The following is a 57,671-nucleotide window of genomic DNA, read 5'->3' on the forward strand; positions in this document are numbered from 1 at the left end:
GTGAGGGGTGGGTTTTGTGCTGCGAGGCACCGCTCACGGCCAGCTGGTGGGGCCGGCTGGGCGTGAGGGGTGGGTTTTGTGCTGCGAGGCACCGCTCACGGCCAGCTGGTGGGGCCGGCTGGGCGTGAGGGGTGGGTTTCGCGGGATTTGGCACCGCTGAGAGCCAGCCGGGGAGGTCGGCTGGCTGAGGGAGGTGGAGGGGCTGGCTAGGCGGGAGGGTTGTCGAGCAGGGTGGGGTCGTCGCGGAGCATGGCGGCCAGGCGGCGGGCGGCCAGTTCGGTCTCCTCGGGGCGTTCCACCTGCAGCGGGATGGGCTGCGCCAGCGGTTCCGGGAAGCCGGGCTGGGGTGGGAACGGGTCCGTGTAGGGCGGGGCAGAAGCGGGGGCCGTGTAGGGCGGGGCGGACGCCGGGGCCGCGTGCTCGGGGTAAGCCGGCGGTGGGGTGTAGGGCGGGGGTGGGGGCACGGAGGCGTACGGCTGGGTGGTCTGGGGTGGGACCGGCGGCGGAGGTGGCGCCGCGAAAGGGTGCTGGAGGTGTTCCTGGGTCGCGCCGTTGGTCGGCCGCAGCCGGTCGTCGCTGGTCTCGTCAGGCAGGTGGCCGGAGGCCGGGTCCTGATAGCCGTAGGCGGGCTGACCGTGCGGCGGCATGGCGAACTCGTCGCGGCCGTAGCCGTTGTGAGCGGGCGTCGCCGGGGTGACGTAGGGGCGTTCGGCGGTGGGCGGTTCCGAGTAGTCGAAGTCCGTCGGGCCGAAGCGGTCCTGGTCGTCGCGGGTGGCGCGGGGCGGATCGGCGGGCTGGTAGGCCGGAGCGGGCGGTTCCTCGGCCGGCTCCTCGATGTCGATCTCGAAGTCGGCGTGGCGCGGTGCCGTCTCGGCGGCCTGGACCGGGGCCGGGTGGTCGGCGGTGACCTGCACGACGCCGTCGGCGAAGGCGAAGTGGAGCAGGGTCGGTTCGCCGGCGCCCTCGACGCCGACAGTGACGTTCAGGTTCGGGTTGCGGGAGATGACCCCCGCGATCGCCTCGACCAGCTCCGTGACCGCCGGCGGTGTGCCGGGGGAGTCTCCGGTGGCGCGGCGCCTCAGCTCATCCCGCCGGGCGAGCTTTTCGAGCGCGTCGTCCAATCCGCCTCGCACGTCACCGTCCTCTTCTCACGCGATCGCCCGGTACACCCACTCTGCACTCATCGGAGCGGGTTTGAAAACCGTCACCGGGCGACCCGATGCGACACCCTACGACGACTTCATCCGAATCGCCTTGTCGAGTGCCTGGTCCAGGACGACGAGCAGGGCATCCCGGACGGACCCGCGGAAACGGGCGTCGAACGAGATGACCGGCACATCGTCGCGAACCGCGAGCGCCCAGCGCACCTCGTCCAAGTTGTAGCTCAACTGTCCGTTGAAGGTGTTCACACCGACGACGAAGGGGAGTCCGGCGCGTTCGAAGTAGTCGACTGCTGGGTAGCAGTCGTCTATTCGGTTGGTGTCGACCACGACCAGGGCACCGAGGGCGCCCTTGACCAGGTCGTCCCACATGAACGCGAACCGGGTCTGGCCAGGCGTACCGAAGATGTAGAGCTTCAGCGTCTGATCGATGGTCAGGACGCCGAAGTCCATCGCGACGGTCGTGCCCGTCTTCATGGTCGCCTGACCGGGATCGTCGATGCCCACTGACTCCGATGTCATCTCGGCCTCGGTGGTGAGAGGCGCGATCTCGGAGATGGCGCCGACAGTGGTGGTCTTACCCACGCCGAAGCCGCCGGCCACGATGATCTTGACCGGGACCGGTGCCTTCTTGGGGGCGCCGCCGGGCACCCGCGCGGTACCGACGACGCGGTCAGTTGATGGATCGAAGTCCACGGATCACTCGCATGATGGTCTCGGGGTCAGGTGTGTCGTTGTCCAGCACGTGGACGTCCAGTTGGCCGGCGGCTCGCAGGTCGCCGACTAGGATTCGGCACACCCCCAGGTGGAGGCGCAACCGAGCGGAGATCTCGGCGACCGAGATCGGACTCTCCTCACAGAGAGACACGATCGCCCTGGTTTCCGGAGACAACCGCGACGGTGGTGCACCAGGCACCACCGTCACCTGAGTTTCCATACCGATGTCGGGGTCTCCTCCATCGGTTCGCCCGGCCGTGATGACGAACGGGCGCAAACTGTTGGTCGAGGTCTCGACCGGCGGGTTCTCCCCGGTGGGGGTGTAACCGCCGGTCGAGTGCTGCGGACCGGATTGCAGGAAGGGCCGGACTCCGGGGCGGGCCGGAGGCACCGTTTCGTCGGGGTCCGGGTAGGTCATTGCTGAACGGCGTTCTTCAACTCGGCGATCAGGCGCGGGCTGAGGGCACCGCCGGCACGCGTGGCGAAGAGCGTCATCTCGTACGCGAGGGTGCCCAGGTTGGCGGAGCGGTCCGCGATGACACCGAGCACGGAGCCGGCGCTGATCGCGGTGACCAGCAGATAGCCGTCAGCCATGTCGATGATGACCCGGTTCAGGGCGCCCAGCCGGTACCAACTGGCGGCACCGCCGGAGAGGCTGGTCAGGCCGGAGACGACCGCCGCGAGGCGCTCGGCGTTGGGCCTGTCCTTGATCGCCGACATGGCCATCAGGAGACCGTCGGAGGACACCGCAATGGCTTCGATCACGCCCGCTGTACCGGAGGTGAACGAGTCCAGCAGCCAGTTGAAGGTCTTGGCTTCGGCGCTGAGCTGACTTTGCGCGGTGGAGTAAGGGGAAGTCATCGCGGTTGTCCCTCGTGTTGTGGCTGACTCTCGTTCAGTGCGAGTGCGACTCCGTACTCGAACTGATCCATCAGGGCTCGCGCGGCTTCCGGGTCCAACTGAGACGGGGCCGGCGGCGGTGTCGGGCGGTGCGGTTCGTCGCTCGGCAGGGTTGCGCCGGGTACGCGACGGGTCAATGGGGAGCCCCCGGACGATGCCGGGCGGGCGGGCGGTGCCGCCTCCGGAACCGGGGTGCTCCACTGTGGTGTGGTGTCGACGGCCGGAGCCGGCGTGTTCCACTGAGCCGGGGTGTTCCATTCCGGGACGGCCGCGGGTGCCGGAGTGTTCCATTCCGGGACGGCCGCGGGTGCCGGAGTGTTCCATTCCGGGACAGCCGCGGGCGCCGGGATCGGGGCCGGCATGGAGACGCTGGTGTCCGAGTGGGCCCGGCTGACACCGGCCTCGAAGGCGTCGAACGCGGCCCGGGCAGCGAGGGCGTCGTCCTGCGACGGTGCCGCGGCGTGCTGCTGCGGCCCGGACTCGGCCGGCAGCTGGCTTCCCGGCACCCGGCGGCGCAACGGAGCGGAACTGCCCGCCCGCTGCTGCGGAATCGCCGCCGCCTCGTAAGGCGCCTCGTAAGGAGCCTCATAGGGCGTCTCATAAGGCGCCTCCACCGCGGGAGCCGACGCGTTCCAGGAGGCCTGAACCGGCTCGTTGTTCCACGCGGCACCGGCCGACGGCGCGGACGGCAGCTCCGGCAGTGCGGCCGGAACACGACCCGCCACCGGGGTGCCCATGTCGTACGAGACCACCGAGTCGCCGTGCGGATAGATCGGCGCGGCCGGCTCCTGGTACGCGGGACCCGGCGAGTAGACCGGCTCGGCGTCGTAGACAGGCTGGTCGGCGTACGGGTCGCGGGCGGGCTGGGCGGTGCCCTGTGCCTTGGCCCCGCCCGGTGCGAACGCGTTCCAGGAGTTCACCGACTCCAGGGTCTGCGTGGCCCGGCTCAGCACGTTCGGGTCGAACGGCTGCTGGCTGCCCGGCACCGAGCGAACGCCCGCGCTGGTGATCGCGACCTCGGTGGTGTTGCCACGCAGCGCACCGGAGTAGGCCGGCTCCGGGGCGTACAGCTGCTGCGGCATCGGCGAGGCGTGCACGGCAGCCGTCGGGAAGCCCGGCGCGGACGGCACCGCGAGGTTCTCCACCCGGGAGATCAGGTGCGAGGCGTTGAGGTCGATCCACGCCGTCAGGCCACCGTCGGGCGTGTCGGTCAGGGTGACCTCGATGCCGTGCCGGCGTGCGAGCCGGCCGACCACGAAGAGGCCGAGCACCTCGGTGGGTGCCAGGTCCAGACGCTCACGGCGGGTCAGTCGCGCGTTTTCCTCGGCCAGCCGCTCGGGCGCCAGGCCCAGGCCGCGGTCGATGATCGCGAGGCGGGCGCCGCCGCGCAGTTCGTCGGCGGTGACCGTGACCTTGGTGTGCGGCGGGGAGAACGACGTGGAGTTCTCCAGCAGTTCCGCGAGCAGCAGCGTCAGGTCGGCCAGGACGGCCGGCACCACGACGATGTCCTCGGGGACGTCCACCTCGACACGGGTGTAGTCCTCGATCTCACCGAGGGCGAGACGGACGACGTCGGAGAGCGGCAGCGGTGCCATGTGCTCGTTCGCACCGGCACCACCGGAGAGCACCACGAGCGCTGACGCGTTCCGGCGCAGACGGCTGGACATGTGGTCCAGGCGGTAGAGCTCGCGGAGGCGGTCGCTGTCGGTCTCGCGGCGTTCCAGGCTGTCGATCAGGGAGAGCTGGCGGCCGACCAGGTTCTGCGTACGACGGCCGACGTGGCCGAACATCTGGGCGACGTTACGGCGGCCGGCCACCTGGCGTTCCACCAGCCGCGCGGCAGTGGTCTGCACGCGGTCGAACGCGCGGGCCAGGTCGCCGATCTCGTCCTGTGCCTCGACGTCGACCGGGTCGAGGCGGATCGGGCGTACCGCTGCTTCCTGCTCGTCGTCTGCCACCCGCTCGAGTTCGGCCTCGGCGGCACGGGCGATGCGGTCGGCGGAGACGGTCAGGCGGCGCAGCGGCCGGGCGACCGCGCGGGCCATGAAGATGCTGAGCGTGATCACCAGGATCAGCAGCAGGAACGAGCCACCACCGATGAGGAACGCCTGCCGGAGGGCGCTCTCGCGGTTGTCGGTGACCGTGATGTCCACGTCCTGTGCGACGCGCTTCTCGACGAAGCTACCGAGGATCGTCACCGACTGCAGCGACGGGAAGAGCGTCCTGATGTTCAGGTCCCGCAGCGCCTTGGTCGGGTCCGAGGCCAGCGTGGTCTGGAACTTCGTGCCCACGCGGGAGACGAACGCGTCCTGGGTGTTGATGTACAGCTTGTACTGCGCGTCGGTGAAGTAGACCTCCGACGTCGTGATGATCGACTGGATCTGGCTGAACGTCGCGTTGAACGCGCCGAGCAGCTGACCGGAGGCTCGCGGGTCGTCGCGGGCCACCGTGGCGGACGCGAGGTAACAGGTGGCCACGCTGATCAGGTCGTCGGAGCGCATGGCGCGGTCGAGCGCGTAGACCTGCCGGCCGACAGCGGTCGTCAGGTCGGCGCTGACCGAGAGGCCCAGGCCGTCGATGAGCGGCGTGATGATGCCGGTGAAGTCCTCGACGACCTCGGGCGCGGTGACCGCGCGGTTCAGCACGTTCTGCCGGGTGCTGGAGAGCGTGGCGGCTCGGGCGATGGCCCGGGGCAGGTCTTCCGCGACGTCCTGGTCCAGGTCGTTCAGCTCGGCCACCGCGTCGGCGGCCTCGGCGCTCTGCACCACGAGCGTCGGCCGGTCGACCAGGCCGAGCAGGAAGCCGACCGAGAGCAGCCGTTCCTCCTGGAGCTCGATGAGTGCCGAGCTGACCTGGGTGGCGGCTTGAACGGTGTCGGAGGTGTTCTGGGCGACACGAGCGGCGTCGACGCGCTCGAAGATGACCGGGATGCTCAGCCCGACGACCCCGAGAAGGGGTACGAGTACCAGCAGGGCGAGCTTGCCGAGGATCCGGAACTTACCGAAGAGCACCGGAACGCTCCCGCCCGCCGTAATTGGGGATCTCGCCGTAGGCCGGTGCTGGGTCGTACGGGTTGCCGCCGTAGGCGGAACCGCGGCTGTCGCTCTGCACCGAGACGTCACGGCCGGTGTCGCCGCGGCCGAGCGACTCGCGAACGTCGGCGGCCCGGACGCGGGTCCAGTAGGTGGCGACCAGGATCAGGGCGATCGCGACGGCGAGCAGGCCCCAGGACTCGGCCCGGCGGTAGTTCAGCGAGTCGATCCGGTCGCTGAGCAGGGTGTCCAGCTCTTTCAGCACGACGCCGGAGAGTGCGTTGAGCGCGCTCTGCAGGGTGCTCTGCGCGGTCACCAGCGCGGAGACGTTCGGTGCGCCACCGAAGTTGGCGCCACGGTTGGCCGCCTCCATACCGCGGCGGAACGCGTCCAGAGTGGTCACCAGGTTGCCGCTCAGGGTGGCGCTGCTGGTGGCGTTCGCGGCGGCCTGCAGGTTGTCGGTCAGGTCGTCGCCGGCCTGGCGGACCAGGAGGGACTCGGTGCCGAACTGGGCGAGCAGGGCCTGCTTCTGCCGGGCCTTGGCGGCGGCGACCATGTTCGCGGTGTCACCCATGCGGCTGACCCGGGTCACGGCCTCCGGCATGTCGACGGCCACGGCCTGCTGGAGGAACCAGATGTCGCTCGACTCGTCACGGTTGAGCGTGGAGTTCTCCCGGACCGCGGCGTAGAGCGCCAGGGCCAGGTCGGAGACCTCGACGTGCGCCTCGTAGATCGTGGCGGCGTCGCCGTCCACGCTCTGCAGCTTCGCGATCTTGTCTTTGAGGCCGGCCCACCGGTCCCGGGTGCCGAGGTCCTCACCGAGGTCGTCGTCGGCGGCCTGGACACGCGCGACGGCGGCGGTCAGGGAGGCCGGTTCCGCGCCGACGCCCTGCAGGGCCGAGGCCTGCTTTTCGGCGAGCGCGGTGGTCAGCGGCCCGAGGGCGGCGAGGAACTCGACACCCTGCCGCTCCAGTTCCGTGTTGCTCCGGTGTTCCGAGTTGTCGCCAAGGACACGCAGGAACAGTGCTGCCGTCGGCAGTACGACGAGAACCGTCAGCACCGCCGCGATGGCGGAGCGTAAACGGGTTCGCCGGCTGTTAACCGAGACTGACATTGCTTAAGTCCTCCGCCATGCACACGCGATGGGCCATTCGGGGGCTACGGACAGTAGCCAAGCGGGCGCACCGATCCGGGTCAATCTATCCGAGAAAACCTCAGAAAACCCCTTGCCAAGGGTCAGAGTTCTCTCGTCTGATCGGGGGATACGCGGCACTGCCGACTCGGCTGTACGTCTGCGCGGACCAGGGTTTGCTGCGATGAGGAGGCCCAGTCCACACGGGCTGTCGGAACTGAGTGACGAGCGCCGCGGAGGATCGTATCCGCATCGTGGGCGGGACGTGAATATGACTTCTACTTCGGATTTGTTACATCTGATCGCACTGTCATTCACGGATAGTGGCGTACCAATTGCGCAGCGTTTAACTATTGCTCTGCGTAGTGGCTCGGATACGCAAATGACGGCCTCTCCGTCCCGTTTTCGGTACGGAGAGGCCGAATGACTTAAATTCTCGCCAGTGCTTTGCGGAGCGGATCAAGCCCCAGCGAGCCCAGGTTCAGGGCGTCCCGGTGGAAGCTCTTGAGGTCGAAATCACTGCCTTTACGGATCTTTGCCTCGTCCCGCGCCTGCATCCAGATGCGCTCACCGACCTTGTACGACGGCGCCTGCCCCGGCCATCCCAGGTACCGCTTCCACTCGAACCGCAGCACCTCCTCGGGCATCCGGGTGTGCGCCCGCAGGAACTCCCAGCCCAGCTCCGGTGTCCACCGCTGACCCGGATGGAAGCCGAACGGGTTGCCGGCCGGGATCTCCAGCTCGAGGTGCATGCCGATGTCGACGATCACCCGGGCCGCACGGAGCGCCTGCGCGTCGAGCATGCCGAGCCGGTCGCCCGGATCGGTGAGGTAGCCCAGCTCGTCCATCAGGCGTTCCGCGTACAGCGCCCAGCCCTCACCGTGCCCGGAGCACCAGCAGAGCAGCCGCTGCCACCGGTTCAGGATGTCGGCGCGGATCAGGGCCTGGCTCACCTGGAGGTGATGACCGGGAACACCCTCGTGGTAGACGGTCGTCACCTCGCGCCAGGTGGAGAAGACCTCCTGTCCCTCCGGGACCGCCCACCACATCCGGCCCGGGCGGGAGAAGTCCTCGCTGGGCCCGGTGTAGTAGATGCCGCCGTCGCTGGTGGGAGTCAGGCAGCACTCCAGCTTCTGTGCGGGCGGCTCGATGTCGAAGTGGGTGCCGTTCAGATCGGTGATCGCCCGGTCCGAGAGCGCCTGCATCCAGTCGCGGAACGCCTCCTTGCCCGGGATGCTGCGGGCCGGGTCGGCGTCGAGGACCGCGACGGCCTCGTCGACAGTGGCTCCCGCTCCGGCGATGACCGCCGACACCGCGCGCATCTCCCGCTCCAGCCGGTCCAGCTCCTCGAAGCCCCAGAGGTAGGTCTCCAGCTGGTCGATCTTGGCGCCGAGGAAGTACTGGGAGGCCAGGGCGTAACGCTCGGGCCCGGCGGCCTCCTTGTCGCGGCCGCGGGGGGCGAGCTCGTCCCGGAGGAAGGCGCCGAACGAGGCCGTCGCGGCGGTCGCCACTTCGGCACCGCGCCGCAGCTCCGTCTCGAGCGCGCCGGAGGCCTGGAGCCGGCGGGCGAGGCCACCGAAGAAGTCGTCCCGCCGCGGGTCGGTCCAGGCGTCACACTGCTCGGCGACCGCCAGCAGCTGGGCCCGGGCGCTGACCACACCGTTGCCGGCACCCTCGAGCAGGGTGCGACGGTATTGCTCCAGGGCGGTGGGCAGCGCGTGGAGCCGGGTGGCGATGTTGGCGACCGCCTCCTCGCCCTCGGTCGGCATCAGATCGAGGGCCATCCGCAGGCTGTGCAGGCCGCTGGAGATGACGTTGACCTCGGTGGCGGCGTAGCCGGCGTCCAGCCTGGCCAGTTCGAGGCCGAGCCGTTCGAGCATTGCCTCCTTGGCGACCTGCTCGGACTCATGTCCGGGTTCGATCACATCAAGATCATTTATCGTACGGCGGAGCAGCTCTGCCTGAGCGGCGAAGCCCTCCGGTGAGAGGTCGTCGGTCCTGTCATCGTGGCCGGAGATGCCGACGGCGGTCGCGCCGGTCGGGTTGAGCTCGGCCCACTCGTCGACGTAGCGGTTGGCGAGTTCGTCTATTCGTCCCACCCGGCCGACACTACGGGACGGAACGGGCAGAATTCTGCCCGATTTCAGCTGTGCGAAGCGGTCCATCCGATCAGCCGGTCGGCGGGCCAGGTGTTGACCACGCGGTCAGCCGGTACGCCGCACAGAGCCGCCCGCCCACAGCCGAAGTCGAGCCAGTCCAGCTGTCCCGGGGCGTGCGCGTCGGTGTCGATGCTGAACACGCAGCCGGCCTCCACCGCGACGGTGAGCATCCGCTTCGGCGGGTCCAGCCGGTCCGGCCGTGAGTTGATCTCGATGGCCTTGCCGTGTTCCAGGCAGGCCGCGATCACCTTGTCCAGGTCGAAGGTGCTCGGCGGGCGGGTCCGGGCGCGGGAGTGCGCCACGTCGCCCTCGCCGGCGGCGGACACCTTGCGCCCGGTCATGTGCCCGAGAATGTCCAGGTGCGGGTTGGCGATCGCGGTGACCATCCGGCGGGTCATCCGCGGTGACTCGTCGCGCAGCTTGCTGTGCACCGAGCCGACCACCACGTCGAGCCGGGCCAGCAACTCGTCCTCCTGGTCCAGCGAACCGTCGTCGAGGATGTCGACCTCGATGCCGGTGAGGATGCGGAATCCCTCCGGCAGCGCCTCGTTCAGCTTGGCCACGTGATCGAGCTGGCGGCGCAGCCGATCGGCGGTGAGGCCGCGCGCCACGGTGAGCCGGGGCGAGTGGTCGGTGAGCACGAAGTACTCATGGCCTAGGTCGGCCGCGGCCAGGGCCATCTCCTCGATCGGCGAGCCGCCGTCGGACCAGTCGGAGTGCACGTGACAGTCGCCGCGCAGGGCCGCGCGCAGGGCGGCGGCCGCCTCCGGCAGGTCGGTGCCCTCGGTGGAGGTCAGCCGTCGCAGGTACACCGGCTCCTCGCCGGCCAGCGACTCGGTGACGCAGCGCGCCGTCACGTCGCCGACCCCGGCGAGCTTCGCCAGGGTGCCGGCCTCGGCGCGGGCGGCCAGCTCGTCCTGCGGTGTCTTGGCGACCGCCGACGCGGCCGACCGGAACGCCTTCACCCGGTAGGTGGCCTCGTTGGCCCGCTCCAGCAGGAAGGCGATACGCCGCAGGTCGGCGACCGGATCACGACTAACCATGCGGCCAGCCTAGGTGGTCGGATGAATCTTGCCGGGCCGATATCGAAGTCGGTATCTTCCGACGGCCGCCCGGCCGGAGGGCGGGTCAACGGGGGAAGGAACGGCCATGTCCACTGCCCTGCGCGCGGCGATCTCGGTCGCGATGCTTGTCGGCTTCTACGTGCTCGGTCTCGTGCAGCTCGCGGTCGTCGGCCTGCTGATCTACGAGATCTGGACGCACATGCACGGCGCGGGCGCCGCGAAGCTGAGCTGGGTGCTGCTCGTCGCGGTCGGTGCGGTGGTCGCCGGCCTCTGGCGGGCCATCCGCGCCCAGCCGGGCGAGCCGGAGGGCCTGCCGCTCACCCCGGAGCAGGCGCCGGCGCTGTGGCAGACGGTACGGGAGATGGCCGTTGCCGCCGGCACCCGCGCCCCCGACGAGATCCGTCTCGTCCCCGAGGTCAACGCCGCGGTCAGCGAGGACACCGAGCTGCTCGGCCTGGTCAGCGGCCGCCGCCGGCTCTACCTCGGCATGCCGCTGCTCCAGACGTTCACCGTCGACCAGATGCGCTCGGTGGTCGCCCACGAGCTGGGGCACTACTCCGGTTCGCACACCAGGCTCGCCGCTGTCGCCTACCGGGGCCGGCTCGCCATGCACGAGACGCTCAGCCGGGTCGGCAAGTGGAACGTGTTCGGGTGGGTCTTCAAGGGTTACGGCCGGCTCTACCTGCTGGTCAGCAACGCCGTCACCCGCCGGCAGGAGTTCGAGGCCGACCAGGTCTCGGTCCGCGTCGCCGGTGTCGAGGCCGCGGTCAGCTCGATGCGGGAGATCCCGGTCGTCGACGCCGCCTGGAGCTTCTACTTCGGACGGTACGTCGCTTTCGGCTGGGAGATCGGATACGCGCCGGACGACATCTTCGGCGGCTTCCGGCAGCTCTACACCGCGCGTACCGGCGAGCTGGCCGACCTGCGTGACCAGGAGCCGGACGAGAAGACGTCGCGCTGGGACACCCACCCGGCGATCGGCGAACGGATCAGCGCGATGCGTGCCCTCCCGCCGGTGTCGCACCCGGCGGACGAGCGCCCCGCCTCGGTCCTGCTGCCCCAGCTCGACGGGGCCGGCCTGGAACTTCAGGCGGCGGTGGTCAACTTCGGGCCGCGTACCGTGCTGCCCTGGGCGCAGTTCACCGCCGCGTCGCTGGTCGCGATGCAGCAGCGTCGCGCCGACCGGGTCTTCCGCTCGGCCGCCCGCCGGCTCGGTGTCCCCGAGGCCGGCCTCGCCGAGATCTTCGGCATGGTCGCCGCGGGCCGGCTCGCCGAGCTGGCCGCCGAGTTCTACCCCGACCTCAGCCGGTACGAGGCCGCCCTGGCGTTCGCCGGCCCGATGGACGACCTGATCACGCTCGCGGCGGTGCGCTCCGGTGTCGCCTCCTGGCAGCACTCCTGGTCGGAGTCGGCCAGGCTGGTCGACCGGAACGGCGCCACCGCCGACTTCACCGAGATCGCCAAGCTGGCGGTCGCGCCGGAGACCCTGGACCAGGCTCGGGCGCGGCTCGCCCAGCTCGGTGTCCAGGTGGAGGCGGCACGGGTGGTGGAGGTCAAGGCCGGCGCGCAGGGCTCGGACGTGATCGGCGCCCTGGCCAACGTCAAGGTCGACGAGCAGGAGAGCGACGTGATCCTGCTGGACCGCGGCATGATCTTCGTGCCCGCGCCGAAGGACACCGGTGAGGGTGAGAAGCGGATCGGCCAGCTGCTCGCCGCCAACGACCCGGCCGTGCTGGCCCATCACTACCGGTTCGTGGCTTTTGAGGAGCTGGCGGCCGCTCGTATCCTGAAGACCGTGCCGATCAATGCTGAGCTGAGCCTGCACGACGGCTCCAAGGTCATCCTGAAGGAGCGCTGGTCCAGCGACACCATCGGGGACAGCCGCGACACCCTCGAATCCATCCTGAAACGGGTGAACGAGCGAGCCGCCACATGATGCGGACGATCGACTGGGTGAACGGGGCCGTCGAGATCATCGACCAGACGGCCCTCCCGGGTGAGCTACGAATCCTCCGGCTGCACACGGTGGGTGAGCTGATCGCGGCGATCCAGTCGCTGGCCGTGCGCGGCGCACCCGCACTGGGTGTGGCGGGCGGTTTCGGCGTGGCCCTGGCCGCCCGGGTCCACGGCGACGATCCGGCGGCGCTGGCGCTGGCCGTACGGAAGATCGAAAGCGCCCGCCCGACAGCGGTCAACCTGGCCCGCGGCGCGCAACGTGCCGCCGTGCTGCTGCCGCACGGGCCGGAGGCGGTGCTGACCGAGGCCTTCGCGATCCGGGACGAGGAGATCGTGGCGTCCCAGGCGATGGCGACGCTCGGTGCCGACCTGGTCGTGGAGCTGTGCGGAGCGCGACCGCGGCTGCTCACCCACTGCAACACCGGCGGGCTGGCCGCGGTCACCATCGGCACCGCGCTGGGCGTGGTCGGCGAGCTGCACCGGCGGGACAGGCTGGCCGGGGTGATCGCCAGCGAGACCCGGCCGCTGCTGCAGGGCGCCCGGCTCACCTCCTGGGAGCTGGCCCGCTGGGGCATCGAGCACCGGGTCGCTGTGGACTCGGCCGGCCCGTTCCTGATGGCCCGCGGCGAGGTGGACGCGGTGATCCTGGGCGCCGACCGGATCTGCGCCAACGGCGACGTGATCAACAAGATCGGTACCTACTCGCACGCTCTCGGCGCGCAGCGGGCCGGCATCCCGTTCCTCGTGGTGGCACCCGAATCCACGGTGGACCTGGACACCCCGTCCGGCGCCCAGGTGGAGATCGAGGATCGCGGCGCCGGCGAGGTCACCGCGTTCGGCGACGCGGTGAACCCGGCCTTCGACATCACCCCGCACGACCTGGTCACCGCCATCGTCACCGACCGCCGCGTGATCCGCGTGGACCGCGGCGAGAAGCCCTAGACCGAAGGTTTCCAGGGCTTGAGCCAGTCGGTCTCCGGCCATCCCTCGGCGGCGGCCATCAACGGGTAGGCGGTGCCGCCGTCCACCGACTCGCGGACGATGTCGGCGTGCCCGGTGTGCCGCGCGGTCTCCTGGATCAGGTGCAGCAGCACCCATCGCAGTGACCAGAAGTCCCGGTCCTGCGGGTTCCACGGGACCGAGTGGTCGATCGGCACCGGGTGGTCGAGGTTCGCGATGTCGTTGACCGTCTTCTCGGTCGCCTCGGCGACCCGGTCGTATCTCGCGAGCACCTCGTCGAAGCTCTCCCCGTCGGCTAGCCGGAAGTTGGTCGCGTAGGCCTGGTAGTCGGCCGGCTGCGACTCGCCGCGCACGATCGTCATCCAGCCCTCCTCGGTGGAGGCGCAGTGCTTGATCAAGCCGCCGACACTGAGTGGGCTGGCGCTGGGCGTGGCACGAAGCTGTTCCGGCGTGAGCCCGTGAGCGGTCAGTTTGATCACGTAACGCATCTGGGCGAGATAGGCGAGCAGGCCATCCTGCTCGTTGGCGATGGGACCGACCTGGCCGGGCATCTGAAGCTCCTTCGGTGGGCGTCTCCGTCACCGACCACGTTAGGAGGCTTTGCGGTCACTTCCTGGCCGCATTGCGAGAACTTCGCCATCATGCACAGCCGTCACCCATCCGCCGGACCTGCCCAGTTCCAGCAGCGAACCCACCGACGCCGTCAGCTCCTCCGCCTCACCCGGCGTCGCCGGCCAGGATCGGCGCAGGTCGCCGGCGGTGCGCAACGCCGGGACCAGGGCGGTCACCGGGTCGTCCGAGTCGAGCAGGTCGCTCATCTCCCGCAGGACGCCGATCAGCGACCGCAGCTCACCGCGGACCGCGTCGACGTTGCCGCCGCACATCGCGGCGATGAGCTCCGCGCGGGTCGCGGCCACCCGGGTGCCGTCCCGGAAAGATCCGGCTGCCAGCGCTGCGGCCAGCGGATGTCCGGCGAGCTGCCCGGCCAGGGCGGCGGCGAACAGGTGCGGCACGTGGCTGATCTGAGCGACCGCGGTGTCGTGCTCGACAGCGGTCACCGGGACGACCCGGGCGCCGAGCTCGGTGTACAGCCGGGCCAGCGCCAGCCAGTCGCCCAGGTCGGTCTCCGGCTCCAGGCACAGGACCCAGGCGCACCCCGAGAAGAGGTCAGGATCGGACGCCGCGAACCCCGACGTCTCCTTGCCGGCCATCGGATGCCCGCCGACGAACCGTCGCAGTCCGTGCGCGGCGGCCAGCTCACGCACCGGACCCTTCACCGACGTCACATCGGTGACCAGGCCGTCATGACCCGCCAGCTGAGGAAGGACTTGCGGCAGAAACTGCAGGGGTACGGCGAGAGCCGTCACCTCCGCACCCCGAACCGCATCGGTCACCGAGTCGGCAACCCGGTGACCCGCCGCCCGGGCCAGCTCCCGGGTCCGCGGGTCGGCGTCGAACCCGGTCACGTCGTGCCCGCCCGCGGCCAGCGCCCGCAGCAGGGAACCGCCGATCAGACCCAGTCCGACGACTGCTGCCCTGAGGGGATGACTTCGGTTGCCGGCGACGGGTGAGCTCTGCACCGGACGACTTTCGCACATCCGGCGCGGCCGGCCCTTTCCCGTACGGAAGACTCAGGCCTTGCAGTTGTTCTTGGACTTCCAGGTCTTGACCTCGGTCACCGGGCTCTTCTGACCGCCGTTGCGCCACGACTTCAGGTATTTGGCGGGCCAGACCACACCGCGCCGCACCTTCCAGTCACCGGTCTTGGCGCACCCCGGCGAGATGCCGTAGTGCAGGTGGCAGACGTTGTTCGCGTTGCCGGTCTTACCGACCTTGCCGAGCAGCTGTCCGGCCTTGACCCGGACGCCGGCCTTGATGCCGGTCTGCACCTTGCTCAGGTGCGAGCCGTAGTAGCGCACGCCGTCGTCGCCGAGGATCGACACCGAGAGGCCGCCGTTGAGCGGGCCGTCCGGCTTGCCCTTCACATACTTGTCCACCAGCGTGACCTCGAGCACCACGCCCGCTGTGGTCGCCACGAAACGCTCGCCGCAGTCGGCGAACAGGTCGGTCGCCGGGTATTTCGAGTGGGTGGTGTGGAAGTCCACGTTCGAGGCGTCGACCGGGAAGGTGTACTTCACCGCTTTCGGTGCCGCCGGTGCCTTCGGCTTGTTGCTGATCGTCGGCGTCGGCCTGGTCCCGCCCGCCTTCGCATCCGCGACCGGTGCCTGCGCGGACTCAGCCGGATCGGTCGTGGCCTCCGCCGTCGGCTCGGCCGCGGTGGCGGCCGCCGGATCCACGAACTGCGGGGTGGAGGCCGGCGAGCCGGACCCGCCGGTGGACCCGCAGCCGGCCAGGAAGACCGCCGCGATCGTCAAACCCGAGAGGGTACGGAGTAGGCGCACCGCGACATCCTGACAGAAGCCGACGATCGGCGCAGACCCGCATCGACGCCTCGGGTTACCGGCCCGCGGTCGTCAGGGTGGCTACGCTGCAGGGAAAGGTCTTCGCCAGAGAGCTGCGCCACACAGTGGTGCGCCACGAGGGTTACCGGACAGGAGAAGCGAGATGGCTGACCGGCAGAGTTCCTGGTCCGCGGTCACCCCGCCGCCACCGGGGTACCTTCCGACGCATCGCCCGCCGTCCGCCCCGCCGGACCTGTCGCTCCAGGGGCTCCCGCCGCGCCCGTTCTACCGGGAACCGCACCGGGTGGCGGCGCTTCCCGTGCTCAGCGGGCTGGGCGCCACCACGCTCTGGTTCGTTCTGTTCGGCAGCCTCGGCAGCGACCTCACCTCGTACGCGTGGTGGACCATCCTGGCCGCGGCCGTCGCCTGGCTGGTCGCCGTGGTCCTCTCGCTGGTCGGTGACCGTGGGGTGGCCGTCGGCGTGGCGGTGGCGAGCGGTGTCGGGCTGTCGATCGCGCTGACCTTCGTGGCACTGCGATGGATGTCGACCTACGACTGGCCCCTGTGGTGATCGTCCGAGTCGGTGTTCGTCCGAGTTCGAACAGCCTGAGCGGACACCTGGAGTGCCCTTCCCGTTGCCCTTCGTCGTCGCCGGGAAGCGGGTCTGCCGAAGTGGGCATCGACCCTTGACGAACGTCGTACGGCTGGGCACTCTCGGCACCATGGCCCCCTCGCCGCAACGGCTCGACCCCGATCGCTGCCGTCGCCGTCTCGAGTTGCTGGCGGCTCTCGCCCAGGCGAAGTCACCCCAGTCCGAGCCGGCACAGCGCCTGCGCGGCATGCGGCTCCGTGAGCTGATCGCCACCCGGCGCCGACCGGGCAACTGACCCGGCTCACCGAGCTCCGGCGACTGATCCGGCTCACCGGCCCGGCGCGGTCCGGCGACTGACCCCGCTCTCACCGGCCCGGCGCCGTCCGGCAATGACCTCGGTCAACGACGCCGGCGGGGCAACTGAACGGATCGTCGGGGCGCCCGCCGCAGTGGCGGAAAACCCGTTGTTCGAGCGTGGCGCGATGCGCCCGCCGTAGTACCAGCTACCGTCAGGCGCTGAGAGATAAAAGTCGCGTTGGGGGAATCGTGTCGATTTTCGCTGCCGCTGTCGCCCGGGGTAAGTCCGGGTGGACGGCGACGGAGCTGGACCTTGCGGGCCTGGCCGACATCGACGAGGTGGTGGACAGGCTTCGCGATACCGAGCCGGACACCGACCTCGCGCTGCTGTTCGTCGAGAGCGACGACGAGTACCTGGCGATCCTGCGGCTCGACGAGAGCGATGACCTGCGGGTCTTCGCTTCGGACTCGGCGTTCGCCGAGGAGTCGCGGATCGGGTCGGTGCTGCTCGGCGAGGTGGAGACGCCGGCCCTGGGGCTGGACGACCTGGCCGTCGTACCGGACGACGACACCCCGGCCGCCGATCCGGACGCCGATCCGATCGGTGACGCCGAACTGCTCGGCGACCTGGGTGTGAACGGCCAGAAGTTGCTCGCCCTCTGCGGCAAGGAGGGCATGCTGCCGTCCGACGTCACCGCCGAGATCTGCCAGCGGATCGGCTGCGGTGACGAGATGGAGGAGCTGCGCGAGGCGTGAACCGTCGGGTGCGGCACGAGGAGTGGATGCGGCGAGCGCTCGCCGTCGCATCCGCCTCACCCGATGACGTCCCGGTCGGGGCGGTGCTGCTCGGCCCGGACGGCACCGAGCTCGCGACGGCCGGCAACGAACGGGAGCTGGCCGGGGATCCGACCGCCCACGCGGAGATCCTCGTGCTGCGCCGGGCCGCGGCGAAGCTCGGCACCTGGCGGCTGGACGGGTGCACGCTCGTGGTGACACTCGAGCCGTGCACGATGTGCGCCGGAGCGATCGTGCTGGCCCGGGTGGGCACCGTGGTCTTCGGCGCCTGGGAGCCGAAGACGGGCGCGGTCGGCTCCCTCTGGGACGTCGTCCGGGACCGGCGCCTCAACCACCGCCCCGAGGTCTACTCGGGTGTCCTGGAAGCAGAGTGCGCCCTGCTCCTGCGCGACTTCTTCCGCTGACGCCGTCTGCCGGACCACAAGCGCTGACGCCGCATGGTGCGGACCTCGATCGCTGACACCGCGAGCGGGCCGGGCCGGGTGGTGCGGGCCGGACTGGGTGGTGCGGGTCGGGCCCCGGTGCGGATCTCGGGTGCGGATACACCCGAGATCCGGCATTTGGGTTGCGGCTTGAGTGGGCAGGTCAGCCCGGCGCGGGCGGCACAAGCCGGCATGGCACCCGGGTCGCCTGTAGGGCGGGGACTCTGCGTCGGTCGTACCCTCTGATTTTCTTAAGCGATCGCGGTGTCGAGACCGATCCGGACCATGTTGCTGAAGCCCTGCTCACGCTGCGCGGAATCCATCGCCTCGCCGCGCTTGATGTGATCGCTGACGGTCAGGATCGTCAGTGCCTTGGCGCCGTAACGGGCGGCGATCGTGTAGATCGCTGCTGACTCCATCTCGACCGCGAGGACGCCGTAGTCGGCGAGCGAGTCGTAGAGATCGGGCCGGTCGGTGTAGAAGGCGTCGGCGGCCAGAATCGGACCGACCCGCATCGGTACGCCTTGGGCCTCGGCGATCTCCACAGCGGTGCGCAGCAGGCCGAAGTCCGCGACCGGCGCGTAGTCGACCAGGCCGTCGAAGCGGGTCCGGTTCATGTTGGAGTCGGTGGCAGAACCGATCGCGGCGATCACGTCACCGAGGTTCAGGTCCATGGCCAGGGCGCCGCAGGATCCGATTCTGATCACTGACTTCACGCCGTACTCGTTGATCAGCTCGTGGGTGTAGATCGACGCCGACGGCATGCCCATGCCGGAGCCCTGCACCGACACCCGCTCGCCGTTCCAGGTGCCCGTGAAGCCGAGCATCCCGCGGACCTGGGTGTAACAGACCGCGTCCTCCAGGAACGTCTCGGCGATCCACTTCGCCCGCATCGGATCACCGGGCAGCAGCACCCGCTCGGCGATGTCGCCCGGCTTGCCGCCGATGTGCACGCTCATGCCAGCTCTCCGTCTCTCTCGTCCATGCCGCCGATCTTGCCAGTTCAGGGCCGTCGTGCGGGCTTATGGGTAACCCGGCGGCAAGCGCCCTCGGGCGTCCGGTAACGTACTTCCCGGTGGTGTGTCCGAGTGGCCTAAGGAGCACGCCTCGAAAGCGTGTGAGGGTGCAAGCCCTCCGCGGGTTCAAATCCCGCCGCCACCGCCACTCGAAGAGCCCGGTCCCGGTGACCGGGCTCTCTTGTTTTCTGCAGTCACATCCGTCACGCTGTGTGCCCTTCGCCGGGGTCGCCCGGGCGGACCGGCGGCGGCTCGTACGTTCGGTCGGAAGACATGATCAGGGTACGTGCGTGTAACGGTGGTGTTTCGTCGCACGTCAGAGCCTGGGACTACGGAAAGTAGTGAATCTTGGACCGCCCTAAGACATAGGGTGTTGCGCAAGTCACGGGGCCCAAAACCACCGGATCAGACAATGTGGTTCCGACCGGGCGGCGAGAAAGTTTCACAGATTCACCCCACACAGATTCGTCGATATCTGTCCTAGATTTGTCATGTGAGAGTTGAGCATCACTGGTGGAATGGGGACCTCCGTGTCGCCCGCCGTGACGTCTACATCCGTACGGACGGCGAGCACTGGGAAGTCGAGGCCCAGATGGGCGGCCCTGAGGGGAAGTCCAAAGTGCAGCAGTGTCCCGGCCGGGCTTCAGCAATGATCCTGGCCGACGCGTGGCGCGGTCCACGCTGGCGGTGGCGCGAGCTCTGAGAAGCAGCGCCAGGAGCCCAGGCTGTGCCGCCAATGCTTGACTGTCCCGGCCAGCCTTGAACAGGCCGGACCCTCTAGGGGGTCCGGCCTCTTCGTGTCTATCCACATCGTGTGTGTGCCATCCGCTTTGCGACGCACGCTCTGTCCGATGTGCGCGAAACTTAGTGATCTAGGTTTGAATGCCCATAGGTCGGGCAGGAAGCGATAGATCACCATGCAGGCAACAGTCACCGATCAACGATCCGACGTCGCCGTGCTTCACCTGCGTGGCGAACTCGACGCCGACACCGCGGGCCAGCTGCACACCACGCTCGCCGAGCTGCTGGAACGCCCGGTGCCGAGGATCGTCGTCGACCTCACTGAGCTCAAATTCTGCGACTCGGTGGGGCTGAGCGCGTTCATCACCAGTAAGCAGGTGATCGCCGCCCGAGGAGGGTGGCTGAGTTTCGCCGGCGCGAACCCGTTCCTGGCACAGCTGATGGAGACGGTCGGGCTGGGGCGCTACTTCGCCATCTTTCCCGAGGTCGACGACGCGATAGCAGCAGCGCAGCTGTAACGCCGGAACGGGATCGTCGCCTCGGCTGAGCTGCGCGTTCCCGAATATTGAGATACTTGCCAGGGTCGATGTGCGGCCCTGGCAAGATCACGTGTCGTGAGGCGTTGGAGTGCCGCTCTGGTCAGCGGCCTGATGATCGTGGCCGGATGCGGTACGACGGCGGGGCCGGCGGTCGCGGCGGACGTCCCCTGCGCCCAGGTTTCCGATCAGGGGTTGAGCACCGGGGCGTACCGGGGATCGCCGCTGGCCGAGGGCGAGACGGACTGCCTCGAGCTGCCGACTCCGGCCGGCGCGAAGCTGGAAATCTGGACACCGGCGTACTCCGTCCTCGAGCAGGACTTGGACATCGACGTCGTGGACGCCGACGGCACGGTGGTCTGCCACAACTGGTGTGAGCTGACCGGGCCGGCGCCGTACCGGATCGTGGTCACCGCTCTCAAGGCGATCACCGCCTATCAGCTGACGGTGCAGCGGACCGACCGGATCGACGGCTGCACCCCGCCGCAGGACCGGACTGGGGACACCGTCAGCGAGATCGCGTCGTTCTCCGCGGAGCGGTTCGCCACCTGTTACGCGATCCCGGCGGACCGGCATGCGACCTCGGAGATGCTGAGCGCCGCACCGATCGGCCGTACCGGTGGGAACCTGTGGACCGCGGTCTACGACAGCACCGGCGAGGGGATCTGCGGCGGCTACCTGGCGACGTTCGAGGTGGTCGTCGCGCACTGCCGTCTCCGGGAGGGGCAGGCGTACTCGCTGGCGGTGGTCGCGCGGCCGACCAGCGGCGACTACCGGATCAGCCGCAAGGATGCCACCACGCGGGGCGCGGACTGCCGGACCCCGGCGTCCACCCTGGTCGGCGGACCGGCGTCGGCCGGCTCGATCGCGGCAGCCGACGACATTCAGTGCTATCGGCTCTCCGGTTCCGAGACGGAGTCCTTCTGGGCGGCTGTGCGGAGCAACGGTGCGGTGCGGTACACGGTCCTCGACGCCGCTGGAGACGAGGTGGCCTGCGGCGTCTCCAGCCCGTGCCGGATGACCGGATCCGCCGACTACCGGATCTTCCTGTCCACGACGACGGCGTCGACTCCGAAGGACTACCGGCTGGACGCCTGGCGACTCGGCGAGCCGGGCCGGGCGCCCGCGGAGTGCCCGGTCGTGACCGATCCCGCCCGCCTGGCACCGATCACCACGATGCTCGACGATCAGAAGACCGCTGTGTGCCGGACCGTGCCGGTCCGGGGGCGCACCGCGTTCCAGGTGCGGGTCACCAACACCGAGGACGGCGCCGACCATCCGCGGCTCTACCTCTTCGACCACACCGGCACGAGCAACCAGGTGGCCGGTTACTGCCGCCAGGACGGTCCCTGGCACTGCTCGCTGACCGCGAAGGGTGATGCGCTCCTCGTCATCGCGCCGGGGGTGCCGGTCGGCCGGTTCCCGTTCCGGGCCGAGTTCGACTGTGACCCGGGGCCGTGCGCCGAGGAGCCGCAGCCGGTCGCGCTGACGTCGGTGAGCCCGGCGACCGTTCCCAACAGTGGGCCGGTCACCCTCACGCTGAACGGCGCCCGGCTCTCGGCGGGCGACACGGTGCGGCTGAGCCGGGCCGGGTCGGCGGCGATCACGGCAGCGGTGACCGGAGTGTCCGCTGACGGGACTGCGCTCACCGCGCGAGCTGACGTCACGGGGTTGGCGGGCGGCGCCTGGGATGTGACGGTGACGTCGGCCGCGCCGGGTGGTGGGTCGGCCGGCCGGGTGCTGACGGTCACGGCCGCGCCGCTGAAGGTGGTTCGGCCGCCGTCGATCAGCGGGACGGTGCGGGTCGGTTCCACGGTCCGGGTGGTGGCGGGGGTCTGGAGTCCGGCGGCTTCGTCCTATGCGTACCAGTGGACGGCCGGTGGCGTGGCGATCAAGGGAGCGGTGGGTTCGGCGTACGCCGTTCCCGCGGCGCTCCGGGGCAAGCGCCTCGCGGTGATCGTGACCGCCAGGCTCGCCAACCGGGCGAGCACCTCGGCGACCTCGGCTGCGGCTACGGTCGGCTACGGCGTGGCGCCCCGGGCGACCAGGGCGCCGAAGATCACCGGGACGGTCAAGGCGGGGAAGACGGTCAAGGTCTCGGTGGGGGCGTGGTCGCCGGGAGCAGATTCCTATCGGTACGAGTGGCGGCTCAACGGCAAGGTGATCAAGGGTGCCGGGAAGTCCTCGTTGAAGATCAAGAAGTCCTGGGCGGGGAAGAAGCTGACTGTCGTGGTGATCGCCAAGCGGGCCGGCTGTTACGACGGCAGAGCCGTGGCGAAGGCGATGAAGATCAAGCGGTAGGGCTCGTGGGAAAACGGCGAGGGCCGGCTCCGATCGGGAGTCCGGCCCTCGCCTGCACTGTTTTCGAGGCGAGAATACGAGACTCCGAGCGGGCTTCGCGCGGCGGGTGGGCGCTCAACGTGTGCGCTCGCCAGGCGTACCGCTGCTGTGAAAGACCACTCAGCCCGCGCCGCGTCGCTCACGGCGACCGAGACGGCGGCAGCGCCCGCCCGCACCTGCTCAACCTGGAAAACGGCACCGATTTCCCGCCGGCGGGTGCGGCATGGACAATCGGTCGGCGTTGATGACCGAGAAACATGGGGTCCGGGCATGAATTTCGACGGCTTCATCTCCTACAGCCATGCCGCTGACGGGCGACTGGCACCGGCCGTACAGCAAGGGTTGCACCGCCTGGCGAAGCCATGGCATCGCCGCCGCGCGTTGTGGATCTTCCGGGATCAGACCGGCCTGTCGGTGACGCCTGGGCTGTGGTCGTCGATTCAGAAGGCGCTGGACGGCTCGGAGTGGTTCGTGCTGCTCGCGTCGCCCGCGGCGGCGCAGTCGCCCTGGGTGAACCGCGAGATCGAGCACTGGATCGCGACGAAGTCGCCGGACCGGATCCTGCCCGTGGTGACCGACGGGGAGTGGCGGTGGGACGCGGAGCTCGGCGACCTGTCCGCGGATTCGACTGCCGTACCGGACGCGCTCCGCGGCGTGTTCGCGGAGGAGCCGCTCTTCCTCGACCTGCGATGGGCTCGCGACGACCGGCAGCTCAACCTGCGGCACTCCGAGTTCCGCAACGCGATCGCGGAACTCGCCGCACCCATGCACGGCGTCAGCAAGGACGAGCTGGAGGGCGAGGACGTCCGGCAGCACCGCCGGGGCCGGCGGCTGCGCCGGGTGGCCATGGGGGCGGTGGCACTGCTGACCGCTGTGGCGTCGGTGACCGGCGTGGTCGCGGGACGCAACGCCGACCGGGCCACGGCCGCGGCGGTGGAGGCCCAGCACCAGCAGAATGTCGCCTCCCAGCAGCGCGGCAACGCCGAGCGGTTCGCGGAGGAAGCCCGGCGCCAGGAGGAGAACGCCCGCACTCAGGAGGCGCGGGCACACGCCGCCACCGCGGAGACGAAGCAGCAGGAGAAGCACGCGAAACAACAGCAGGACGCCGCCGAGCGAGCGGCGATCAAGGCCGAGCGGCAGGAGAAGAACGCGCGCCGCCAGCAGGAGCTGGCGAAACAGGCGAAGGCGCTGGCCGGGCAGCAGAAAGCGGTCGCCGAGGAGCAGAGCAGGCTGGCGCGGCAGTCGGCGACCGAGACGGCCCGCCAGCGGATCATCGCGGAGCAGCAGCAACGCCTCGCCGGTGACGCCGCCGCGGAAGCCGAGCGGCAGGGGCACATCGCGAGGCAACAGCAGCGGATCGCCGAGGAGGCCGCGGCGGAGAGCCGCCGGCAGAAGCTGATCGCCCGGGAGAACGAGCGAAAGGCGAAGGACGCCGCCGACGAGGCCCGCCGGCAGGAGGAGAACGCCGCGGAGCAGAAGCGGATCACGATCGGGCGAAGGCTGTTCAACCAGGCCAAGACGACGATCAGCAACGACCCGGTGACGGCGCTCCGGCTCGGGATCGCCGCGCAGCGGATCCAGCCCGACAGCGAGGCCCGCGCCGAGCTCAGCGGACTCGTCACGTCCACACGCCTGATCGGCGGCGCCACCGATGTGCTGAACCTGGCGTGGTCGCCCACGGGTGACATCGTCGCCGTCGTCGAGTCCGACTTCACCGCGTCGCTGTGGAACACGGCCGACCGGGCGAAGCCGGTCCGGCTCGCCGCGCTCGAGGGCTACATGTTCGTGGGCGATCCCGTCTTCAGCCCGGACGGTAAGACGCTCGCCGTGCTCGGTGGCTGGGACTTCGAGCCGATCCTCTTCGACGTGTCCGATCCGGCCGCTCCGAAACGGCTCGGCATGATGTCGTACCCGTTCGCCGCCTGGCTCACCTTCAGCCCGGACGGTAAGACGCTTGCCGTGGTCACCCTCGACGGGGAGTGGAGCCTGTGGGACATGGCCGACCGGGCGACTCCGGCTCTGCTCACCAGCCAGACCAAGGGGTACGGTGCGCCGCTCGCGTTCAGCCCCGACAGCCGTACCGTCGTGATGGCCGGAGCGCCCGGTGCTGTTTGGGACGTCACCGACCGTACGCATCCCACCGAGGTCGGCACGCTGGACGGCAACTGGCGCGGCGTCGCATTCAGCCCGACACGACCGCTTCTGACCACCACCGACGAGAACGGCAACCTCGCGGCCTGGCACATGGACAACCGGGCGAAACCACGCAAGTTCTCCACGACGGCGGGCCGGGCCTACGGCGCGACGTTCAGCAGCGACGGTCTGACCCTGGCCACCAGCGACCGGGAGGGGACGGCACGCCTGTGGGACATGGCGGCGAACGCACCGGTCCACGTGGCCGACGTGAACGACCACAGCGGCTCCGCGGGCTCCCTGGCGTTCAGCCCGGACGACCTGACCCTGGCCACCGCCGGCTACTTCGGCACGCTGAGCCTGTGGACCGTGAAGGCACACGGCGAACCGGCGGTGCTCGGCCGGGCGATGGGCGACTACGAGTCCGGCCGGGTCGCCGCCCTCACGTCGGACGGCCGGCGCCTCACCACAGTGCATTTCGACGGATCGGCGACCGTGTGGGACCTGGCGAACCCCGCCGACCCCGCCAAGCTCGCCACCGTTCCCGTACACCCCGATCATCTCGACACGGCCGCGGTCAGCCCCAGCGGTGACACCGTCGCCGCTCTCGGGTGGGCGGCGAACGGGTCGGTGACGCTCACCGACCTCAGCGATCCGAGCGCGCCGGCGACACTCGCCACGCTCCCCGCGAGGCAGTTCAGCGAATCGCTGGCGTTCAGTCCGGACGGGCGCACGCTTGCCGTACCCGGCAAGGAACTCGACGTGACACTGTGGGACCTCACCGACCGGCGACACCCCGTCCAGCTCGCCGACCTGCCGAGCGTCGAAGTCGCCCTGGCCATCGCGTTCAGCCCCGACGGCAACACCGTCGCCGTCGCCGGGAACCGGGTCGTCAACCTGTGGAACGTGGCCGACCGATCGTCCCCGGTGCATCTCGGAACGCTCAAGGGACACTCCGACCTCGTGTACGCCCTGGCGTTCAGCCCGGACGGGCGCACCCTGGCGACCGGCAGCAACGACAAGACGGCGGCCCTGTGGAACGTCACCGGCAAGCTCCGCCGCCAGGCCATCCTCACTGGCAACGGCGCCCCGGTGTGGTCGGTGGCCTTCGCCCCCGACGGCCGGACACTGGCGGTCGGCACCCTCGATGATGCGGCGGCGCTCTGGGACGTGGCCGAGCTGTCCGGCCCGGTCCGGGTCGCCACGATGAGAGGCGCCGACGTCAGGACGAAGTCGCTGCTGTTCCATCCCGACGGGCGGACGCTGACGACCAGCGGCATCAATTTCGGCAACACCCTGGCTGTTGTCCGGGATTACTCGGCGCTTAACGAGCTGCGGGCTGATCCCGCTGCGGTCGCGTGTGCGGTTACTGGGGGCGGGTTCACGCCGGACGAGTGGGCGGCGTACATCCCGGAGGTGCCGTACCAGCGGACCTGTTCCGGGTGAAAGCAAGAAGGCCGGCCCCCGTGGGTCCGGCGAGACTGGCCGGCGCTGTCGATCTAGGTAGATCGACTGTTTCGCAGTCCCAGATGCAGCGCCAGAGCTTCGCGGAGTGGCGCTTGCAAGGTGGTTGGAAGCCGCCCCAGGTGCCGGCTGACGCGTGCCACGTCGACGGCGCGAATCTGTTCGACCTGAATCTTGGAGTCGGCGGTGAGGCCTGTCTCGGGCTGATCGGACGCGATCAGCACTTGAAACGGGTAGACCTTGGTGACGTTGGACGTGATCGGCGCGACCGTGATGACGCCGCGACCGAATCGTTCTGCGGCACGGTTGGCGCCGTCATTGCTGACGATGACCGCGGACCTGACTTTGTTCGCCTCACTCCCGGTTGCCGGGTTCAGATCGACTCGCACGATGTCGCCCCACCTCACGAGGCGAGGCCGTCGGCAGTCGTGGTGTCCCACAGGGCCGCGTCGGGAGAGTCGTTCCACTCGCTGAACGCTTCTGCGTACTGGTTGGCCAGTTGTCGGTCACGGAGGAGGGTGACAGCCTCGTGAATGGTCGCGGAACGATTCGCGCCCTGCTCATCGAGGAACCTGACATCCTCTTCGGGGAGGCTGACACTAATCTTCATACTCGGATCCTACCTGCGGTAGCATCATGGTTGCTACCACCGGTAGGACGATGATCGACACCTCGGCAGGACGCGAGCAAGCTGGAGCCCGCCTGCCTGGGGCGAGCCTGCGGAGTTGGGCCAGCGGCTTGACCCATTAAGTCGCGGACCACGTCGTCGAGCGCGAGCGGTGTTTGCCGTTCATCTGTACAAGATTCTTGTCGCGAAGGCTCTGGAGTGCTCGAACGACCTGGTGATAAGCGAGTCCGGTAGCTGCTTCGACGCTGGCTCTTGATGTTTCAGCTCGGCGGACAAATTCCAGCACCGCGCGCTCGTTTGCGGTCAGGTGGATGGGCGACGATATCGCTTTGCCCGGCGCTGGTCGGTCGAAGAGGCCGGCTTCTTCAGCGCGGGTTCCGATCAGGCGGTAGACGGATGTCCCTCGTGTACCGGACTGTTCGATCAGCCTACGGTCGACCAGGTCCCGAAGATCACGGCTTGCCGCCCGGCTGTCCCGAACGCCGGTCGACGCGCGATAGCTGCTGTTGTTGAGAGCGCTGCCGTTGCGCATCATCACCAGTGCGGTCATCTGGGCTCTCGTCAGGGGGTACTCGTCGAGGGACCCCAGCCAGTTCAGGGCCTCTTCGTCCAGCAACGTGTGATTGGGAAACTCGGCGGAGAAGGAGGCTATGTCATCGGCGAAACCGGGTGGCTCCATCCCTGCGTCAGTCAATGCCAGAAGCATCCGGGCGATGCCGGTTCCGCGGTTTTCGCAGACCATGTGACCGTCTCCGAAGGGGGTGTCCTCCAGAATCTTCAAAAGTGCCTTGTTGCGAGAGGACGTGACCGTGGTGACGCCCAGGGACCGGACATCGACGGGACCGTACAGGCCACCGGGATTCCGGATCAGGAGACGGTCGGGGTACATCTCGACCTGGACCTGAGTTCCCCTGGCAAATTCCGAGTAATCCCGGTGGACGATCGCGTTGACCAGGGCTTCTCGGAGAACCTCTTCGGGATACTCCCATTCTTCGGTGCGGAAGATGCCAGACACGATGCTGCGTCGTCGCATATTGCGCTTCAGAAGTCGGATGCATTCGGCGACCATGAAGGGGATGGAGCCGTCAATCGATCTGTTCTCCATGAAGCGCTCGCCGGAGCTGCCCAGAAGCCCGGCTTCGGATGGATAGACCACGAAGGTGATGTCGAGCTGAGGTTCGAAGGTTTGTGGGTACTGGCCGAAAACGAGCAAGCCCGCGAGGGTGGGAACGGCCTGACCCCCCTGCGTGGTCAGAACGTTGAGCATCGTCAAGGCACGCTCGTCGTCGACTTTGCGGAAGATGTCACTCCTGGTATCGCGGATCCGCCGGAGGAACGCGTTGACCAGTTCCGAGTCCAGATCGTCGACGTTCGCGCCTGGGACGGGCGACAGGTCGTGCTTCTGCTCGCGTCGGTTGGACAACAGCACACCGACCTCGTAGTCGGTGAGCTTCCTGTCACCGTCGCTTACCCGGATGCGGGACCCTGCCCATCGGCCGAGGAGCGCTTGTGACATGGCCGCTGATGCTACGGAGGCTGCTTACGGGATCGATGATGCTGTCAGCGTTGACGGAGTCCTCCGAGCGCTCATCGACCAGCCAACTTGGCGCTGATCGTCCAGCGTTCCTGTGCCACTCTCGTCGTACAGGATTGTGCTACAGCGTGCTACAGGGAAGCCAAGTTCTACACGTTGGCGCGATGAGGTAGGCGTCCGCGGGCGAGACACTGCGGCTGGTCGGCCGGACTCGCGTCGACGCGTGTGGGGTTTCTCGAGCCGCAGGCGAGGATCAACTGAGACGGCGACAGCAAGAAGGCCGGACCCACCGGGTCCGGCCTTGTCGCGTCTGCCCTGGTCAGGGCTGGCGGAGGATACGAGATTCGAACTCGTGAGGGGTTTCCCCCAACACGCTTTCCAAGCGTGCGCCCTAGGCCACTAGGCGAATCCTCCGTGCGCCAGGATACGACAGGTTCTTTCGCCGCCAACCCAAGGGGGGTCGGTGCGGCCCCAGATCCATTGGGTAGGCTTCGGGGCAGCCCCTCGTGCGGCGTGCATCTCGTGAACCTCCCCAGGGCCGGAAGGCAGCAAGGATAAGCGGGCTCTGACGGGTGCACGGGGGGTCCTTTCACTTCTGGGGCACCTCGTTTGTTCTTGTCAGACCCTCGACGGAGAATGACGCGGTCGTCAGGAGGTGGCAGGAGTGGCACTCGCCCTCTATCGCAAGTACCGGCCTCGCACCTTCGCCGAGGTGATCGGCCAGGAGCACGTCACCGAGCCGTTGTCGCAGGCGTTGCGCAGCGGGCGGCTCAACCATGCGTATCTGTTCTCCGGCCCACGCGGCTGCGGGAAGACTTCGAGCGCGCGCATCCTGGCCCGCTCGCTGAACTGCGAGCAGGGCCCCACCCCCGATCCGTGCGGCGTCTGCGGCTCCTGCAAGTCGCTGGCCACCGACGGTGGCGGCTCGATCGACGTCATCGAGATCGACGCGGCCAGCCACGGTGGTGTCGACGACGCCCGTGAGCTGCGGGAAAAGGCGTTCTTCGCGCCCGCCAGCAGCCGCTACAAGATCTACGTGATCGACGAGGCGCACATGGTCTCGTCGGCCGGCTTCAACGCGCTGCTCAAGCTCGTCGAGGAGCCCCCGGATTATGTGAAGTTCATCTTCGCCACCACCGAGCCCGACAAGGTCCTCGGCACGATCCGCTCGCGGACCCATCACTACCCGTTCCGGCTGATCCCGCCCGCCGTGCTCCGGCCGTACCTGCAGATGCTCACCGAAACCGAGGGCGTCCACGTCGACCCGGCGGTGTTCCCCCTGGTCGTGCGGGCCGGCGGTGGCAGCGCCCGAGACTCGCTGTCGGTCCTCGACCAGCTGATCGCCGGCGCCGGGCCGGACGGTGTGAGTTACCCCCGCGCCGTCGCCCTGCTCGGCGTCACCGACGTCGCCCTCATCGACGAGATGTGCGACGCCCTGGCCACCGGCAACGGCGCCGCGGCGTATGCGACCATCGACCGCGTCGCCGAAGCCGGCCACGACCCCCGCCGCTTCGCCTCCGACCTGCTCGAACGCCTCCGCGACCTGATCATCCTCCAGCAGGTCCCCGACGCCGTCGCGAAAGGCCTGATCGACGGCCCCGCCGACCAGCTCGAAACCATGTCCGCCCAGGCCACCCACCTCGGCCCCGCGACCCTCTCCCGCAGCGCCGACATCGTGCACAACGGTCTGGTGGAGATGCGCGGCACGACCGCGCCCCGACTGCTGCTCGAGCTGATCACCGCGCGCATGCTGCTGCCCGGCGCCGAGGACTCCACGGGGGCGCTGCTCCAGCGGTTGGAGCGCTTGGAGCGCGGGGTCACCCTTCCATCAGATGCAGGCGTACGGGTGGAGCACACACCCCCGAGCCCGGACAGTGACGTGTCCCGCGGCGCCCCGGCGGCCCCGCTCGCCGGGAGCGGCACCCCGGCGTCCCCTGCCGTCGGCAACGGCGGTCCCGGCGGTGGTGTCGGTTTGGCAGCGGCTCGGGCGGCAGCGGCTGCCGGTGCGGGCGCGGTCGGGTCCAAGGCGCGGCCGGCGGTTGTCGCGGGCCGGCAGGCGCCCGGAGCTCCCGCTGTGGCACCCGTTTCGGCTGCCCCTGTTTCCCCCGCTCCGGTCTCCGCTGCTCCGGTCTCCGCTGCGCCGGTTTCCCCTGCGCCGGTCTCCGCTGATCCAGTCTCCGTGGATGCGGCCTCTGGTGGGGCCGCCGCCGAGCCTGACTGGAATCAGGTCGCGGGCGGTGCTCTACCGCAACCGGCTGCCGCGGCTGTCGAGACCGAGGACGCCGGCTTCTACGACGACGAGCCGCCGTGGGACGAGGAACCGCCCGAGCCCGTGGAATCGGCTCGCCCCGCCGTGGACGAGCGGCTGGAGAAGGTCCGTGCCGCGTGGCAGTCCCTGGGCGCCCAGCAGAAGCGGGTCCGCGCGATGCAGGACTTCGGTATCGGCATCCGGGAACTGGACGGCGACACCGTCGTGTTCGCCGCACCGACACCCGCCCTGGTGGAGCGCTTCCTGAACTGGCGAGACCCGATCGCCGCCGAGTTCGGCCGGGCAGTCGGTGGGCAATGGCAGATTCGCTGCGAGGTGGGCGACACGACCAGCCCCACTCCGCCCCGCGCACCCCAGAGCACGTCGGCATCCAGCCGGCAGCCCGCAGCCAGCCGCCCGTCTGCGAGCACTCCCAGCCGCCCTGCCCCGCCGTCATCGGGTGCACCCAGCCGCTCTGCCCCGCCCGCGGCGCCTCCCACCGCTTCGTCCGCTCCCGCCGCCTCGTCAGCGCCGGAGCACAACACCGGACGAACGGAGTCACGCCCCTCCCGGCCGCAACGCCCCGCGGCCGCAGACGCCGACGACGACTGGCCGGCCCCGGCTCGCCCAGCCCCGGACCGCCGCGACGCCCCGCCTTCCGCTCCGGCGTCGTCAGACAGCGACTGGCCCGAACCCGCGCGTCCGGGCGGGCCGGCTCCCGCTCAGGCGTCGTCGGTTGATGACTGGCCCGAGCCCGCGCGCCCAGGGGGAGGAGCCGCGCCTAGCGGTTCTGCCGTCCCACCGGCCGCGCCGGACCGCCCGCACCCACAGGCCCTCTCCGCGTCTGTTCCCGCGACCGCGCCAGCACCGCCTGCGCCCGGGGCCGCTCCTGCGTCCGCGACGGCGCAGCCCGGACCGGTGACAGCGCCGTCCGGGTCCGCGACGGCGCAGCCCGGACCGGTGACAGCGCCGTCCGGGTCCGCGACGGCGCAGCCCGGGCCAGTGACAGTGCCGCCCGCGCCCGTGACAGCCCCGCCCGCGCCCGTAGCAGCGCCACCTGCGCCCGTAGCAGCGCCACCTGCGCCCGTGGCCGCGCCGGCGGTGGCACCGGCGGCTCCGGCCCGTTCGGCTGCCATGGAGGCGGCGAGGGCGGCCGCGCGGCCCGGTAACCCGATTCCGAGCAGTGGTCTGGCCGCCGCCCGGGCCGCGGCTGCCGGTGGGCGTAACGCGGCCCCCGCTCGGGCTTCCGACAGCGGGGGCTCGGCGCCGGGCAGGGCAGCAGCGGCTCCCGGGGGCGGTGCCGGTGGTTCTGCCGGTGGTTCTGCCTGGTCGGATGGATCGCCGACCGAGGAGGCGCCGTACGACCCCGAGTACGACGGTGTGCCACCGCCCGGCGGAACACCCGGTATCGAAGGCTTCGATCCCGGTGACGAGCCGCTGGACGACGTGATCGATGAGAAGACCGCCCGGCAGAGCAGCGAGGAACAGGCCATGCAACTGCTCCGCACGGCCTTCGGGGCGGAGAAGATCGGCGAGATGTGATCACTCTCGGTCTGTTGGCTGCCGCTCGGAGGTGCCTGATCCGCTGGCAGCCGGTGGTGGGAGGGCTGAGGGGATCGCTCGCCGTGACCGCCTGAGACCCGCCGCAGGGGGTGCGGTGAGGGTGTCTGGTGGCGCCTCGGTGGGCAAGGGGAGCGTGACGGCTACGCTGGCGGCCGTAACTTCCGACCGCCGCGTTTTTCATCGATGGCGGTTCACGAACGCGAAGGAGCGGTGCCATGCGCCCCGGTGCACAGCCCAACATGCAGCAGATCATGAAGCAGGCGCAGAAGATGCAGCAGCAGGTCGCGCAGGCGCAGGCCGAGCTGGCTGAGGCCGAGTTGTCCGGCACCGCCGGCGGCGGGCTGGTGAGTGTTGTGATCACTGGATTGGGTGAGTTCAAGTCGGTGAAGATCGACCCGAAGGCTGTCGACGCGGACGACGTGGAGACGCTGGAGGATCTGGTGCTCGCGGCCATCCACAACGCCGCCGAGGCGCAGCGGGAGCTGGCCGAGGAGAAGATGGGCCCGGCCACCGGCGGCCTCTCCCTGCCGGGGTTCTGACCCCGTGTACGAGGGTGCCATTCAGGACCTGATCGATGAGCTGGGCCGGCTTCCGGGTGTTGGCCCGAAGTCGGCCCAGCGCATCGCTTTTCACGTCCTCTCCGCCGACCCGGCGGACGTGAACCGGCTCGCTGCCGCGCTGCGCAAGGTCAAGGAGCTGGTCCGGTTCTGTACGACCTGTTTCAACGTGGCCGAGTCGGAGCAGTGCCGTGTCTGCCGGGACACCCGCCGCACCAACGAGGTGCTCTGTGTGGTGGAGGAGCCGAAGGACGTCGTCGCGATCGAGCGGACCGGTGAGTTCCGTGGCCGCTATCACGTTCTCGGCGGTGCCATCAATCCGCTGGAGGGTGTCGGCCCGGACAACCTGCGGATCCGGGAGCTGCTGATGCGGCTCGGCACGGGCGAGGTCAAGGAGTTGATCCTGGCCACCGACCCGAACACCGAGGGCGAGGCGACAGCCACCTATCTCGGCCTGCTGATCAAGCCGATGGGTATCGCGGTGACCAGGCTGGCGAGCGGTCTACCCGTCGGTGGTGACCTGGAGTATGCGGATGAGATCACTCTGGGTAGGGCTTTCGAGGGCCGCCGAGCGATCTGATTTAACATCTGGTAACGCCCCTGTAACGCCACGCAAGGTGTTTGGCCCGGATTGGCTACTTGCGAACTGTGTACGCGGTACTTTCCGTTTGTTCGGCGTCTAGGTCACGGTCACATCACGAGGGAGACACGGAACCGCTCGTGTGCGGTCGGTGAGCTTGACCCAGGGCACCGCGCTAGGTGAATGTTCCTCTCGATGGCGGCCACACCCGCTGTCGAGTCCCTCGTGCGTCGGCCCGATCTCGGCCGAGAAGCACGGGGGTCGGCACTCGAGGCATGCGACAACCGATCGGTTGCCGTTCGCTGCGTGGGCCATCGTCGTCGGCCGGGGGTTCCGTGTTCACCCCTGCGACCGGTGGCTTTGACTCCCGCCGCACGGCGGCTGGGAGAGGACCGGACACTTCATGGTCGTTGGACCTGGAACGGCCGCGGACCAGGCTCCGGTAGCCCCGGATCCGGCCGAGGGACCCGTTCCCGGCAAAGCGATCGAGGGCCGCTCTCTGGGCCGGATCGCATGGACCCGCCTCAAGCGTGACAAGGTCGCGATGGGCGGTGGCTTGGTCGTCATCTTCCTGATCCTGGTCGCGGTCTTCGCACCGGCCATCGCGGGTGCGTTCGGCTCACCGCCGAACGAGTTCCACCAGAACCTGATCGACACGAGCACGCTCGCCCCCAAGGGCGGTACGGGCATCAGCGGCGAGCACCTGTTCGGTGTCGAGCCGCAGAACGGCCGGGACATCTTCAGCCGGGTCGTCTACGGCGCCCGGATCTCCCTGCTGATCGCCTTCCTGGCGACGCTGCTCTCGGTCGTCATCGGCACCACGCTCGGCGTGGTCGCCGGCTACTTCGGTGGCTGGGTGGACGCGCTGATCAGCCGGGCGATGGACGTCTTCCTGGCGTTCCCGCTGCTGGTCTTCTCGATCGCGCTGGTCGGTGTCATTCCGGACAACGCCTTCGGGCTCACCGGTGACAGCCTGCGTATCGCGCTGCTGATCTTCATCATCGGCTTCTTCGCGTGGCCCTACATCGGCCGGATCGTGCGGGGCCAGACGCTGTCGCTGCGGGAGCGGGAGTTCATCGACGCCGCCCGGAGCCTCGGCGCCCGCGGGCCGTACGTGATCTTCAAGGAGATGCTGCCGAACCTGGTGGCGCCGATCCTGATCTACGCCACGCTGCTGATCCCGACGAACATCCTGTTCGAGGCGGCGCTCTCCTTCCTCGGTGTCGGCGTCCGGCCGCCCACCGCCAGCTGGGGCGGCATGCTCGCCGATGCCGCGCGGTTTTACACGATCTGGCACTTCATGTTCTTCCCGGGCATGGCGATCTTCATCACCGTGCTCGCTTTCAACCTCTTCGGCGATGGTCTGCGTGACGCGCTTGATCCCAAGGGGCGGCGCTGACATGCGCCCGATGCATTTCCCACCAGCCGTGCGGTTCGGACCCGGACCGTTCCACCAGGGAGGTTGCTTCAATTGATTCGCAAGTCGAGAGCGCTGGTGGCCGGTGTGGCCGCGTTGGCGCTGACGCTGTCCGCGGCCGCGTGCGGCGGCAGTGATGACAAGACCGATTCCGACAGCTCCAGCGCCAAGCCGGAGTTCAACGCCGCCCTGACCAAGGTGTTCAACGCCTCGGACAAGAAGGGTGGCACCGTCCGGATGGCCAACTCGGGTGACTGGGACACCCTGGACCCGGGTGAGACCTACTACGGCTACTCGTGGAACTTCCTCCGCCTGTACGGCCGCAGCCTGCTCATGTTCAAGCCGACCCCGGGCGCCGAGGGCAACACCCTCACCCCGGACCTGGCCGAGGGCATGGGTGTGCCGAGCGACGGCGGTAAGACCTGGACCTACAAGATTCGTCAGGGCATCAAGTACGAGGACGGCTCACCGGTCACGGCCAAGGACGTGAAGTACGCGGTGCTCCGCTCCATCGACAAGCAGACGTTCCCGAACGGACCGGCGTACTTCGAGGGCTTCCTCAACCTGCCGGAGGGCTACAAGGGCCCGTACAAGTCCAAGGGCGTCAACACCGACTCGGCGATCACCACGCCGGACGACAACACGATCGTCTTCCACCTGAAGTCGGCGTTCGGTGGCTTCGACTACGTGGCTGCGCTCCCGCAGACCGTGCCGGTGCCGGAGGCCAAGGACACCGGTGCGAAGTACAAGGAGCACGTGGTCGCCACGGGCCCGTACAAGTTCGAGACCAACGAGCTCGGCAAGAGCTTCAAGCTGGTCCGTAACGACCAGTGGGACCCGGCGACGGACCCGAACCGCAAGGCCCTGCCGGACGCGTACGAGGTTCAGCTGAACGTCAACGCGGACGACATCGACAACCGGCTGCTCGCGGGCGACCTGGACATCGACGTGGTCGGTACCGGTGTGCAGCCGGCCGCCCTCGGCCGCGTGGTCGGCGACCCGAACATCAAGGCGCAGACGGACAACCCCGCCCTCGCCCGCCTCTGGTACACGTCGATCAACCCGACCGTGGCGCCGCTGGACAAGATCGACTGCCGTAAGGCGATCGAGTACGCCGCGGACCGCACCGGTTACCAGACCGCTTACGGCGGCCCGCTCGCCGGTGGTGACATCGCCACCTCGGTGCTGCCCCCGATGATCCCGGGTTACCAGAAGGTCGACCTGTACTCGGCCGGCGCCGACAACACCGGTGACGTGGACAAGGCCAAGGAGGCCCTGGCCGCGTGCGGTCAGCCGAACGGCTTCGAGACCAGCATCTCGTACCGCTCGGAGCGCCCGAAGGAGAAGGCGGCCGCCGAGTCGCTGCAGCAGTCGCTCGCCCGGGTCGGCATCAAGCTCACGCTCAAGCCGTTCCCGCAGGGTGACTACTTCTCCCAGTACGCCGGCAACCCGCCGTACGTGAAGAGCAACAAGCTGGGCCTGGTCGTCAACGGCTGGGGCGCGGACTGGAACGACGGCTTCGGCTTCCTCTCGCAGATCGTGGACAGCCGGGTCATCCGGGAGACCGGTGGCTCGTCCAACACCAGCGTGCGGATCCCCGAGGTCGACCAGATGCTGGACGCGGCCGTTGCCGAGACCGACAACGCCAAGCGTGAGGCCATGTGGGCTCAGATCGACAAGCGTGTCATGGAAGAGGCTGTCATCTTCCCCGGCATCGTCGCGAAGAGCCTGATGATCCGGCCGAAGGCGCTCTCCAACGTCTTCGTCAGCGAGGCGTACAACATGTACGACTACCTCTCGCTGGGCGTTGCGTAAACAGTCCCACTCTCACGACACCTTCGATAGGTAGGTGAAGGCAGCAGGCGGCCGGTCCGGGGCGACCCGGGCCGGCCGTCCCAGCCGGACTCTGTGATCACGTACATCATCAGGCGTCTTTTTGCGGCAGTCATGCTGCTCTTCATCATCAGCGCCGCCACTTTCTCGATCTTCTACCTCGTTCCGCGCCTTGTCGGTTCCACCCCGGAGACGCTGGCCACCCGGTACGTCGGCCGTGCCGCCACGCCGGAGACGGTCGCCCTCATCGCGGAGAAGCTCGGCTTCTACGACCCGCTCTGGCTGCAGTACGGCCGCTGGGTCAAGGGCATCTTCGTCGGCGCCGACTACGACCTGGGCGCCACCATCGAGCACTGCCCCGCGCCGTGCTTCGGCTACTCGTTCATCACGAAGCAGCCGGTCTGGCCCGAGTTGATCGACCGTCTGCCGGTGACCCTGTCGCTGGCGATCGGCGCCGCGATCCTCTGGCTGATCTTCGGCCTCTCCATCGGCACCCTCTCCGCGCTGCGCCGGGGCTCGTTCCTGGACCGCGCCGCGATGACCTTCTCGCTCGCCGGCGTCTCGCTGCCGATCTTCTTCACCGGCATGGTCGGCCTGCTGCTGTTCAGCTACACGCTCGGCTGGACCGCCCCCGGTGGTACCTATACCGACTTCACCGAGAATCCGGGTGAGTGGTTCTACGCCCTGCTGTTGCCCTGGTTCGTGCTCGCTCTCCAGTTCTCCGCCCAATACGCACGATTAACGCGTGCCGGGATGCTGGAGACGATGGGCGAGGACTACATCCGCACGGCGCGCGCCAAGGGCCTGCGTGAGCGGGACGTCACCGTCAGGCACGGCCTGCGCGCCGCGCTGACACCCATCCTGACCGTGTTCGGCCTGGACTTCGGCCTGCTGCTCGGCGGCGCGGTCCTCACCGAGCAGGTGTTCTCGCTGCCCGGCCTCGGCAAGTACGCGGTGGACGCGATCACCAACAACGACCTGCCGAAGGTGTTGGGCGTGACCCTGATGGCGGCTACCTTCGTGGTCATCGCCAACCTGGTCGTCGACCTGCTCTACGCGGTGGTCGACCCGAGAGTGAGGCTGGGCTGATGCCGGACGGGCAGGCTTTCCTCGAGGTCAAGGACCTCAAGATTCATTTCCCGACCGACGACGGTTTGGTCCGCAGCGTCGACGGGCTGAACTTCAAGCTCGAGCGCGGCCGTACGCTCGGCATCGTCGGCGAGTCCGGTTCCGGCAAGTCGGTCACCAGCCTCGGCATCCTGGGGATCTACAACAAGCGGAACTCGAAGATCTCCGGCGAGATCTGGCTGGACGGCGACGAGATCGTCTCGGCCGGCCAGGAGACCGTGCGCAAGCTGCGCGGCAACAAGCTGGCGATGATCTTCCAGGACCCGCTGTCCGCGATGCACCCGTACTACACGGTCGGGTACCAGATCATCGAGGCGTACCGGGTGCACCACAACGTCTCGAAGAAGGTCGCCCGCAAGCACGCCGTCGACATGCTGGGCCGGGTGGGCATCCCGCAGCCGGACCGCCGGGTCGACGACTACCCGCACCAGTTCTCCGGCGGTATGCGGCAGCGCGCGATGATCGCGATGGCCCTGGTCAACGACCCGCAGCTGCTGATCGCGGACGAGCCGACCACCGCGCTGGACGTGACCGTCCAGGCGCAGATCATGGACCTGATGCACGACCTGCAGGCGGAGTTCAACTCGGCGCTCATCGTGATCACCCACGACCTCGGCGTGGTGGCCGAGCTCGCCGACGACGTGCTCGTCATGTACGGCGGCAAATGCATCGAGTACGCCCCCGCCACCACGGTCTTCCAGCAGCCGGAGCACCCGTACACCTGGGGTCTGCTCGGATCGATGCCCCGGATGGATCGGCCGAACCAGGATCGGCTCGTGCCGATCCCCGGCTCGCCGCCCTCGCTGATCAACCTGCCGCAAGGGTGTGCGTTCAGCCCGCGCTGCTCCTACGAGCCACGGACCGGCGGTCTGGGCACCACCGTGCCGCCCGAGCTGGTCCGGGCCGGCGGCAGCAACCACCTGGTCCGGTGCCACCTCCCCACCGAGGAGCGGCAGCGGATCTGGGCGGAAGAGGTCAAACCGAAGTTGGAGACCCCATGAGCAGCGCGACGCCGGCGGAGAAGCGTGAGCCGCTTCTCTCCGTCAAGGGCCTGGAGAAGCACTTCCCGATCACCAAGGGCCTGCTGCGCCGCAAGGTCGGTGCGGTACGGGCGGTCGACGGCGTGGACTTCGAGGTCTTCAAGGGTGAGACCCTCGGCCTGGTCGGCGAGTCCGGGTGTGGCAAGTCCACCACCGGGCGGCTGCTGACCCGGCTGCTGGAGCCGACCGGCGGATCGGTCAACTTCGAGGGCCGCGAGATCGCCCACCTGAGCCAGGGGAAGCTGCGCCCGCTCCGGCGGGACATGCAGATGATCTTCCAGGACCCGTTCTCGTCGCTGAACCCCCGTCACACGGTGGGTGCCATCGTCGGAGCGCCGTTCCGGATCCAGAACGTCAAGACCGAGCACGGCGTCAAGCGGGCCGTGCAGGACCTGCTCAAGCTGGTCGGCCTGAACCCGGAGCACTACAACCGGTACCCGCACGAGTTCTCCGGCGGGCAGCGGCAGCGCATCGGGATCGCCCGTACGCTCGCGCTGCGCCCGAAGATGATCGTGGCGGACGAGCCGGTGTCCGCGCTCGACGTGTCGATCCAGGCGCAGGTGGTGAACCTGCTCGAGGACCTCCAGAGCGAGTTCGACCTGACGTACGTGTTCATCGCGCACGACCTGTCGGTGGTGCGGCACATCTCCGACCGGGTCGCCGTCATGTACCTCGGCAAGATCGTGGAGATCGCCGACCGGGAAGAGCTGTACAACAACCCGCGCCACCCGTACACCGTCGCCCTGATGTCCGCGGTGCCGGTGCCGGACCCGGTCCGCCGTGATCGCGCGCAGCGCGAGCGCGTGCTGCTCACCGGTGACGTGCCCAGCCCGATCAACCCGCCGTCCGGCTGCCGGTTCCGGACCCGGTGCTGGAAGGCGCAGGACATCTGCGCCACCGAGGAGCCGCCGCTGGTGCAGCGCCTCGATGACCCGGCCTCGCACCTGACCGCGTGCCACTTCCCGGTGGCCGCCGACGAGGTGGTGGCCGGCCGCCGCCCGGCCGCGGCCAAATCCTGAGACACCGAACGGCCCGCAGGACAACCTGAAACACCGAACGGCCCCGCAGGAGAACCCGCGGGGCCGTTCGCGTGCACAGGATCAGTAGAGCAGCGGCCTGTCGGCCGGAGTCGTGCACAGGTTCAGGAGAGCAGCGGCCTGTCCGCCGGAGTGTTGTACTCGCAGTTCACGGCGACATCAGTGCCGGCGTCCTCGTTGTAGACGACACAGTTGTCACCGGTGGCCGAGCCGTTGCCGCCGCCGTCCAGCCGGTCCACGCCGTCGCCCTGCCCGCCGTAGAGGTAGTCGTCGCCGTCCTCGCCGAAGAGCTGATCGCGGCCCTCCCAGCTCTCCATGCCGTCGTTGCCGGCGCCGCCGCGGATGATGTCGTCACCCGCCATGCCGTTGAACTTGTTGGCGGCGGCGTTGCCGGTCAGCCGGTCGCTGCCGTTGCCACCGATGAGGTTCTCGACGTCGGCGCCGACCGTGTCCCGCTCGTTGGCCTGCCCGTCGTCGCGACTGGCACCGTCGAGGTCGACGGTGACCGCGGCGGTGCGGTCGGCGTAGCTGAGGGTGTCCTCGCCCGAACCGCCGAGCAGGATGTCCGCACCCGGTCCGCCGCCCAGCCGGTCGTTGCCCGCACCGCCCTCGAGCCGGTTGTTGCCCGCACCGTCGAACAGCTGGTCGTTGCCGCCGTAGCCGAGGAGCGTGTCGTTGCCCGGGCCACCCTGCAGATCGTCAGCCCAGGCGGTCCCGTAGAGACGGTCGTTGCCGGTGCCACCCCAGATCCGGTCGATGCCGGTGAGGGTGTCGTGCTCACCCTTGCGGCCGTCGTCGCCCTTCACCCCGTCCGAGTCCGCGGTGATCCCGTAGCGCCGGCCGCTGTAGTCGGCGAAGTCGTCCCCGGCGCCACCGGAGAGCAGGTCGGCGTCCGGCCCCGCGCCGGCCAGATCGATACCCTGCGAGAAGGTGTCACGGCCGTTGCCGCCGTACTCCCGGTCGTTGTTCTCGCCGCCGGAGAGCAGGTCGTCGCCGTCACCACCGGAGAGCATGTCGTTGCCGTAGGAGCCCTCCAGCCAGTCGTTGCCACCCAGGCCGTAGAGACGGTCGGCGCCGGCGCCGCCGGTCAAGCGGTCAGCCCGCGGTCCGCCGGTCAGGCTGTCCTTGCCGTCACCGCCGGAAGCGGTCATCGCGAGGCCGGACCTGTTGACCACTGAGTCGTTCTTGGCGCCCAGGCTCACCCGTACCCTGGTGGGGGGCTTGCCCGGCTTGCACCGAACCTTGGTCTTGTCGCCTTTGACCTTCTTGCAGCCCTTGCCCGCTTTCACCGCGACGCGGTCGTCGACGGTGACGGTGTTGCCGGATCGCGTGACAACAACTTTGTTCACCGCGTTCGATCCGGCCCGGAACTGAATCTGAGTGCCGGACACCACGGATGCGACGCCGGTGGTGGCGGCCTGTGCGGGAATGGCCGACGCGCCGAGCACAGCGGCGCCGGTGAGCAAAGTCAGACCGGCTCTGGAAAGCAAGAGGAATGGTGACACAGTGGACTCCCCCGGTAATTAAATTTGAGAAATCATCTCACGACCAGCTGATCTGCGGGGACCGGTAAAAACGGACACCCTGCCTGATCCAGCGTGGACCGTAGGCGCCGAGCCGCGCGCGGAACGAGGACCAGTCGTGCGTCGCCCGAGGTGACCACCCCAGCTCGGCGAGGGCCACGAGGCGCGGAAAGGCCAGGAATTCGATGTCACCGGAATCGGTCAGGGTCTCCGACCACAAAGGCGCTTCAACCCCGAGAACAGATTCTTCCGGTACGCCGGAAAGCAGTCGCCCGGGATTCCACTCATAAGCGGCACGCACCTCGATGGTTCCCGCCCAGTGCAAACCGCCCGGTGTGAGCAGGTCGTATTGCATGTCGAGATAGGCCTTGTTCGCCGGTGACATCACCACCTTGGCGCCGGCGGTGGCGGCCGCGACGACGGGCCCGGTGTCCCATTCGTGGTTCCAGTGCTGGACCACCGCGTTGCGGGCGGCACGGGTCGCGGCGATCTCCTGCCAGCCCATCGGGATCTTGCCGTACCGCGGCACCAGTGGCAGAACCCGCTCGCCGAAGGTGAGGTAGTCGGCGTGCGACGTGGAGTGCGCCTCGTCGCCGCCGATGTGCAGATACGGTCCCGGGGTCATCGCGGCCAGCTCGCGGATCACGTCCTCGGCGAACCGGTAGGTGATCTCCTTGCCGGCGCAGAGGGAGCTGTACCCGACCCGGATGTCGATCCGCGGCCGTGGCGCCACCCCGTCGCAGGTCAGCTCCGGATAGGCGACCTGGGCGGCGTTGACGTGTCCCGGCATGTCGATCTCGGGGACGATCGTGACGAACCGGTCGGCGGCGTACCGGATGAGGGAGCGGTAATCGTCCTTGGTCAGGTAACCGCCGCCGGATCCGCGTACGCCGGTGCCCTGCGCGCCGCCGACCGTCGTGAGCCGCGGCCAGCTGTCGATCTGGATCCGCCAGCCCTGGTCGTCGGAGAGGTGCAGGTGCAGATAGTTGATTTTGAAGCGGCTGATCTGGTCGATGTAGCGCCGGACCTCCCGCGGCTCGTGGAAGTGCCGGGCCAGGTCGAGCATCGCGCCGCGGTAGGCGTACCGGGGCCGGTCGTCGATCCGCCCGCCGGGGATCACCCAGTTCGCCCGCTGTGGCGTAGCCGACTCGATCTCCGGCGGCAGCAGCTGCCGCAGCGTCTGCACCCCCGCGAACAGCCCGGCCGGTCGCGCGGCCCGCACCTCGACCCCGCCGGTACGCACCTCGAGCCGGTAGCCCTCGTCGCCGAGCCCGACGTCGGTGAGGACCAGCGCCAGGGCGTTTCCCGTGGCGTTCGGGACGACCGGCAGCGGGAAGCCGGTGGCCGGCCGGAACGCCTCGGCGAGCCGCTCGGCCACCGGTGCGGCCGCACCGGAGGCGGTGATCACCGTGTCCTGGTTCAGCGTGAAGGCGGCGTGCGGATCGGGCGCCGTCCCGGCCGGTGCGGGCAGCACGCCGGCCAGTGAGGCCGGGACCGGGCCCGGGCCGGGCGCCGCGGAGGCGGGCATGACGGCCAGGGGCAGGAGGAGCACCGCGGTGACGGCCAGGTGGGTGAGGCGCACCCGCCTGACCGTACCGAGGTGGATCAATCTCAGCGTTCGCAGTCGTACGCCAGGTCGTACGCCGGGTCGTAGTCGCAGTAGTCGCCGGCCTCGGTGCCGTTCTCCCCGCCGTAGAAGATGTCGGCAGTGGACGAGCCGTACAGCTCGTCGTCGCCGCCGAGCCCGTACATCGTGTCGCCTTCGCCCCCACCGGAGATGCGGTTGTTCGCGTTGTTGCCGGTGAGCTGGTCGGAGTACCGGGTGCCGTCGAGATCCTCGATGTCGGCGCCGACCGAGTCGCCCTCGCCCGGCGCGCCGTCGTCGCCGGTTGCTCCGTCGGCGTCGACCGTCACCCCGCTCAACCTGGACGCGTACGAGACCGCGTCGCGGCCCGCGCCACCGATGAAGGTGTCGGCGAAACCGTGCATCACGTACCAGCGTTCCGCTTCGGCGTAGAAGTCACCGTCGAACCAGTCGTTGCCGGCACCGCCGTCGAGCCGGTCGCGGCCGTCGCCACCGTAGAGCTTGTCGGCGCCGTCGTCGCCCAGGAGGACGTCGTCGCCGCCCGTACCGTCGAGGATGTCGTTGCCCGCACCACCCTTGACGGTGTCGATGCCGCCGGAGCCCTTGAGCTTGTCGTTGCCGCCGCCGCCCTCGAGCGTGTCGTCGGCGGCGCCGCCCGTGAGGACGTCGTCACCGGCGCCACCGGCGATGATCCGGATGCCGGTGGTGATGGTGTCGCGCTCGCCGGCCTGGCCGTCGTCGCCGGCCTCGTCGTCCACGTCCGCTGTGATCGGTGCGGTCCGGCTCCGGTAGTCGACCCGGTCGATCCCGCCGCCGCCGAGGAAGAGATCGCTGCCGAATCCGCCGTCGAGGGTGTCGTTGCCGGTGCCGCCGTCGAGCCCGTCGTGACCGGTGCCGCCGTTCAGGCTGTCGTTGCCCGAGCCGCCGTACAGCAGGTCGTTTCCGCGCTCGCCCCGGATGGTGTCGGCGCCGCCGTCGCCGTGGAGGCGATCAACGCCCGAGCCGCCGGTGAGCCGGTCGTTGCCGGTGCCGCCGTAGACCCGGACGGGGATGGCGGTCCGGTTGACCAGGGCGTCGTTACGGTCGCCCAGCGTCACCCGTACCTCAGACGGGTTTTTCCTGGTCTTGCACCGGACCTTGGTCTTGTCGCCCTTGACCGGCTTGCAGCCCTTGCCGGCCTTGACCCGGACCCGGTCGTCGATGGTGATCGTGCGGCCGGAGCGGGTGACGACGACGCTGTTGGTCTTGGCACTACCGGCCTTGTACTGCACTTTTGTGGAGCTGGTGACGCTGGCGACGCCGGTGGACGCGGCCATCGCCGGCGTGGCCGGGCCGGCGATCGTGACGGTGGCGAGCAGCGCGGCACCGACACGTGTCAGCCACTGTGAACGTGACATGGAAACCTCCCCGTGGTTGAACACCAGGAGGATAGAACGAAACGGATGCGTCTCGCTGTCCCTAATGGATCATGGAATCAGGATCCGATCGGGCGGTCCCGCTCGCAGTTGACCACCACGTCGTTGGGGAACGGCTGGCAGACGTCGCCGGCCGCGGTGTTGGCGCCGCCGTCCAGGCGGTCCGCGATGCCCTCCTGGCCGCCGTCGGAGCCGGTCAGCGAGTCGTCGCCGTCGTCGCCGTAGACCTGGTCTCCGCCCTCCATGCCCTCCAGCTCGTCGTTGCCGGCGCCACCGTGGATCACGTCGTCGCCCAGCCAGCCGTAGATGACATTGCCGGCCGCGTTGCCGGTGAGGCGATCGTTGCCGTTGCCGCCGCTGATGTCCTCGACGTCCGCGCCGACCGTGTCCTTCTCGCCGGAGCGGCCGTCGTCGGCGGCGCCGTCGAGGTCGACGGTGACTGCCATGGGGTAGCCGCCGTAGGACACCAGGTCGCGGCCCGCGCCGCCGAGCATCACGTCCGCGGAGGTCGGACCGCCCGCCTCGTCGCCGATCAGGCCGTCGTCGCCGGTGCCGCCGTAGAGGTGGTCCCGGCCGGCGCCGCCGTCGAGCGCGTCGTTGCCGGCGCCGCCGTTGATGACGTCGTCGCCCTCCAGCCCGCGCAGCACGTTGCGGTACGCGTTGCCGGTCAGCCGGTCGTTGCCGCTGCCGCCGTCGATGTTGTCGACGTCGGTCCCGATGGTGTCCCGCTCGCCCTTGGCGCCGTCGTCACCCCGGGCGCCGTCGTTGTCGGCCACCACGGCCTTACGCCGGGAGATGTAGGTGACGGTGTCCTCGCCGGCGCCGCCGGAGAACGTGTCGGCGTCCGGGCCCGACGGGTCGTACGACTGGTGGAAGCTGTCCGCGCCGGCGCCGCCGTACTCCCGGTCGTTGCCGTCCATGCCCAGCAGCAGGTCGTTGCCGTTCCCGCCGGACAGCGCGTCGTTGCCCGGCCCGCCGTCCAGCCAGTCGCTGCCGTCCGCGCCCCACAGGCGGTCGTTGCCGTCGTTGCCGTCGAGGTTGTCCCGGCCGCCCAGACCGTAGAGCTTGTCGGCGCCCGAGCCGCCGGCCAGCGAGTCGTTGAGCGGGCCGCCGGTGATGCTGTCGCTGCCGGTGCCGCCGACGCCCCTGAGCACGATGTTGCTCTTGTTCACGATCGAGTCGTTACGGTCGTACGTGTAGATCCGCACCCGGGTCGGTGCCTGCGCGGTCGTGCACCTGACCCTGGTCCTGTCGCCCTTGACCTTCTTGCAGCCCTTGCCGGCCTTGACCGCGACCTTGTCGTCGATCGTGAGCGTGTTGCCCGACCGGGTCACCACGACCCGGTTCTGCTTGCCCTTGGCGGCCTTGTACTGCACCTCTCTCGAGGACAGGACCGAGGCGACGCCGGTGGAGGCGGCCTGCGCCGGTGCGGCGAGCACACCGAGCGAGGCCGTCGTGAGCAGTGTGAGACCGATCCTGGACGTCCACAGCGAACGCGACATCGAATACTCCCCGGAGAGCCGAAGGCCATCGAGGATGATCCTAGGACGTGACGGTGACGTAGCGCCGTCAGCTTTCCGGACGGTTGAGGAGGCTGACGGCGATCTGATGGACGGCGTCGAGGCCGGATGGGTCAGCAAGCGGGGCTTTGGCGCCAGTTACGCCGTACCATTCCTCCGCGTCCTTGTATTGGACGCTCAGGATGACCTCACCGTTCGCGAATGCGCTGCGCAGGGTGAGGTCGCCGGTCACGACGCCGACCTCGTCGGTCATCACCCCGCCCGGCCCGGCAGTGAAGTCCGTGATCTTGTCGGTGGTCTTGCTCTGCTCCGATTCCGTCATCGGCAGGTCTCCAGCATGTCGGTGAGGGCACTCTTCTCCGCGGTGGTCACTGTCAGCTTCCAGTGGCTCTTGACCGTGATCCAGTCCTCGGCGTACGTGCACCAATGTTCCCGCGCCGGCGGTTTCCATGTCGACGGATCCTGATCACCCTTGGACCGGTTCGACGAGGCCGAGACCGCGACCAGCTGAGGGCGGTCCAGATCGTTCGCGAAGTTGCCGCGCTCCTCGTTGGTCCACTTCGCGGCGCCGGAGCGCCACGCGTTCGCCAGCGGCACCATGTGGTCGATGTCCACCTTGGTCGGCGACGCCAGAACCTGGTCGTCGTAAACGCTGTGCCACGTGCCGGCGACCACGTTGCACCCGGAGAACTTGACCTTCTCGCCGTCGCGCTTGAGCACCGTGTCGCGGACGTCGCAGTTGTCGCCGGTGTCCCGCCAGTGCGGGAACTTCTCGCGGGTGTAGCCCTTCATCGAGGCGGCCTTGGCGACCGTCAGCTGGTCGAGCTGGGCCGCGGCGTCGGCGGAGGCGGTGGAGGTGCCGGCCGGCTCCTCGACCGGACCGGCGTCGACGACCTCACAACCGGTGAGCAGGGCGACGGTGAACAGGAACGGAAGGAACCGGGGCGCAATTGGTGGCACGACGTCAGGGTAAGCGGAAGCCCCGCGTGCCGCGCGGTGGCGGCACGCGGGTGTGAATCTCAGCGCGCGCGGTTTACCGCGCTGGTCACCGCTTTGATGGACGCGCTCACGATGTTGGCGTCGATGCCGACACCCCAGACCGCCACGTCGCCGACCTCGACCTCGACGTAGGCCGCGGCCTGCGCGTCGCCACCGGAGGTCAGCGCGTGCTCGTTGTAGTCCAGCACCCGGGCGCTGATCCCCAGCGGCTCGATGGCCTGCACGAACGCGGCGATCGGGCCGTTGCCGACACCGGTCAGCGGCCGCCGCACCCCGCGGTGGAACACCTCGACGTCGATCTCGACCTTCCCGTCGACAGTGGCGGTGCTGTAGCTCTCCACCTTGAAGGCGCTCGTCACCTGGTGGTCGACCAGGTATTCGCCGGCGAAGATGTCCCACATCTGCTGCGGGCCGACCTCGCCACCCTCCTCGTCGGTGTGATGCTGCACCACGCCGGAGAACTCGATCTGCAGGCGTCGCGGCAGGTCGAGCTTGTGCTCCTCCTTCATGATGTACGCCACGCCGCCCTTGCCGGACTGCGAGTTGACCCGGATGACCGCCTCGTAGGTGCGGCCCACGTCCTTCGGGTCGATCGGCAGGTAGGGCACCCCCCAGACGAACTCGTCGATCGGCTTACCAGCGGCGTCCGCGTCGGCCTGCAGGGCGGTGAAGCCCTTCTTGATCGCGTCCTGGTGCGAGCCGGAGAACGCGGTGTAGACCAGATCACCCGCGTACGGGTGGCGCTCGTGCACGGGCAGCTGGTTGCAGTACTCCACGGTGCGCTTGATCTCGTCGATGTTCGAGAAGTCCACCTGCGGGTCGATGCCCTGGGAGAACAGGTTCAGGCCCAGCGTGACCAGGTCGACGTTGCCGGTGCGCTCGCCGTTGCCGAACAGGCAGCCCTCGATCCGGTCGGCGCCGGCCAGCAGACCCAGCTCGGCGGCGGCGACCCCGGTGCCCCGGTCGTTGTGCGGGTGCAGGCTCAGCACGACGCTCTCGCGCCGCGGCAGGTTGCGGTGCATCCACTCGATGGAGTCGGCGTACACGTTCGGGGTGGCCATCTCGACGGTGGCCGGCAGGTTGATGATCAGGGGACGGTCCGGGGTCGGGTCGATCACGTCGATGACCGCGGAGCAGATCTCCAGCGCGTACTCCAGCTCGGTGCCGGTGTACGACTCCGGCGAGTACTCGTAGAAGATCTCGGTGTCCGGGGTGTGGATCTCGGCGTACTTCTGGCAGAGCCGCGCGCCGGTCGTCGCGATGTCGGTGATGCCGTCCCTGTCCAGGCCGAACACCACGCGTCGCTGCAGCGTCGAGGTCGAGTTGTAGAAGTGCACGATGGCGCGCTTGGCACCCCGGATCGACTCGAACGTCCGGTCGATCAGGTGCTCGCGGCACTGCACCAGCACCTGGATGGTGACGTCGTCCGGGATCAGGTCCTGCTCGATCAGCTGGCGGACGAAGTCGAAGTCGGTCTGGCTGGCGGCCGGGAAGCCGACCTCGATCTCCTTGTAGCCCATCTTCACCAGCAGCATGAACATCCGCCGCTTGCGCTCCGGTGACATCGGATCGATCAGGGCCTGGTTGCCGTCGCGCAGGTCGACGGCGCACCAGCGCGGGGTCGCCTCAACCACTCGCGAGGGCCATTGCCGGTCGGGCAGAGAGATCGAGAACTGTTTCTGGTACGCCTCGTAGCGCTGGAACGGCATGGCGCTCGGGCGCTGAGTCACGAACGGGTTGGACATGTGACTGCTCCTGTCAAAACGAAGACGAGCAGGCGGCGTGCATCAACTCCGCGACGAGGTGCCGGCCTGGAATGGGGCCTCGTCGCGGCAGCGAAGGAGAAGAAACGCGTGCCACATGTCGCCAAACACGTTACGTGATCCACTTCCGGGTGGCGAACCATTCGCCCGGATGGTGGGAACCGTCAGGCGGACGGCGCCGCGCTCGGCACCTCCACCGGCGGCGGGCTGTCCATTCCCATCGGGTCGCCGGCCACCTCGGGGCCGGGGAACTGGACGGCCTGCGGCCCGGCGACCTGACTCACCAGCTTGAGCACTCCGAACTCGACCCGCGCCGCGGTCAGCAGGCCGTCCGCGGAATAGCAGTAGATGCCCACGTCGACCGGAGCGTCCAGAGAGGCGGAGACCGAGTCGACCGCGAAACAGCTGCCCTGTGCGCCGGGCAGCGGCTGCACCGCGGAGACGGCCAGCGCCGCCTTGCGGTCGGTGAAGACCGGCAGCCACTGCCGGAACAGGCGCTGCACCCTCGGGTCGTACCGGCGGGGCACCTTGTCACCCTTGGCGGCCACCCGGACGCATCCCGCGGTGACCGGGTTCTCCGGGGTGGGCAGCGAGCACTGATACACCCCGTTGGTGTTGCGGACGATCGAGACGCCCGCGGTGCCGCCGAGGGCGCCGTTCGGGATGTCCACCCGCCAGCTGCCGTCGTTCGCCACCGTGGCGATCACGTTGCGGGGTGCGCCGTTACCGACGTCCAAGGTGTAGAGGGCGGCGTACCGCCGGTCGAGGGCCAGCGCGGCCAGCCCGGCGAACGCCTCGCGGTCGTCGCGATCGGGCTGGACGGAGGCCGGGGGCGCCGGCGAGCCGGTCGGTGCGGCCTCCGGCTCGTCACCGCCGCATCCGGCCAGGACCACGCCCGTCAGGGCAGCGGTCAGCGCGGACAGTACGCGCCGGGAACCGGAAGCAAGGAGCACCGCGACATTCTCGCCCCATTCAGCGACACGCCGCTTTTGCGAGTTCGGCGTGTCGCGCCGCGGTGGCCGGAATCTGGGAACGGATGTCGAGGTGCCGTACGGGCGCGGCTAGGGTGGTGGCGATCGCCCTGACCCTAAGGAATGGTTCGCCGTGGCTCTTGTGGTGCAGAAGTACGGTGGTTCTTCGGTCGCGACCGCCGAGCGCATCAAGCGCGTGGCGGAGCGCATCGTGGGCGCCCGCAAGGCCGGCGACGACGTTGTCGTCGTCGTCTCCGCCATGGGCGACACCACCGACGAGCTGCTGGACCTCGCCAACCAGGTCAGCCCGCTGCCGCCCGGCCGCGAGCTGGACATGCTGCTGACCGCCGGCGAGCGGATCTCGATGGCGCTGCTGGCCATGGCCATCCACAACCTGGGTTACGAGGCCCGGTCATACACCGGCTCGCAGGCCGGCGTGCTCACCACCTCGGCGCACGGCAAGGCCCGGATCATCGACGTGACCCCCGGCCGGCTGCGCACCGCGCTCGACGAGGGCGCGATCGCCATCGTGGCCGGCTTCCAGGGCGTCTCGCAGGACACCAAGGACATCACCACCCTCGGCCGCGGCGGTTCGGACACCACCGCTGTCGCCCTCGCCGCGGCGTTGCACGCCGACGTCTGCGAGATCTACACCGACGTGGACGGCGTCTTCACCGCCGACCCGCGGATCGTCCCGAACGCACGGCACATCAAGAAGATCACGTACGAGGAGATGCTCGAGCTGGCCGCCGGCGGGGCGAAGGTGCTGATGTTGCGATGCGTGGAGTACGCGCGCCGTTTCCGGGTGCCGATCCACGTACGCTCGTCGTACTCGAACAAAGAAGGCACGCTCGTCACCGGATCGATGGAGGACCTCGACGTGGAGCAGGCACTGATCACCGGGGTCGCTCACGACCGCAGCGAAGCCAAGATCACGATCGTGGGTGTTCCGGACGAGCCGGGTGCCGCCGGGCGGATCTTCGAGACTGTCGCCCAGGCCAACATCGACATCGACATGATCGTGCAGAACGTGTCCACCGAGGGCACCGGGCGCACCGACATCTCGTTCACGCTGCCCAAGGACGACGGGCCGAGCGCGATGACCGCACTCGACAAGATCAAAGAGCAGATCAAGTTCAAGAGCCTGCTCTTCGACGACCACGTCGGCAAGGTCTCGCTGATCGGCGCCGGCATGCGCTCGCACCCGGGCGTCGCGGCTGCCTTCTTCGCCTGCATCGGTGCCGCCGGCGTCAACATCGAGATGATCTCCACGTCGGAGATCCGGGTCTCGGTCGTCACCCGCGACACCGACCTCGACACCGCGGTCCGCGCCGTCCACGACCAGTTCGAGCTCGGCGGTAATGAGGAGGCAGTCGTCTACGCGGGGACCGGCCGGTAAACCGGACGATGGCGCAGCCAACGCTCGCCGTCGTCGGAGCGACCGGCTCCGTCGGTTCCGTCATGCTCGAGTTGCTCTCGTCCCGGCGCAACGTCTGGGGCGAGATCCGGCTGCTCGCGACGGCCCGCTCGGCCGGCAAGGTGCTGACCTGCCGCGGCGAGCAACTCGTCGTCCGTGAGCTGACCGCCGACGCGTTCGACGGCGTCGACGTCGCCATGTTCGACGTGCCCGACGACGTGTCGATCCAGTGGGCCCCGGTCGCCGTCTCCCGCGGCGCGACAGTTGTCGACAACTCCTCCGCCTTCCGGATGGAGCCCGACGTTCCCCTGGTCGTCCCCGAGATCAACCGGGAGGATCTGGAGTACCGTCCCCGCGGCATCGTGTCCAGCGCCAACTGCACCACCGCGACCATGATCATGGCGGTGGCGCCCCTGCACCAGGAATACGGCCTCCGCGAGCTGGTGCTGGCGTCATACCAGTCGGCCTCCGGTGCCGGCCAGTTCGGCGTCGACACCCTGCACGACCAGCTCAGCAAGGTGGCCGGCGACCGCCTGCTCGGCTCCCGCCCGGGCAACGTGCGCCAGGCCGTCGGTGACGACCTCGGCCCGTTCCCGGCGCCGCTCGCGCTCAACGTGGTGCCCTGGTCGGGCGAGCTGGCCGCGGTCGGCTGGTCGTCCGAGGAGCTGAAACTCCGCAACGAATCCCGCAAGATCCTCGCGCTGCCCGCGCTCAAGGTCTCCGCCACCTGCGTCCGCGTACCGGTGGTCACCGGCCACTCGATCGCCGTGCACGCGGTCTTCGCCGCCGAGGTGACCGCCGACGGTGCTCGTCAAGTGCTCCGCAACGCACCCGGCGTGATCCTCGTCGACGACCCGGAGTCGGGCGAGTTCCCGATGCCCATCGACGCGGTCGGCACCGATCCGTCCTGGGTGGGTCGCATCCGCCGGGCTATGGACGACCCGCGGGCTCTCTCGTTCTTCGTTACCGGCGACAACATGCGTAAGGGTGCGGCGCTCAACACGGTGCAGACGGCTGAGATCCTCGCTGCCGAGTTCGGGAAGTCAGAGCGGTGACGCCGGTGGCCCCCGGGGAAGATCCGACCCGGTCGGCCGGCCCGGCGACGGACGTCTGCGAGGTGGTGATCACGGCGGCCGACCCGGAGTGGCTGGCCGGCTTCACCCGGCGCCTGGTCGACGACCGGCTCGCCGCCTGCGGTCAGCAGATCGCGGCGATCCGCTCGATCTACCGCTGGGACGGTGCGGTGCAGGACGAGCCGGAGGCCCGGGTCGCCCTGCACACGCGAGTCGATCTCGTCGACCGGATCATCGAGCGGGCCGAGGCCGAGCACCCGTACGACGTACCGTGCGTGCTCGCCCTGCCGGTGCTCGCCGCGAACCCGGCGTACCTGGAATGGGTGCGCCGGGAGACACTCAGCTAGCCGCGGCGTCCAGGTCCGCCCGGGTCAGCAGCGCCCGCAGGGTGATCCCCTCATTGGCCAGGGCCTGCGCGCCGCCCTCCTGCCGGTCGATGACGCAGAGGGCGTGATCCACATGCGCGCCCAGGTTGCGCAGGTCCTTGGTGGAGAGGACGACCTGCCCGCCGGACGTGACGACGTCCTCGACGATCAGCACGCGGCGGCCGGCGACCTCGGCTCCCTCGGCGAGACGGGCGGTGCCGTACTTCTTGGCCTGCTTGCGGACGAACGCGGTGGGCAGGCCGGCGTGCCGGGCGAGGGCGGTGACAACCGCGATGCCGCCCATCTCCAGCCCGGCGAGGACCTCGGTGCCCTCCGGGATCAGCACGGCGAGTTGCTCGGCCAGCTGGTCGAGGAGGACGGGATCGGCCTCGAACTGGTACTTGTCGAAGTATTCGGTGGCGGTGCGGCCGGAGCGCAGGGTGAATTCGCCGGTCAGCCGGCTCACGCTGCGAACCTGCCGGGCAAGGTCGGAGTCAGTCACAAGGTCCCACCCTGTCAGGCCGCTCTCCGGCCGCCTACGGCACCCCCGGGTCACCCGTACGCGTACTTGATCAGTGCATTACCGCATCTTATGTCTGTTTGGGGTAGTTTTCGCCTAATTAGTGGCTTGCGCCTGGAAGGATAGTTCTGTGACACCCTTCGCGATGCTCTTCCTGCTCGCCCTCGCCGGCTCCTCGTGTTTCGCTCTCGGCCGGGCACTCGGCCGCGGCGAGCGTTACGAGCGCGGCTACCGGGAGGGCTTCCGCGACGGCGAGACCGGCTCCCTGGCCCGCGCCACCCGCCTCATGCAGATCGGCGAACGGCCCTCGATCGCGCCGGTGGTGGAGACCATGCTGGGCCCGTACTGCGTTCCCCAGCAGATGGCGCCGCGTGGCGTGGGCCCGCAGCTCGCCCTCTGACCCTCCCGCGCCAATCCCTTTTCTGTTCGCCAGCTTCTCCGGCCGGACCGGCCGATCAAGCGCTCCCCAGCTGGGCGTGAGCGTTGTTTTGAAGGCCGAAAGGCACCGCTGAGAGCCAGCTGGTTCACCCGGCTGGGCGTGAGCGTTGTTTTGAAGGCCGGAAGGCACCGCTGAGAGCCAGCTGGTTCACCCGGCTGGGCGTGAGCGTTGGTTTTGAGGCCGGAAGGCACCGCTGAGAGCCAGCTGGTTCACCCGGCTGGGCGTGAGCGTTGTTTTGGAGGCCGGAAGGCACCCCTGAGAGCCAGCTGGCCACGAACGAGCGAACGAGGCCCGGAGAAGCGGGAGGCCCGGAGAAGCGGGAGGCCCGGATCCCCTGCGGGGAACCGGGCCTCACCTGCAACTACATGGTCGGGGTGGCGGGATTTGAACCCACGGCCTCTTCGTCCCGAACGAAGCGCGCTACCAAGCTGCGCCACACCCCGAGCTGCGAGAGAAATACTAGCTGACGACCCCCGTACTCCGGAAACCGGTATCCCCTCGCCGGGAACCCGCAGGTCAGCGCGGTATCAGTGTAAGCAGGGAAGCCTCCGGCCGGCAGGCGAAGCGGATCGGGGCGGTGGGGTGGGTGCCGAGGCCCGCGGAGACGTGGAGCCAGGAGTCGGAGCCGGGCCAGCGGTGCAGGCCCTTGGCCATCTGCTGGGGCAGGTCGCAGTTGGTGGTGAGCGCGCCGTAGAAGGGGACGCACACCTGGCCGCCGTGGGTGTGGCCGGCCAGCAGCAGGGCGAAGCCGTCGGCGGCCATGGCGTTCAGGACGCGGGAGGCGGGGGTGTGGGTGACGCCCAGGTGGAGGTCGGCGCCGGGGCCGGTCGGGCCGGCGACGGACGGGTAGTCGTCCTGTTCGATGTGGGGGTCGTCGACGCCGACGAGTTCGATGGAGCGGCCGCCGGCCTTGAGGACGGTGCGGGCGTTGTTCAGGTCGGCCCAGCCGGCGTCGGTGAGGGCGTCCCGCAGGTCGTCGGCGGGCAGGTCGGTGCCCTGGACGTACTCCCGTTCGCCGGGGAGCACGTATCGCAGGGGGTTCTTGAAGACCGGGCCGCGGTAGTCGTTGGAGCCGAAGACGAACGCGCCGGGGCGGTCCAGCAGCGGTTCCAGGGCGCGCAGGACGCCGGGGACCGCATAGGGCGAGGCCATGTTGTCGCCGGTGACCACGACCAGGTCGGGGTCGGTGCCGCCGAGCGCGGCCACCCAGTCCTGCTTGCGCCGCTGGTCGGGCATCATGTGCAGGTCGCTCAGGTGCAGGATGCGCAGCGGTTCCGCGTCCGGTTCGAGCACCGGGACGTCGAAGCGCCGCAGCGTGAACAGGTTGCGCTCGATCAGCGAGGCATAGGCGAACGTGGCGCCGCCCAGCGCGGTCAGGGCGGTGGCGGCCGAAATAAGGGAGCGCTTACGCATGACGGCAAGGGTAGTTTCTCCGCCATGGGAACGCTGAAAGACCGCCTGAACGATGACCTGCACACCGCGATGAAGGCCCGTGACGAGCTGACCACGTCGACCTTGCGGATGGCGCTGTCCTCGGTGCGGACCGCCGAGGTGGCCGGCGACGAGGCCCGGGAGCTCTCGGACGACGAGGTGCTGGCGGTGCTCACCAGGGAGGCGAAGAAGCGCCGTGAGGCGGCGACCGCTTTTGCCGGTGCGGGGCGGGACGAGCAGGCGGCCAAGGAGACGGCCGAGGGCGGCGTGCTGGACCGCTACCTGCCGAAACAGCTCACCGACGCGGAGATCGCCGATCTGGTGGGTCAGGCGCTCGATGCGGGCGGCTTCAGCAGCAAGGCGCAGATGGGTCAGGCCATGAAGGCGGCTCAGGCCGCGGTGGCGGGGCGCGCGGAGGGCGGCCGGGTCGCGGCCGAGGTGCGGCGCCGCCTGGCCTGACGGCCTCAAGGGCGTGACGATCAAAACCTTCCGGGGGTACGCGAAACGGGCGGGAGAATCGCTCTCCCGCCCGTTTGCGTGTGCTGCTAGTCCCCGTCGCGTCTGCCCGGCCCGTTGGGAGTGCTGGCTCCCGGATCGGGGTTCTCGGGCTTCTCGTTCTTGCCGTTGCTGACCTCGATGATCACGGCGCCGTTCTTGATGGTCTTACCGGACGGGTTGGTGCCCGCCGCGGTGCCCTTGGGGCACTTGGAGTCGATCTCGCCGCCGATGGAGACCTCGAAGCCGGCGCTCTCCAGCCGGGAGCGGGCAGAGCCGAGCGGGTCGCATTCGACGTTCGGGATCGAGCGCTGATCTCCGTACGCGATCTTGGTGCTGCCCGGTTTCTTGAACTGCTCCTTGTCCTTGCCCTTCATGTATTCGGCAAGGGTGTGCTGGACCGTCGGGTTGATGACGTCGTGGCTCATCCGGTCGCGGTGCTCCGCGTAGTCCGGGTTGGCCATGTAGCCCGCGACGACCAGCTTTGTGGTGCCCGCGATCAGCGACGCGGTCTTGTCGTTGTCGGTGGTGCCGGACTTGCCGAAGACCGGGTGGCCGACGATGCCCTTGGTCGGACCGGCGGTGGAGCCGTTGCAGGCGCCCAGCTGGGCCGAGTCGCCGACCGGGCACCGCGCCGCGTCCAGGGCGGCCCGCGCCACGTCCTTGGTGGTGGCCCGGATGCAGTGCGGCTTGCCGACGTCGAGCTTCTCGCCGTCCTTGGTGGTGATGTTCTCCACCGGGGTGGGCTGGCAGTACATGCCGTCACCGGCGAGCGTCGCGTACGCGTTCGCCATGTCCAGCGGGGTGGACGCGGTCACGCCCAGCGTGAACGCACCCCAGCCCCTGGCCTGGTCGGGGTCGTCGGCCATGTCCCGGTCGCCCTTGGCGCGGAACTGCACGCCGAACCGCTTGGCCACGGCGACCACCTTGTCGGCGCCGGCCCGCTCCTCCAGCGGTACGAAGTACGTGTTGATCGACTTCGCGAAGGCGCTCCACATGGTGAAGACGCCGACACCCTTGCCGGAGTTCTTCGGGCACCACTGGTCGGTGCCCGCACACGCCGAGGAGTCGCTGGGACTGGTCTTGTACTTCGACCGGTACTGAGCGTCGGTCTTGATGGTGTAGCCGAGGGGATAGCCGGCTTCCAGCCCGGCGATGATCGTGAAGATCTTGAACACCGAGCCCGCCTGGTAACCACCGATGTCGCCGCCGCCGCTGAGCAACGGGTTGGTGGTGTTCGGGTGGGTGCCGCGGAGCCCCTTCTTCGCCTTCTTCGGGTCCGAGGAGATCTCGTTCTGCGGGTTGTCGGAGTCGTCGAGCTTGTATTTCCGGTTCGCCGCGAGCAGTCGCACCTTGCCGCTGCCGGGCTCGATGCCGGCCAGCAGAACCGCGTTCTGGCTCTTGTCGGACTGCCGCTTCGTGATCTCCTTGCGGGCGGCCTGCTGGCCCTTCAGGTCGATCGTGGTGACCACGCGGTAGCCACCGCTCTTCAGGCGGCGCTCACGGTCGTACTCGGTGGCGCCGAAGGCGTCCTGCTCCATCCACCAGCGGTAGAAGTAGTCGCAGAAGAAGCCCCAGTAGTTCTTCGACACCCAGGCGCAGCCGTTGCCGACCTGCTTGACCTTGTCCGGAACCTTCTGCTTCTTCGCCTCGTCGGCGTCGGCCTGCGTGATCGCCCCCATGGTGACCATGCCGGGGATGATGTAGTTGTCGCGGCGCGCGGTGATCTGCTCGTGGCCCGACGCGCTCGTCGGGTTGAAGCTGGACGGGGCCTTGACCATGCCGGCCAGCATCGCGGCCTCGGCGACGCCCAGGTCCTTCGGCCGCTTGTTGAAGTAGACCTGGCTGGCCGCGAAGACGCCGTAGGCCTGGTTACCGAAGGGCGCGACGTTGAGGTAGCGCTCCAGGATCTGCTCCTTGGAGAGCTGTTTCTCGACCTGCAGCGCGTACTTCATTTCGGTGATCTTGCGCTTCGGGCTGTCCTCCGTGGCGTCGACCACCTCCTGCGGGTTGGTGGCCGAGTAGGCCAGCGACATCCGCACATACTGCATGGTGAGCGTCGAGGCACCCTGCTGCGCGCCGCCCTGGCTGTTGCCCACGAACGCGCGGGCGACACCCTTGAGGTCGACGCCGTTGTGCTCGAAGAACTTGCGGTCCTCGGCGGCGAGGATCGCGTTCTGCATGTTCTTCGAGATGTCCTTCAGCGGAACGTCGCTGCGGAACTCGTCGTAGAACTGCGAGAGCTGGGTGCGCCCGTCGGACGCGTAGATCCGGGTGATCTGCGGTGAGCTGAACTCCTTGAGCTCGCTGGGCAGATTCGCGAACGTCTGGCCGCCGGCTTTCGCCGCCAAGCCGGACATCGCCGCCGCGGGGAATGCGGCTGCGGCGACGACGACGCCGGCCAGCAACCCGCACACCAGCAGCGACGTCGCGTTCGTGAAGATGTTGTGATCGCGTCTGCGAAACCAGGAGGACACCCGAGCAGGGTACGCGAAGCATGCACGCGACTGCTCGTCGAGAAGGCTCTCCTTGACCGTATCGAGTGTGACCTGTCACCCGGCATGGCGAGGCGATTTCCCACATTCGCACCAAAGAAACCCCCGTTCAGTCATCTCAGCCTGGCCGCTATGCCCGGAAGTACCGGGCTATACGTATTTGAGGGACAACGTTGCGTAATCGCCCAACTACAGAGCATGATGGTCCGGCGAGACATCGCACGGCGTCTGCGCGGCGAGGGGGACATAGCCGCGACGCCAGGGGGTGAAAGCAAGG

Annotated in this window: 48 protein-coding genes, 3 tRNA genes, 1 other RNA gene and 1 pseudogene; 25 read left to right on the forward strand and 28 right to left on the reverse strand. The window is 69.1% G+C overall.

Annotated features, from left to right (window positions below):
* Positions 1-206: 206 nt before the first annotated feature.
* The 8 genes from ACFQV6_RS16740 to ACFQV6_RS16775 form a co-directional block, all read right to left on the reverse strand.
* Positions 207-1,133 (reverse strand): hypothetical protein, encoded by a 927-nt coding sequence (locus ACFQV6_RS16740; protein WP_378028406.1) that lies wholly within the window; start codon positions 1,131-1,133, stop codon positions 207-209.
* Positions 1,134-1,229: 96 nt separating this feature from the next.
* Complete coding sequence (locus ACFQV6_RS16745) at positions 1,230-1,856, reverse strand: ATP/GTP-binding protein (protein ID WP_378028407.1); 627 nt, start codon at positions 1,854-1,856, stop codon at positions 1,230-1,232.
* Positions 1,834-2,295 carry a DUF742 domain-containing protein gene (locus ACFQV6_RS16750; RefSeq protein ID WP_378028408.1) on the reverse strand — a complete coding sequence of 154 codons (462 nt, stop codon included), beginning with the start codon at positions 2,293-2,295 and terminating at the stop codon, positions 1,834-1,836. Before ACFQV6_RS16750 ends, ACFQV6_RS16745 begins: the two co-directional genes overlap by 23 nt.
* Positions 2,292-2,738: a roadblock/LC7 domain-containing protein gene (locus tag ACFQV6_RS16755; RefSeq protein ID WP_378028409.1), complete on the reverse strand. Its 447-nt coding sequence runs from the start codon at positions 2,736-2,738 to the stop codon at positions 2,292-2,294. Before ACFQV6_RS16755 ends, ACFQV6_RS16750 begins: the two co-directional genes overlap by 4 nt.
* Positions 2,735-5,788, reverse strand: a complete 3,054-nt coding sequence (locus ACFQV6_RS16760; protein ID WP_378028410.1) for a nitrate- and nitrite sensing domain-containing protein — start codon at positions 5,786-5,788, stop codon at positions 2,735-2,737. Before ACFQV6_RS16760 ends, ACFQV6_RS16755 begins: the two co-directional genes overlap by 4 nt.
* Complete coding sequence (locus ACFQV6_RS16765) at positions 5,775-6,869, reverse strand: hypothetical protein (RefSeq protein WP_378028411.1); 1,095 nt, start codon at positions 6,867-6,869, stop codon at positions 5,775-5,777. Before ACFQV6_RS16765 ends, ACFQV6_RS16760 begins: the two co-directional genes overlap by 14 nt.
* Positions 6,870-7,369: 500 nt before the next feature.
* Positions 7,370-9,040: a DUF885 domain-containing protein gene (locus ACFQV6_RS16770; RefSeq protein ID WP_378028412.1), complete on the reverse strand. Its 1,671-nt coding sequence runs from the start codon at positions 9,038-9,040 to the stop codon at positions 7,370-7,372.
* Positions 9,041-9,084: 44 nt separating this feature from the next.
* Positions 9,085-10,143, reverse strand: a complete 1,059-nt coding sequence (locus tag ACFQV6_RS16775) for a PHP domain-containing protein (RefSeq protein WP_378028413.1) — start codon at positions 10,141-10,143, stop codon at positions 9,085-9,087.
* Positions 10,144-10,249: 106 nt separating this feature from the next.
* Between ACFQV6_RS16775 and ACFQV6_RS16780 the strand changes: the two genes are divergently transcribed.
* Positions 10,250-12,100: a M48 family metallopeptidase gene (locus tag ACFQV6_RS16780; protein ID WP_378028414.1), complete on the forward strand. Its 1,851-nt coding sequence runs from the start codon at positions 10,250-10,252 to the stop codon at positions 12,098-12,100.
* The gene (gene mtnA, locus ACFQV6_RS16785; protein WP_378028415.1) at positions 12,097-13,062 is read left to right on the forward strand and encodes an S-methyl-5-thioribose-1-phosphate isomerase; all 966 of its coding nucleotides are present in this window, start codon (positions 12,097-12,099) and stop codon (positions 13,060-13,062) included. The genes ACFQV6_RS16780 and mtnA overlap by 4 nt, the downstream gene beginning before the upstream one ends.
* Here the strand turns inward: mtnA and ACFQV6_RS16790 are convergent.
* Genes ACFQV6_RS16790 through ACFQV6_RS16800 form a run of 3 tightly spaced genes read right to left on the reverse strand, consistent with a single transcriptional unit; the run spans position 13,059 to position 15,482 of the window.
* Positions 13,059-13,631 (reverse strand): DinB family protein, encoded by a 573-nt coding sequence (locus ACFQV6_RS16790; RefSeq protein ID WP_378028416.1) that lies wholly within the window; start codon positions 13,629-13,631, stop codon positions 13,059-13,061. The two genes, mtnA and ACFQV6_RS16790, sit on opposite strands and share 4 nt — an antisense overlap.
* Positions 13,632-13,670: 39 nt before the next feature.
* Positions 13,671-14,660: a prephenate dehydrogenase gene (locus ACFQV6_RS16795; RefSeq protein WP_378028417.1), complete on the reverse strand. Its 990-nt coding sequence runs from the start codon at positions 14,658-14,660 to the stop codon at positions 13,671-13,673.
* A gap of 51 nt (positions 14,661-14,711) precedes the next feature.
* Positions 14,712-15,482 (reverse strand): M23 family metallopeptidase, encoded by a 771-nt coding sequence (locus tag ACFQV6_RS16800; RefSeq protein WP_378028418.1) that lies wholly within the window; start codon positions 15,480-15,482, stop codon positions 14,712-14,714.
* A gap of 163 nt (positions 15,483-15,645) precedes the next feature.
* On the opposite strand from ACFQV6_RS16800, the gene ACFQV6_RS16805 reads away from it, so the two are divergent.
* The 4 genes from ACFQV6_RS16805 to tadA all read left to right on the forward strand — a co-directional run bounded on the left by ACFQV6_RS16805 (position 15,646) and on the right by tadA (position 17,570).
* Positions 15,646-16,053 carry a hypothetical protein gene (locus ACFQV6_RS16805; protein ID WP_378028419.1) on the forward strand — a complete coding sequence of 136 codons (408 nt, stop codon included), beginning with the start codon at positions 15,646-15,648 and terminating at the stop codon, positions 16,051-16,053.
* A 115-nt stretch (positions 16,054-16,168) separates the two neighbouring features.
* The gene (locus tag ACFQV6_RS16810) at positions 16,169-16,369 is read left to right on the forward strand and encodes a hypothetical protein (protein WP_378028420.1); all 201 of its coding nucleotides are present in this window, start codon (positions 16,169-16,171) and stop codon (positions 16,367-16,369) included.
* 251 nt (positions 16,370-16,620) lie between these two features.
* A complete protein-coding gene (locus tag ACFQV6_RS16815; RefSeq protein WP_378028421.1) occupies positions 16,621-17,127 on the forward strand; it encodes a tRNA adenosine deaminase-associated protein in 507 nt (168 codons plus the stop codon).
* Positions 17,124-17,570 carry a tRNA adenosine(34) deaminase TadA gene (gene tadA, locus ACFQV6_RS16820; RefSeq protein WP_378028422.1) on the forward strand — a complete coding sequence of 149 codons (447 nt, stop codon included), beginning with the start codon at positions 17,124-17,126 and terminating at the stop codon, positions 17,568-17,570. The genes ACFQV6_RS16815 and tadA overlap by 4 nt, the downstream gene beginning before the upstream one ends.
* A gap of 269 nt (positions 17,571-17,839) precedes the next feature.
* On the opposite strand, the gene deoD is transcribed toward tadA, so the two are convergent.
* Positions 17,840-18,547: a purine-nucleoside phosphorylase gene (gene deoD, locus ACFQV6_RS16825; protein WP_378028423.1), complete on the reverse strand. Its 708-nt coding sequence runs from the start codon at positions 18,545-18,547 to the stop codon at positions 17,840-17,842.
* A 115-nt stretch (positions 18,548-18,662) separates the two neighbouring features.
* Here deoD and ACFQV6_RS16830 point away from each other — a divergent pair.
* The 5 genes from ACFQV6_RS16830 to ACFQV6_RS16850 all read left to right on the forward strand — a co-directional run bounded on the left by ACFQV6_RS16830 (position 18,663) and on the right by ACFQV6_RS16850 (position 25,800).
* Positions 18,663-18,752, forward strand: a tRNA-Ser gene (locus tag ACFQV6_RS16830).
* 345 nt (positions 18,753-19,097) lie between these two features.
* Positions 19,098-19,307 (forward strand): hypothetical protein, encoded by a 210-nt coding sequence (locus tag ACFQV6_RS16835; RefSeq protein WP_378028424.1) that lies wholly within the window; start codon positions 19,098-19,100, stop codon positions 19,305-19,307.
* A 214-nt stretch (positions 19,308-19,521) separates the two neighbouring features.
* Positions 19,522-19,863 (forward strand): STAS domain-containing protein, encoded by a 342-nt coding sequence (locus tag ACFQV6_RS16840; RefSeq protein WP_378028425.1) that lies wholly within the window; start codon positions 19,522-19,524, stop codon positions 19,861-19,863.
* A gap of 96 nt (positions 19,864-19,959) precedes the next feature.
* Positions 19,960-22,182, forward strand: a complete 2,223-nt coding sequence (locus ACFQV6_RS16845; RefSeq protein WP_378028426.1) for a hypothetical protein — start codon at positions 19,960-19,962, stop codon at positions 22,180-22,182.
* Between the two features lie 309 nt (positions 22,183-22,491).
* On the forward strand, positions 22,492-25,800 hold the full coding sequence (locus ACFQV6_RS16850; protein ID WP_378028427.1) for a TIR domain-containing protein: 3,309 nt from the start codon (positions 22,492-22,494) through the stop codon (positions 25,798-25,800).
* A gap of 53 nt (positions 25,801-25,853) precedes the next feature.
* Here ACFQV6_RS16850 and ACFQV6_RS16855 read toward each other — a convergent pair whose 3' ends face one another.
* The 4 genes from ACFQV6_RS16855 to ACFQV6_RS16870 all read right to left on the reverse strand — a co-directional run bounded on the left by ACFQV6_RS16855 (position 25,854) and on the right by ACFQV6_RS16870 (position 28,394).
* Positions 25,854-26,207, reverse strand: coding sequence for a type II toxin-antitoxin system PemK/MazF family toxin (locus ACFQV6_RS16855; RefSeq protein ID WP_378028428.1), 354 nt, complete (start codon positions 26,205-26,207; stop codon positions 25,854-25,856).
* A gap of 14 nt (positions 26,208-26,221) precedes the next feature.
* On the reverse strand, positions 26,222-26,428 hold the full coding sequence (locus tag ACFQV6_RS16860) for a hypothetical protein (protein WP_378028429.1): 207 nt from the start codon (positions 26,426-26,428) through the stop codon (positions 26,222-26,224).
* Between the two features lie 136 nt (positions 26,429-26,564).
* Complete coding sequence (locus tag ACFQV6_RS16865; protein ID WP_378028430.1) at positions 26,565-27,962, reverse strand: ATP-binding protein; 1,398 nt, start codon at positions 27,960-27,962, stop codon at positions 26,565-26,567.
* Between the two features lie 344 nt (positions 27,963-28,306).
* Positions 28,307-28,394 (reverse strand) — tRNA-Ser (locus ACFQV6_RS16870).
* A gap of 81 nt (positions 28,395-28,475) precedes the next feature.
* On the opposite strand from ACFQV6_RS16870, the gene ffs reads away from it, so the two are divergent.
* From ffs to ACFQV6_RS16915, 9 genes are all read left to right on the forward strand, one after another.
* Positions 28,476-28,572, forward strand: an RNA gene (ffs, locus tag ACFQV6_RS16875) — signal recognition particle sRNA small type.
* A gap of 72 nt (positions 28,573-28,644) precedes the next feature.
* A complete protein-coding gene (locus ACFQV6_RS16880; RefSeq protein ID WP_378028431.1) occupies positions 28,645-31,770 on the forward strand; it encodes a DNA polymerase III subunit gamma and tau in 3,126 nt (1,041 codons plus the stop codon).
* Between the two features lie 236 nt (positions 31,771-32,006).
* Positions 32,007-32,330 (forward strand): YbaB/EbfC family nucleoid-associated protein, encoded by a 324-nt coding sequence (locus tag ACFQV6_RS16885; protein WP_378028432.1) that lies wholly within the window; start codon positions 32,007-32,009, stop codon positions 32,328-32,330.
* Between the two features lie 4 nt (positions 32,331-32,334).
* On the forward strand, positions 32,335-32,928 hold the full coding sequence (gene recR, locus ACFQV6_RS16890) for a recombination mediator RecR (protein WP_378028433.1): 594 nt from the start codon (positions 32,335-32,337) through the stop codon (positions 32,926-32,928).
* Positions 32,929-33,331: 403 nt separating this feature from the next.
* Positions 33,332-34,327 carry an ABC transporter permease gene (locus ACFQV6_RS16895; RefSeq protein WP_378028434.1) on the forward strand — a complete coding sequence of 332 codons (996 nt, stop codon included), beginning with the start codon at positions 33,332-33,334 and terminating at the stop codon, positions 34,325-34,327.
* 72 nt (positions 34,328-34,399) lie between these two features.
* Positions 34,400-36,160: an ABC transporter substrate-binding protein gene (locus ACFQV6_RS16900; RefSeq protein ID WP_378028435.1), complete on the forward strand. Its 1,761-nt coding sequence runs from the start codon at positions 34,400-34,402 to the stop codon at positions 36,158-36,160.
* Between the two features lie 93 nt (positions 36,161-36,253).
* Positions 36,254-37,267, forward strand: a complete 1,014-nt coding sequence (locus ACFQV6_RS16905; protein ID WP_378028436.1) for an ABC transporter permease — start codon at positions 36,254-36,256, stop codon at positions 37,265-37,267.
* Positions 37,267-38,307, forward strand: a complete 1,041-nt coding sequence (locus tag ACFQV6_RS16910; protein WP_378028437.1) for an ABC transporter ATP-binding protein — start codon at positions 37,267-37,269, stop codon at positions 38,305-38,307. The genes ACFQV6_RS16905 and ACFQV6_RS16910 overlap by 1 nt, the downstream gene beginning before the upstream one ends.
* On the forward strand, positions 38,304-39,365 hold the full coding sequence (locus ACFQV6_RS16915; protein WP_378028438.1) for an ABC transporter ATP-binding protein: 1,062 nt from the start codon (positions 38,304-38,306) through the stop codon (positions 39,363-39,365). The genes ACFQV6_RS16910 and ACFQV6_RS16915 overlap by 4 nt, the downstream gene beginning before the upstream one ends.
* Positions 39,366-39,487: 122 nt before the next feature.
* On the opposite strand, the gene ACFQV6_RS16920 is transcribed toward ACFQV6_RS16915, so the two are convergent.
* The 8 genes and pseudogenes from ACFQV6_RS16920 to ACFQV6_RS16955 all read right to left on the reverse strand — a co-directional run bounded on the left by ACFQV6_RS16920 (position 39,488) and on the right by ACFQV6_RS16955 (position 49,141).
* Positions 39,488-40,888 carry a calcium-binding protein gene (locus ACFQV6_RS16920; protein WP_378028439.1) on the reverse strand — a complete coding sequence of 467 codons (1,401 nt, stop codon included), beginning with the start codon at positions 40,886-40,888 and terminating at the stop codon, positions 39,488-39,490.
* Positions 40,889-40,925: 37 nt separating this feature from the next.
* Positions 40,926-42,488 carry a beta-N-acetylhexosaminidase gene (locus tag ACFQV6_RS16925; protein WP_378028440.1) on the reverse strand — a complete coding sequence of 521 codons (1,563 nt, stop codon included), beginning with the start codon at positions 42,486-42,488 and terminating at the stop codon, positions 40,926-40,928.
* 29 nt (positions 42,489-42,517) lie between these two features.
* Complete coding sequence (locus ACFQV6_RS16930) at positions 42,518-43,888, reverse strand: calcium-binding protein (RefSeq protein ID WP_378028441.1); 1,371 nt, start codon at positions 43,886-43,888, stop codon at positions 42,518-42,520.
* A 77-nt stretch (positions 43,889-43,965) separates the two neighbouring features.
* Entirely contained in the window at positions 43,966-45,408 is a 1,443-nt protein-coding gene (locus ACFQV6_RS16935; protein WP_378028442.1) for a calcium-binding protein, read from the reverse strand.
* A gap of 67 nt (positions 45,409-45,475) precedes the next feature.
* A pseudogene (locus ACFQV6_RS16940) lies at positions 45,476-45,700 on the reverse strand (hypothetical protein); the annotation flags it as partial.
* Between the two features lie 44 nt (positions 45,701-45,744).
* Entirely contained in the window at positions 45,745-46,377 is a 633-nt protein-coding gene (locus tag ACFQV6_RS16945) for an HNH endonuclease family protein (RefSeq protein ID WP_378028494.1), read from the reverse strand.
* A 68-nt stretch (positions 46,378-46,445) separates the two neighbouring features.
* Positions 46,446-48,170: a 2-isopropylmalate synthase gene (leuA, locus tag ACFQV6_RS16950; protein WP_378028443.1), complete on the reverse strand. Its 1,725-nt coding sequence runs from the start codon at positions 48,168-48,170 to the stop codon at positions 46,446-46,448.
* A gap of 182 nt (positions 48,171-48,352) precedes the next feature.
* A complete protein-coding gene (locus ACFQV6_RS16955) occupies positions 48,353-49,141 on the reverse strand; it encodes a hypothetical protein (RefSeq protein ID WP_378028444.1) in 789 nt (262 codons plus the stop codon).
* A gap of 151 nt (positions 49,142-49,292) precedes the next feature.
* Between ACFQV6_RS16955 and ACFQV6_RS16960 the strand changes: the two genes are divergently transcribed.
* Genes ACFQV6_RS16960 through cutA form a run of 3 tightly spaced genes read left to right on the forward strand, consistent with a single transcriptional unit; the run spans position 49,293 to position 51,996 of the window.
* Positions 49,293-50,558, forward strand: coding sequence for an aspartate kinase (locus ACFQV6_RS16960; protein WP_378028445.1), 1,266 nt, complete (start codon positions 49,293-49,295; stop codon positions 50,556-50,558).
* Between the two features lie 8 nt (positions 50,559-50,566).
* On the forward strand, positions 50,567-51,631 hold the full coding sequence (locus tag ACFQV6_RS16965; RefSeq protein WP_378028446.1) for an aspartate-semialdehyde dehydrogenase: 1,065 nt from the start codon (positions 50,567-50,569) through the stop codon (positions 51,629-51,631).
* Positions 51,632-51,636: 5 nt separating this feature from the next.
* Positions 51,637-51,996 carry a divalent-cation tolerance protein CutA gene (gene cutA / locus ACFQV6_RS16970; protein WP_378028447.1) on the forward strand — a complete coding sequence of 120 codons (360 nt, stop codon included), beginning with the start codon at positions 51,637-51,639 and terminating at the stop codon, positions 51,994-51,996.
* Here the strand turns inward: cutA and pyrE are convergent.
* Positions 51,989-52,516, reverse strand: a complete 528-nt coding sequence (gene pyrE, locus ACFQV6_RS16975) for an orotate phosphoribosyltransferase (protein WP_378028448.1) — start codon at positions 52,514-52,516, stop codon at positions 51,989-51,991. The genes cutA and pyrE overlap by 8 nt on opposite strands.
* 148 nt (positions 52,517-52,664) lie before the next feature.
* Here pyrE and ACFQV6_RS16980 point away from each other — a divergent pair, with 148 nt between their 5' ends.
* Entirely contained in the window at positions 52,665-52,934 is a 270-nt protein-coding gene (locus ACFQV6_RS16980) for a hypothetical protein (RefSeq protein WP_378028449.1), read from the forward strand.
* A gap of 405 nt (positions 52,935-53,339) precedes the next feature.
* On the opposite strand, the gene ACFQV6_RS16985 is transcribed toward ACFQV6_RS16980, so the two are convergent.
* Together ACFQV6_RS16985 and ACFQV6_RS16990 are read right to left on the reverse strand one after the other, a co-directional pair.
* Positions 53,340-53,416 (reverse strand) — tRNA-Pro (locus tag ACFQV6_RS16985).
* A 73-nt stretch (positions 53,417-53,489) separates the two neighbouring features.
* Positions 53,490-54,386, reverse strand: a complete 897-nt coding sequence (locus ACFQV6_RS16990; RefSeq protein ID WP_378028450.1) for a metallophosphoesterase — start codon at positions 54,384-54,386, stop codon at positions 53,490-53,492.
* Positions 54,387-54,410: 24 nt separating this feature from the next.
* Here ACFQV6_RS16990 and ACFQV6_RS16995 point away from each other — a divergent pair, with 24 nt between their 5' ends.
* Positions 54,411-54,863: a GatB/YqeY domain-containing protein gene (locus ACFQV6_RS16995; protein WP_378028451.1), complete on the forward strand. Its 453-nt coding sequence runs from the start codon at positions 54,411-54,413 to the stop codon at positions 54,861-54,863.
* An 86-nt stretch (positions 54,864-54,949) separates the two neighbouring features.
* On the opposite strand, the gene ACFQV6_RS17000 is transcribed toward ACFQV6_RS16995, so the two are convergent.
* Positions 54,950-57,376: a transglycosylase domain-containing protein gene (locus ACFQV6_RS17000; RefSeq protein WP_378028452.1), complete on the reverse strand. Its 2,427-nt coding sequence runs from the start codon at positions 57,374-57,376 to the stop codon at positions 54,950-54,952.
* Between the last annotated feature and the right edge of the window lie 295 nt (positions 57,377-57,671).

The organism is Actinoplanes sp. GCM10030250 (genome assembly GCF_042666575.1).
Lineage (GTDB): Bacteria > Actinomycetota > Actinomycetes > Mycobacteriales > Micromonosporaceae > Actinoplanes.

Bases quoted from the DNA above. Each gene is read 5' to 3' on its own strand.
- ACFQV6_RS16750 (WP_378028408.1), bottom strand. From the start codon at position 2,295: ATGACCTACCCGGACCCCGACGAAACGGTGCCTCCGGCCCGCCCCGGA.
- ACFQV6_RS16755 (WP_378028409.1), bottom strand. From the start codon at position 2,738: ATGACTTCCCCTTACTCCACCGCGCAAAGTCAGCTCAGCGCCGAAGCC.
- ACFQV6_RS16775 (WP_378028413.1), bottom strand. From the start codon at position 10,143: ATGGTTAGTCGTGATCCGGTCGCCGACCTGCGGCGTATCGCCTTCCTG.
- ACFQV6_RS16780 (WP_378028414.1), top strand. From the start codon at position 10,250: ATGTCCACTGCCCTGCGCGCGGCGATCTCGGTCGCGATGCTTGTCGGC.
- mtnA (WP_378028415.1), top strand. From the start codon at position 12,097: ATGATGCGGACGATCGACTGGGTGAACGGGGCCGTCGAGATCATCGAC.
- ACFQV6_RS16790 (WP_378028416.1), bottom strand. From the start codon at position 13,631: ATGCCCGGCCAGGTCGGTCCCATCGCCAACGAGCAGGATGGCCTGCTC.
- ACFQV6_RS16805 (WP_378028419.1), top strand. From the start codon at position 15,646: ATGGCTGACCGGCAGAGTTCCTGGTCCGCGGTCACCCCGCCGCCACCG.
- deoD (WP_378028423.1), bottom strand. From the start codon at position 18,547: ATGAGCGTGCACATCGGCGGCAAGCCGGGCGACATCGCCGAGCGGGTG.
- ACFQV6_RS16840 (WP_378028425.1), top strand. From the start codon at position 19,522: ATGCAGGCAACAGTCACCGATCAACGATCCGACGTCGCCGTGCTTCAC.
- ACFQV6_RS16850 (WP_378028427.1), top strand. From the start codon at position 22,492: ATGAATTTCGACGGCTTCATCTCCTACAGCCATGCCGCTGACGGGCGA.
- ACFQV6_RS16860 (WP_378028429.1), bottom strand. From the start codon at position 26,428: ATGAAGATTAGTGTCAGCCTCCCCGAAGAGGATGTCAGGTTCCTCGAT.
- ACFQV6_RS16865 (WP_378028430.1), bottom strand. From the start codon at position 27,962: ATGTCACAAGCGCTCCTCGGCCGATGGGCAGGGTCCCGCATCCGGGTA.
- ACFQV6_RS16885 (WP_378028432.1), top strand. From the start codon at position 32,007: ATGCGCCCCGGTGCACAGCCCAACATGCAGCAGATCATGAAGCAGGCG.
- ACFQV6_RS16895 (WP_378028434.1), top strand. From the start codon at position 33,332: ATGGTCGTTGGACCTGGAACGGCCGCGGACCAGGCTCCGGTAGCCCCG.
- ACFQV6_RS16910 (WP_378028437.1), top strand. From the start codon at position 37,267: ATGCCGGACGGGCAGGCTTTCCTCGAGGTCAAGGACCTCAAGATTCAT.
- ACFQV6_RS16915 (WP_378028438.1), top strand. From the start codon at position 38,304: ATGAGCAGCGCGACGCCGGCGGAGAAGCGTGAGCCGCTTCTCTCCGTC.
- ACFQV6_RS16930 (WP_378028441.1), bottom strand. From the start codon at position 43,888: ATGTCACGTTCACAGTGGCTGACACGTGTCGGTGCCGCGCTGCTCGCC.
- ACFQV6_RS16935 (WP_378028442.1), bottom strand. From the start codon at position 45,408: ATGTCGCGTTCGCTGTGGACGTCCAGGATCGGTCTCACACTGCTCACG.
- leuA (WP_378028443.1), bottom strand. From the start codon at position 48,170: ATGTCCAACCCGTTCGTGACTCAGCGCCCGAGCGCCATGCCGTTCCAG.
- ACFQV6_RS16965 (WP_378028446.1), top strand. From the start codon at position 50,567: ATGGCGCAGCCAACGCTCGCCGTCGTCGGAGCGACCGGCTCCGTCGGT.
- ACFQV6_RS16990 (WP_378028450.1), bottom strand. From the start codon at position 54,386: ATGCGTAAGCGCTCCCTTATTTCGGCCGCCACCGCCCTGACCGCGCTG.
- ACFQV6_RS16995 (WP_378028451.1), top strand. From the start codon at position 54,411: ATGGGAACGCTGAAAGACCGCCTGAACGATGACCTGCACACCGCGATG.